This window comes from Spirosoma lituiforme (assembly GCF_054776635.1).
The window spans coordinates 692,058-749,514 of record NZ_BAAHBO010000001.1; the positions used below are offsets into that span (position 1 = coordinate 692,058).

Annotated in this window: 55 protein-coding genes (2 of these 55 only partly in view); 25 read left to right on the forward strand and 30 right to left on the reverse strand. The window is 51.0% G+C overall.

The window, feature by feature from the left end; all coding sequences use genetic code 11:
- From ACYU87_RS02935 to ACYU87_RS02950, 4 genes are all read left to right on the forward strand, one after another.
- Positions 1-734: the 3' portion of an ROK family protein gene (locus tag ACYU87_RS02935; RefSeq protein ID WP_461132527.1), read on the forward strand. The gene continues 187 nt to the left of window position 1, outside the view; only the last 734 of its 921 coding nucleotides appear in the window; its start codon lies off the left edge, out of view; it ends in the stop codon at positions 732-734.
- 181 nt (positions 735-915) lie between these two features.
- On the forward strand, positions 916-1,155 hold the full coding sequence (locus ACYU87_RS02940) for a hypothetical protein (RefSeq protein ID WP_461132528.1): 240 nt from the start codon (positions 916-918) through the stop codon (positions 1,153-1,155).
- Between the two features lie 183 nt (positions 1,156-1,338).
- Positions 1,339-2,781, forward strand: a complete 1,443-nt coding sequence (locus tag ACYU87_RS02945; RefSeq protein ID WP_461132529.1) for an amino acid permease — start codon at positions 1,339-1,341, stop codon at positions 2,779-2,781.
- A gap of 51 nt (positions 2,782-2,832) precedes the next feature.
- Entirely contained in the window at positions 2,833-4,530 is a 1,698-nt protein-coding gene (locus ACYU87_RS02950) for a M28 family metallopeptidase (RefSeq protein ID WP_461132530.1), read from the forward strand.
- Positions 4,531-4,558: 28 nt separating this feature from the next.
- Here ACYU87_RS02950 and ACYU87_RS02955 read toward each other — a convergent pair whose 3' ends face one another.
- The 5 genes from ACYU87_RS02955 to ACYU87_RS02975 form a co-directional block, all read right to left on the reverse strand.
- Positions 4,559-5,815 carry a DUF4249 domain-containing protein gene (locus tag ACYU87_RS02955; protein WP_461132531.1) on the reverse strand — a complete coding sequence of 419 codons (1,257 nt, stop codon included), beginning with the start codon at positions 5,813-5,815 and terminating at the stop codon, positions 4,559-4,561.
- A 52-nt stretch (positions 5,816-5,867) separates the two neighbouring features.
- Positions 5,868-7,187 carry a DUF4249 domain-containing protein gene (locus ACYU87_RS02960; protein WP_461132532.1) on the reverse strand — a complete coding sequence of 440 codons (1,320 nt, stop codon included), beginning with the start codon at positions 7,185-7,187 and terminating at the stop codon, positions 5,868-5,870.
- Between the two features lie 21 nt (positions 7,188-7,208).
- Entirely contained in the window at positions 7,209-9,620 is a 2,412-nt protein-coding gene (locus ACYU87_RS02965; RefSeq protein ID WP_461132533.1) for a TonB-dependent receptor, read from the reverse strand.
- Positions 9,621-9,811: 191 nt separating this feature from the next.
- Complete coding sequence (locus ACYU87_RS02970; RefSeq protein WP_461133620.1) at positions 9,812-10,663, reverse strand: DUF4249 domain-containing protein; 852 nt, start codon at positions 10,661-10,663, stop codon at positions 9,812-9,814.
- A gap of 220 nt (positions 10,664-10,883) precedes the next feature.
- Positions 10,884-11,627 carry an SOS response-associated peptidase gene (locus ACYU87_RS02975; RefSeq protein ID WP_461132534.1) on the reverse strand — a complete coding sequence of 248 codons (744 nt, stop codon included), beginning with the start codon at positions 11,625-11,627 and terminating at the stop codon, positions 10,884-10,886.
- Positions 11,628-11,827: 200 nt separating this feature from the next.
- Between ACYU87_RS02975 and ACYU87_RS02980 the strand changes: the two genes are divergently transcribed.
- Together ACYU87_RS02980 and ACYU87_RS02985 are read left to right on the forward strand one after the other, a co-directional pair.
- Entirely contained in the window at positions 11,828-12,466 is a 639-nt protein-coding gene (locus ACYU87_RS02980) for a pyridoxamine 5'-phosphate oxidase family protein (RefSeq protein WP_461132535.1), read from the forward strand.
- A gap of 92 nt (positions 12,467-12,558) precedes the next feature.
- The gene (locus tag ACYU87_RS02985) at positions 12,559-13,059 is read left to right on the forward strand and encodes a DUF4385 domain-containing protein (protein ID WP_461133621.1); all 501 of its coding nucleotides are present in this window, start codon (positions 12,559-12,561) and stop codon (positions 13,057-13,059) included.
- A 55-nt stretch (positions 13,060-13,114) separates the two neighbouring features.
- On the opposite strand, the gene ACYU87_RS02990 is transcribed toward ACYU87_RS02985, so the two are convergent.
- Positions 13,115-13,315 carry a hypothetical protein gene (locus ACYU87_RS02990; RefSeq protein ID WP_461132536.1) on the reverse strand — a complete coding sequence of 67 codons (201 nt, stop codon included), beginning with the start codon at positions 13,313-13,315 and terminating at the stop codon, positions 13,115-13,117.
- Between the two features lie 109 nt (positions 13,316-13,424).
- The gene (locus tag ACYU87_RS02995) at positions 13,425-13,670 is read right to left on the reverse strand and encodes an aspartate/glutamate racemase family protein (protein WP_461133622.1); all 246 of its coding nucleotides are present in this window, start codon (positions 13,668-13,670) and stop codon (positions 13,425-13,427) included.
- Positions 13,671-13,867: 197 nt separating this feature from the next.
- Between ACYU87_RS02995 and ACYU87_RS03000 the strand changes: the two genes are divergently transcribed.
- The 3 genes from ACYU87_RS03000 (at position 13,868) to ACYU87_RS03010 (ending at position 19,857) form a co-directional block, all read left to right on the forward strand.
- Positions 13,868-14,746, forward strand: coding sequence for a bifunctional 5,10-methylenetetrahydrofolate dehydrogenase/5,10-methenyltetrahydrofolate cyclohydrolase (locus tag ACYU87_RS03000; protein WP_461132537.1), 879 nt, complete (start codon positions 13,868-13,870; stop codon positions 14,744-14,746).
- Positions 14,747-14,939: 193 nt separating this feature from the next.
- Positions 14,940-17,894 (forward strand): glycosyltransferase family 117 protein, encoded by a 2,955-nt coding sequence (locus ACYU87_RS03005; protein WP_461132538.1) that lies wholly within the window; start codon positions 14,940-14,942, stop codon positions 17,892-17,894.
- Between the two features lie 220 nt (positions 17,895-18,114).
- Positions 18,115-19,857 carry a serine hydrolase gene (locus ACYU87_RS03010; protein WP_461132539.1) on the forward strand — a complete coding sequence of 581 codons (1,743 nt, stop codon included), beginning with the start codon at positions 18,115-18,117 and terminating at the stop codon, positions 19,855-19,857.
- A gap of 127 nt (positions 19,858-19,984) precedes the next feature.
- On the opposite strand, the gene dnaJ is transcribed toward ACYU87_RS03010, so the two are convergent.
- Positions 19,985-21,154, reverse strand: coding sequence for a molecular chaperone DnaJ (gene dnaJ / locus ACYU87_RS03015; RefSeq protein ID WP_461132540.1), 1,170 nt, complete (start codon positions 21,152-21,154; stop codon positions 19,985-19,987).
- A 99-nt stretch (positions 21,155-21,253) separates the two neighbouring features.
- Complete coding sequence (locus ACYU87_RS03020) at positions 21,254-21,874, reverse strand: nucleotide exchange factor GrpE (protein WP_461132541.1); 621 nt, start codon at positions 21,872-21,874, stop codon at positions 21,254-21,256.
- A gap of 198 nt (positions 21,875-22,072) precedes the next feature.
- On the opposite strand from ACYU87_RS03020, the gene queG reads away from it, so the two are divergent.
- Positions 22,073-23,041 (forward strand): tRNA epoxyqueuosine(34) reductase QueG, encoded by a 969-nt coding sequence (queG, locus tag ACYU87_RS03025; protein WP_461132542.1) that lies wholly within the window; start codon positions 22,073-22,075, stop codon positions 23,039-23,041.
- Positions 23,042-23,454: 413 nt separating this feature from the next.
- Here the strand turns inward: queG and ACYU87_RS03030 are convergent, their stop codons facing one another.
- The 3 genes from ACYU87_RS03030 to ACYU87_RS03040 form a co-directional block, all read right to left on the reverse strand.
- Positions 23,455-24,417, reverse strand: coding sequence for a hypothetical protein (locus ACYU87_RS03030; protein ID WP_461132543.1), 963 nt, complete (start codon positions 24,415-24,417; stop codon positions 23,455-23,457).
- A 196-nt stretch (positions 24,418-24,613) separates the two neighbouring features.
- The gene (gene kynU / locus ACYU87_RS03035) at positions 24,614-25,885 is read right to left on the reverse strand and encodes a kynureninase (RefSeq protein ID WP_461132544.1); all 1,272 of its coding nucleotides are present in this window, start codon (positions 25,883-25,885) and stop codon (positions 24,614-24,616) included.
- A 36-nt stretch (positions 25,886-25,921) separates the two neighbouring features.
- A complete protein-coding gene (locus tag ACYU87_RS03040; protein ID WP_461132545.1) occupies positions 25,922-26,614 on the reverse strand; it encodes a carboxylesterase family protein in 693 nt (230 codons plus the stop codon).
- Positions 26,615-26,715: 101 nt separating this feature from the next.
- Between ACYU87_RS03040 and ACYU87_RS03045 the strand changes: the two genes are divergently transcribed.
- Both ACYU87_RS03045 and ACYU87_RS03050 read left to right on the forward strand, forming a co-directional pair.
- A complete protein-coding gene (locus ACYU87_RS03045) occupies positions 26,716-27,108 on the forward strand; it encodes a hypothetical protein (RefSeq protein ID WP_461132546.1) in 393 nt (130 codons plus the stop codon).
- 178 nt (positions 27,109-27,286) lie between these two features.
- The gene (locus tag ACYU87_RS03050) at positions 27,287-28,405 is read left to right on the forward strand and encodes an alpha/beta hydrolase (protein WP_461132547.1); all 1,119 of its coding nucleotides are present in this window, start codon (positions 27,287-27,289) and stop codon (positions 28,403-28,405) included.
- A 75-nt stretch (positions 28,406-28,480) separates the two neighbouring features.
- Here ACYU87_RS03050 and ACYU87_RS03055 read toward each other — a convergent pair whose 3' ends face one another.
- From ACYU87_RS03055 to ACYU87_RS03100, 10 genes are all read right to left on the reverse strand, one after another.
- Positions 28,481-28,846, reverse strand: coding sequence for a heavy-metal-associated domain-containing protein (locus tag ACYU87_RS03055; protein WP_461132548.1), 366 nt, complete (start codon positions 28,844-28,846; stop codon positions 28,481-28,483).
- A gap of 72 nt (positions 28,847-28,918) precedes the next feature.
- Complete coding sequence (locus ACYU87_RS03060) at positions 28,919-30,469, reverse strand: hypothetical protein (RefSeq protein WP_461132549.1); 1,551 nt, start codon at positions 30,467-30,469, stop codon at positions 28,919-28,921.
- Positions 30,470-30,562: 93 nt separating this feature from the next.
- A complete protein-coding gene (locus ACYU87_RS03065; RefSeq protein WP_461132550.1) occupies positions 30,563-31,009 on the reverse strand; it encodes a four-helix bundle copper-binding protein in 447 nt (148 codons plus the stop codon).
- Positions 31,010-31,029: 20 nt separating this feature from the next.
- A complete protein-coding gene (locus ACYU87_RS03070) occupies positions 31,030-32,115 on the reverse strand; it encodes a glycosyltransferase family 61 protein (protein ID WP_461132551.1) in 1,086 nt (361 codons plus the stop codon).
- 138 nt (positions 32,116-32,253) lie between these two features.
- Complete coding sequence (locus ACYU87_RS03075) at positions 32,254-32,820, reverse strand: AraC family transcriptional regulator (RefSeq protein WP_461132552.1); 567 nt, start codon at positions 32,818-32,820, stop codon at positions 32,254-32,256.
- Complete coding sequence (locus tag ACYU87_RS03080) at positions 32,820-35,156, reverse strand: TonB-dependent receptor (protein WP_461132553.1); 2,337 nt, start codon at positions 35,154-35,156, stop codon at positions 32,820-32,822. The genes ACYU87_RS03075 and ACYU87_RS03080 overlap by 1 nt, the downstream gene beginning before the upstream one ends.
- 74 nt (positions 35,157-35,230) lie before the next feature.
- Positions 35,231-35,677, reverse strand: a complete 447-nt coding sequence (locus tag ACYU87_RS03085; protein ID WP_461132554.1) for an HYC_CC_PP family protein — start codon at positions 35,675-35,677, stop codon at positions 35,231-35,233.
- A 115-nt stretch (positions 35,678-35,792) separates the two neighbouring features.
- Positions 35,793-36,311: a DUF4494 domain-containing protein gene (locus ACYU87_RS03090; RefSeq protein ID WP_461132555.1), complete on the reverse strand. Its 519-nt coding sequence runs from the start codon at positions 36,309-36,311 to the stop codon at positions 35,793-35,795.
- A 142-nt stretch (positions 36,312-36,453) separates the two neighbouring features.
- On the reverse strand, positions 36,454-37,356 hold the full coding sequence (locus ACYU87_RS03095) for an SDR family oxidoreductase (protein ID WP_461132556.1): 903 nt from the start codon (positions 37,354-37,356) through the stop codon (positions 36,454-36,456).
- Between the two features lie 99 nt (positions 37,357-37,455).
- Positions 37,456-38,295, reverse strand: coding sequence for a crotonase/enoyl-CoA hydratase family protein (locus ACYU87_RS03100; protein WP_461132557.1), 840 nt, complete (start codon positions 38,293-38,295; stop codon positions 37,456-37,458).
- Positions 38,296-38,526: 231 nt separating this feature from the next.
- Here ACYU87_RS03100 and ACYU87_RS03105 point away from each other — a divergent pair, with 231 nt between their 5' ends.
- Positions 38,527-39,645: a trans-sulfuration enzyme family protein gene (locus ACYU87_RS03105; protein ID WP_461132558.1), complete on the forward strand. Its 1,119-nt coding sequence runs from the start codon at positions 38,527-38,529 to the stop codon at positions 39,643-39,645.
- A gap of 52 nt (positions 39,646-39,697) precedes the next feature.
- Here ACYU87_RS03105 and ACYU87_RS03110 read toward each other — a convergent pair whose 3' ends face one another.
- Positions 39,698-40,027, reverse strand: coding sequence for a hypothetical protein (locus ACYU87_RS03110; RefSeq protein WP_461132559.1), 330 nt, complete (start codon positions 40,025-40,027; stop codon positions 39,698-39,700).
- Positions 40,028-40,168: 141 nt separating this feature from the next.
- Here ACYU87_RS03110 and ACYU87_RS03115 point away from each other — a divergent pair, with 141 nt between their 5' ends.
- From ACYU87_RS03115 to ACYU87_RS03125, 3 genes are all read left to right on the forward strand, one after another.
- A complete protein-coding gene (locus ACYU87_RS03115) occupies positions 40,169-40,765 on the forward strand; it encodes an NAD(P)H-dependent oxidoreductase (protein ID WP_461132560.1) in 597 nt (198 codons plus the stop codon).
- Between the two features lie 93 nt (positions 40,766-40,858).
- A complete protein-coding gene (locus tag ACYU87_RS03120) occupies positions 40,859-42,172 on the forward strand; it encodes a peroxiredoxin family protein (protein ID WP_461132561.1) in 1,314 nt (437 codons plus the stop codon).
- Positions 42,173-42,280: 108 nt separating this feature from the next.
- The gene (locus ACYU87_RS03125; protein ID WP_461132562.1) at positions 42,281-42,670 is read left to right on the forward strand and encodes a VOC family protein; all 390 of its coding nucleotides are present in this window, start codon (positions 42,281-42,283) and stop codon (positions 42,668-42,670) included.
- Between the two features lie 104 nt (positions 42,671-42,774).
- Here the strand turns inward: ACYU87_RS03125 and ACYU87_RS03130 are convergent, their stop codons facing one another.
- Positions 42,775-43,962 carry a cysteine desulfurase family protein gene (locus tag ACYU87_RS03130; protein ID WP_461132563.1) on the reverse strand — a complete coding sequence of 396 codons (1,188 nt, stop codon included), beginning with the start codon at positions 43,960-43,962 and terminating at the stop codon, positions 42,775-42,777.
- 104 nt (positions 43,963-44,066) lie between these two features.
- Between ACYU87_RS03130 and ACYU87_RS03135 the strand changes: the two genes are divergently transcribed.
- Positions 44,067-44,936, forward strand: coding sequence for a mechanosensitive ion channel family protein (locus ACYU87_RS03135; protein ID WP_461132564.1), 870 nt, complete (start codon positions 44,067-44,069; stop codon positions 44,934-44,936).
- Positions 44,937-45,130: 194 nt separating this feature from the next.
- Here ACYU87_RS03135 and fucP read toward each other — a convergent pair whose 3' ends face one another.
- A complete protein-coding gene (fucP, locus tag ACYU87_RS03140; RefSeq protein ID WP_461132565.1) occupies positions 45,131-46,378 on the reverse strand; it encodes an L-fucose:H+ symporter permease in 1,248 nt (415 codons plus the stop codon).
- A gap of 480 nt (positions 46,379-46,858) precedes the next feature.
- Here fucP and ACYU87_RS03145 point away from each other — a divergent pair, with 480 nt between their 5' ends.
- The 4 genes from ACYU87_RS03145 to ACYU87_RS03160 all read left to right on the forward strand — a co-directional run bounded on the left by ACYU87_RS03145 (position 46,859) and on the right by ACYU87_RS03160 (position 49,491).
- Positions 46,859-47,461 carry a TetR/AcrR family transcriptional regulator gene (locus ACYU87_RS03145; RefSeq protein ID WP_461132566.1) on the forward strand — a complete coding sequence of 201 codons (603 nt, stop codon included), beginning with the start codon at positions 46,859-46,861 and terminating at the stop codon, positions 47,459-47,461.
- A gap of 124 nt (positions 47,462-47,585) precedes the next feature.
- Entirely contained in the window at positions 47,586-48,119 is a 534-nt protein-coding gene (locus ACYU87_RS03150; RefSeq protein WP_461132567.1) for a YceI family protein, read from the forward strand.
- 11 nt (positions 48,120-48,130) lie between these two features.
- Complete coding sequence (locus tag ACYU87_RS03155; protein ID WP_461132568.1) at positions 48,131-48,835, forward strand: DsbA family oxidoreductase; 705 nt, start codon at positions 48,131-48,133, stop codon at positions 48,833-48,835.
- A 23-nt stretch (positions 48,836-48,858) separates the two neighbouring features.
- On the forward strand, positions 48,859-49,491 hold the full coding sequence (locus ACYU87_RS03160) for an NAD(P)H-dependent oxidoreductase (RefSeq protein WP_461132569.1): 633 nt from the start codon (positions 48,859-48,861) through the stop codon (positions 49,489-49,491).
- A gap of 81 nt (positions 49,492-49,572) precedes the next feature.
- Here the strand turns inward: ACYU87_RS03160 and ACYU87_RS03165 are convergent, their stop codons facing one another.
- The gene (locus tag ACYU87_RS03165; RefSeq protein WP_461132570.1) at positions 49,573-50,355 is read right to left on the reverse strand and encodes an SGNH/GDSL hydrolase family protein; all 783 of its coding nucleotides are present in this window, start codon (positions 50,353-50,355) and stop codon (positions 49,573-49,575) included.
- Positions 50,356-50,685: 330 nt separating this feature from the next.
- On the opposite strand from ACYU87_RS03165, the gene ACYU87_RS03170 reads away from it, so the two are divergent.
- Complete coding sequence (locus tag ACYU87_RS03170; protein ID WP_461132571.1) at positions 50,686-51,147, forward strand: response regulator; 462 nt, start codon at positions 50,686-50,688, stop codon at positions 51,145-51,147.
- Positions 51,148-51,193: 46 nt separating this feature from the next.
- On the opposite strand, the gene ACYU87_RS03175 is transcribed toward ACYU87_RS03170, so the two are convergent.
- The 3 genes from ACYU87_RS03175 to ACYU87_RS03185 all read right to left on the reverse strand — a co-directional run bounded on the left by ACYU87_RS03175 (position 51,194) and on the right by ACYU87_RS03185 (position 53,885).
- Positions 51,194-52,072: an NmrA family NAD(P)-binding protein gene (locus ACYU87_RS03175; RefSeq protein WP_461132572.1), complete on the reverse strand. Its 879-nt coding sequence runs from the start codon at positions 52,070-52,072 to the stop codon at positions 51,194-51,196.
- 105 nt (positions 52,073-52,177) lie between these two features.
- A complete protein-coding gene (locus tag ACYU87_RS03180; protein WP_461132573.1) occupies positions 52,178-53,092 on the reverse strand; it encodes a helix-turn-helix domain-containing protein in 915 nt (304 codons plus the stop codon).
- A gap of 40 nt (positions 53,093-53,132) precedes the next feature.
- Positions 53,133-53,885, reverse strand: coding sequence for a hypothetical protein (locus ACYU87_RS03185; RefSeq protein ID WP_461132574.1), 753 nt, complete (start codon positions 53,883-53,885; stop codon positions 53,133-53,135).
- 328 nt (positions 53,886-54,213) lie between these two features.
- On the opposite strand from ACYU87_RS03185, the gene ACYU87_RS03190 reads away from it, so the two are divergent.
- On the forward strand, positions 54,214-55,245 hold the full coding sequence (locus ACYU87_RS03190) for a LacI family DNA-binding transcriptional regulator (protein ID WP_461132575.1): 1,032 nt from the start codon (positions 54,214-54,216) through the stop codon (positions 55,243-55,245).
- Between the two features lie 9 nt (positions 55,246-55,254).
- Here the strand turns inward: ACYU87_RS03190 and ACYU87_RS03195 are convergent, their stop codons facing one another.
- A complete protein-coding gene (locus tag ACYU87_RS03195; protein ID WP_461132576.1) occupies positions 55,255-56,121 on the reverse strand; it encodes a helix-turn-helix domain-containing protein in 867 nt (288 codons plus the stop codon).
- A 164-nt stretch (positions 56,122-56,285) separates the two neighbouring features.
- Between ACYU87_RS03195 and ACYU87_RS03200 the strand changes: the two genes are divergently transcribed.
- Together ACYU87_RS03200 and ACYU87_RS03205 are read left to right on the forward strand one after the other, a co-directional pair.
- On the forward strand, positions 56,286-57,197 hold the full coding sequence (locus tag ACYU87_RS03200) for a dihydrodipicolinate synthase family protein (protein ID WP_461132577.1): 912 nt from the start codon (positions 56,286-56,288) through the stop codon (positions 57,195-57,197).
- A 59-nt stretch (positions 57,198-57,256) separates the two neighbouring features.
- Positions 57,257-57,457, forward strand: partial view of a 4-hydroxyproline epimerase gene (locus ACYU87_RS03205; RefSeq protein WP_461132578.1) — the start only. It continues 804 nt past the right edge of the window; 201 of the gene's 1,005 nt are visible here — the first part of the coding sequence; it begins with the start codon at positions 57,257-57,259; the stop codon falls past the right edge of the window.

The window sequence follows — 57,457 nt, forward strand, 5'->3', positions numbered from 1 at the left end:
CCGACCGGATTGGGTTTGGCACACCGGGCTCGTTCGATCCGGCTCGTCAATCCATGAAGAACTGTAACACAACGGTGCTGAATGGTAAACCGATGAAGCAGGATCTGGCCAGACTATTGGGGGTACCCGTTGCCGTGGCCAACGACGCGAACTGTTTTGCGCTGGCCGAATCGACAATGGGCAGTGTGCCTGACATCGTTCCCGACTTTCAAACGGTTTTCGGGGTTATTATGGGAACTGGTGTTGGCGGGGGTGTCGTTATCCGGGGCCGCGATGGTGTGCCCTTCGTTCTAAATGGTCTGCAGGGAATCGGTGGTGAGTGGGGCCATAACATCCTGGAAGAGAACGGGTACCCCTGCTATTGCGGAAAAGCTGGTTGCAATGAACAGGTGATTTCGGGACCCGCTCTACAACGCTATTACGCAAAGGTAAGCGGAGAGGAACGGACAATGAAAGAGATCATGGATCGTTATCAGGAGGGCAATGACCTGGTAGCCAGTCAGACGGTAAACCGCATGCTTGAGTATTTCGGGCGGGCAATTTCCGTTATCATCAACATCCTCGACCCGGATGCTATCGTCCTGGGTGGTGGCGTTGGCAATGTGGACTTGTTGTATACCGAAGGGGTTGAACGAGCCAAGAAATATGTCTTCAACAGCCGGGAAATCAACACAAAATTTCTGAAACCCAAACTAGGGGACAGCGCCGGTGTTTTTGGGGCCGCGCTGCTGTAAGTAGCGTAGTTTGGGTGAGCCATAAACCGAAACGCACGTAATCATTTGAAATCTGGACAAGGGGCAGTAGCTTTGTCCTTAATCCGCCCTCTTACCGGGGGCGGATTACTTGTTCTAAATCAAACTATAAAGTCTATAGGCTTTGTAAAAAACGTTTTTTGATTCTAAAACAACTCATCTAATGACTGTTATCATCAGCAACCAACGCGTTACCGTTCGCTCGTTTTCCATAAACAAACACCCCGTGTCCATCGTCAGTCCAACCTACCGACATTGGAGCAAAGCGCTAAGCCAATCGATGGCTCGTCCCCGATTTTTAGCCGACGAAGCCAATGACACAACGCTTAATCCTTATTCGAGAGCGTTCTTTCTGCTTTGGTTAGCGGCCTCATTGATCGCCGTTGGCGTGCACTACATGTAACCCGGACTTTCGCCGGAATCCGAAAATCTATGCCCCGGTTTAGTTGGATCGTTAGTAAAACCGTGGCACAGATTTCGGCAAAGGTCCGGTTATTAATAACCAATGCCTGCCCTTAAGGCTTTTACGGATGTGCAGCTTTTCACGTAACTGCCCTACCCGTTGCGTACCCTTCATCAACGTCTAATGCGTATAAAATCTCTTGACCTGCTTCGGCAGGAAGCCGACGAAAGCGGAAAATCGACCCTGAAGCGTTCGCTCGGTGCATTCAACCTGGTAGCCCTCGGTATCGGGGTTATTATTGGGGCCGGTTTGTTTTCACTCACGGGTATTGCAGCCGCCAACCATGCTGGCCCGGCCGTTACACTCTCCTTTGTTGTTGCCGCTATTGGCTGTGCGTTCAGCGCCTTGTGCTATGCCGAATTTGCCGCCATGGTGCCCGTAGCCGGGAGTGCTTACACCTATGCGTACGCTACGCTGGGTGAGCTGTTTGCCTGGATCATCGGCTGGGACTTGGTTCTCGAATATTCTGTGGGAGCCGCCACCGTTGCCATTAGCTGGTCACAGTACCTGACTCGCTTTCTGGCCAAATACGACATTCATTTACCTCCGCAGTTAGTGCAGTCTCCTTTCGAAACGCTGACGATGCCCGATGGTTCGGTCGTGAGTGGGTTTATTAACCTGCCCGCCGTTCTGGTCGTGGTAGCCGTTTCGGTGATCATTGTCCGGGGTACACAGGGCTCCGCGGTGTTCAACGCCATTGTTGTGAGTCTGAAAGTGCTGGTGGTGCTGGTTTTCATAGGGCTGGGGTGGCAATACATTGATCCCGCCAACTATTCGCCCTATATTCCGCCGAATACGGGGGTATTTGGTGAATTCGGCATTAGCGGAATTTTACGGGGTGCGGGGGTCGTTTTCTTTGTCTTCATCGGTTTCGATATTGTAGCTACCATGGCGCAGGAAACCAAAAATCCGCAACGCAATATGCCCATCGGCATCCTGGGTTCACTCATTGTCTGCACTATCCTGTTCGTTTTGTTTGGCTATGTTATGACGGGACTGGCCAATTATACCGAGTTTAAGGACAGCGCGGCCCCGGTGGCCATCGCCATCGAAAAGACGCCCTATGCCTGGCTCAGCCAGGCCATTATCCTGGCTATTCTGATCGGCTATACCTCCGTAATTCTGGTTGATCTGCTCGGGCAGTCGAGGGTGTTTTTCTCGATGAGCCGGGATGGCTTACTGCCCCGCGCCTTTTCCGAGATTCATCCCCGCTTTCAAACGCCCTGGCGATCAAATATCCTGCTCTGCATTTTCATCAGCCTGTTTGCGGGTCTGGTGCCGATCCGGGTAGTGGGCGAAATGACGAGCATAGGCACATTACTGGCCTTTATCATGGTTTGCCTGGGGGTATTGATTCTGCGCAAACGGCAACCCGACGCACCCCGCGCTTTCCGAACGCCCTGGGTACCGGTTGTGCCTATTCTGGGCATTCTGACCTGCGCACTCATGATGCTGTCGCTCCCCGCCGACACCTGGATTCGGCTGGTCGTCTGGCTGGCGATTGGTTTGGTCATTTATTTCGCTTACGGCCGAAAACGAAGTAAACTGGGAAACCCATCTGCCTGAATCCGCTTACCCGTTTCCGTTCTTACTAAACCGGCACTCGCTCATCAACAAATGCTGACTGTCCATACCATGAATCGATTTATGTTTTTTCCGGTAGCGGTCCTGACCGTCCTGACCGCATCGGCCCAGTCGACAATCCCCGTTCCTTCAATTCCCGCCGAAGCCCAGAAAGTCGCCCGCAGTGTTCGTCCGGAAGCTATTGAAGCCCACATGCGCTACCTTGCCGATGATAAACTGGAAGGGCGCAAACCCGGCACGAAAGGGTTCGAGTTGGCGGCCCAATATGTCGAGAAGCAGTTCAACCAGCTAGGTTTTCGTCCGGCTGGTCAGAAAGGAACCTACCGTCAGGCGGTACCCCTCCGTCGGGCGCAGGTACGTGAAGAAGCCAGTTCGATGGCGTTTATTCGGAATGGCAACGAGCAGCCCTTAACGTATGGCAAAAACTTTATTCTTTCCCCCAATTTTGGCAGGGCCACCAGCGATGTTTCGGCACCGGTCATTTTTGTCGGCTTTGGGGTATCGGCTCCTGAGCTGGGCTACGATGACTATAAAGGTATTGATGTACGCGGGAAGATTGTAGCCTGTTTCAACGGGGCACCCGCCATTTTCCCATCCAATCAGCGGGCGTATACCGGGTCAACGAAAGCTGAAGTGGCGGCATCACGCGGAGCCGTTGGCCTGATCACGTTCAGCCTGCCTACCGATGTACGCGCCCGAATTGAGTCGAACTCCCCCCGAAACCGGCAGCCCATCTACCGGTGGACGGATGCGAAAGGACAGGCTCAGCGTACGTTCCCCCAGTTAACGGTCATTGCCTCCCTGGGTGATTCCACCGCTCGATCTATTTTTACGGGAGCGGTCAAAACGTTTGAAGAAGCCCGGATAGCCGCTAATCAAAGCCAGCCCCAGGCGTTTCCGTTGCCTATTTCCGTTCGTGCCCATACCCAAACCGACCTGAGCGACGGACTGGTCGGCGAAAATCTGGTGGGGTTGCTGCCTGGCTCCGACCCCAAACTGAAAGAGGAGTACGTCGTTTATGTCTCTCACCTCGACCATCTGGGTATAACAAAACCCACCACAGGCGCGCCCGGTGATTCCATCAACAATGGTGCCCACGATAACGCATCGGGGGTAGCAATCAATCTGGAAGCAGCCCGCCTGTTCGCTACGCTGCCCAAAGCCCCCCGTCGATCCATTCTTTTTGTGGCCGTTACCGGGGAAGAAATGGGCCTGCTGGGCTCCGATTATTTTGCCAGCAACCCGACCGTACCCAAAAACAAGATCGTAGCCAACCTGTGTCTGGATATGCCTTTTTTCTTCCACCCCCTTCTCGACATCGTCCCGTACGGGTCTGAGCATTCGAGTATGAAAGGGGCCGTTGATGCAGCCGCGCAATTTGTGGGCGTAGCCATTGCCAAAGATCCGATTCCGGAGCAGGCCGTCTTCATGCGCTCCGACCATTTTAGTTTTGTTCGCCAGGGCATTCCCGCCATTTACATCAAAAGTGGCTCAACAACCGGCGACGACCGCGACGGAACCAAACTCAATCTCAACTGGCGGGCTACGATCTATCATACCCCGCAGGACGATATGAACCAACCCTTCGACTGGACAGCGGCTGCCCGGCACGTACAACTACAGTTTCTGATTGGCTACCTCACCGCTCAGAACACCGACCGGCCGGTCTGGAACGCAAATGACTTTTTTGGCACTAAGTTCAGTCCGGCAACGGCAACCAAAGTCAACTAAGGCGTCGGCGAAATTATAGAGCGACCAACTACTCCCGCCAACCTTCGGGTTTATAGGGCGTTCGATTGTCAGTTGGTGAGCAGACTGCCATGTAGGGTGGCTTTTGGGGAATGGTCGTGATAATAGAAATAGCAGGAGCCAATGGGGGCGACGGCTCTGGAGTAGGCGCTCGTCCATTCATGGCCAAGAACAAGCCGGGAGGAACGCCCTGGGTATCCTTTCGGTCGAGCCAATACCGGTTTGTGGCTACACCTGAGGCCGTAAAAAAACCAACAACACGTTCCTGTGGATTAGCTATATTCCGGATGTTACCGACAATCACACCGGGCGGTGAGTCCGCTACTCCCCCATTGTTTTGGGTCTGCTCCTGAAATTGCTCATAGAATCGGTATGCTTCCGCAGTCAGGGCTGACTGCCGGATCTCAACCAAGCAAGGAGCGTGTTGATAAAAGGGAATTTGCGCTACTTTCCGCGCCGAAATACTGCCCCCGTTGCTGTACGTATCCGCGAAGACGTTTACTTGATAACTCGTAAAAATGGCCCAGCACTTGGTTCGACAAGAGTAATCATAAACCCAGTAGGACAACGGAGTCTGCGTTAAGGAGGGCGGTGGATAAAAGCAGTCTTCCAGCAATGCATCACCCGTTTGGTAATATGGTAAACCGTTGCTGGAAATCAACGTCAGTACGTTATTAATTGAGTATTGACCCTGTACGCAGCTTCGGCACCACTCCTGTTTCTCCCAAAGTTTCCAATCCCAGCGGTAAAAGTTGGCTTGACGAATGGGGTCTTGCGTATCAATGTATACATCGTGAGCTGCGGTGTATCCACCAAACTGGGAGACAGGCAAACTATACGGGTTGAATTGCGCTCTAACCGAGGAAATGGGCGGTGCCGCCGGCATAACCTGCTGCTTAGACTCGTAATGAGCGCCACCAGGTAAGGTAACGCGAAGTTGATACGCATGCCCAATCTCCCCTCTAAAGTCGATCGGTAGCTGATAATGACCATCCGTCGTTTCATTCGCCCGAATCACCGGCAAGGAATCAACTACTACCTCCACACTTGCTTTGGTTATGGGAAGGGAACCGGGTAGCCCCGTCAGCGGATCCGCAATAGAACGGTTTAACAGGACAATCTGGGGTTCGGCCAGATTGGTGATCGTCCCATCAATGACCACCACATCCAATGTACCTCGTAGTGGTAGATCGGCAGGATCGACGCAACTCGAAAGACACAGGCCACTACTCAACCAAGTTGCCAGAAGTAACAAAAGATGTCGCATTTGGAGTGAGATAAACTGATGAGTAAGAGGCACGCCTAGAAGGAAAGCTTACCTACTCCCGCCAACCTTCGGGTTTATAGGGCGTTCGATTGTCGCTTTGTAAGCAAGGGGCCATAGGCGGTCGATCCGTGTTTGGCCAAATCCAGACTTTGGCGGCATCCCGTCCGCCCTGGTAAGGTGGGGAAGGCTCAGGATTAGGCCGCCGTTGATTCAGTGCATAGAACAGGTCATCGCCAAGCTGCAGGTGAGCCCCTGACGGGTCCAGGGCACCGTATGCAATACCCTGAATATCTTTACGGTCAAGCCAATAGTGCTCCAAAGAAGCCGCAGAAGCCGTAAAAAAACCGACTGTTTTTACCTCAGGCTGAGCAACTTGGTGTACGTTACCCCCCAGAGCGGAAGGGGGTGTATCGGCTAATCCGCCCGTGTTTTGGGTTTGGTCCTGAAACAATTTGTAATACCGATAAGCATCCGCCGTGAGTGACAGTTGACGAACATCCACTAAACCTGGCTGATAATCGTAAAAGGGAATCTGGGCAATCCGTTGCCGACTAATTAGCCCCCCGTTACTATCCCTATCGTCAAAGACGAGGATGTCATAGCCATAGATAATTTCCCAGCAGGCAGCCCGACATCGATACTCGTAGTTCCAGTAATCGTTGGGCACCTCAGGAGCATCAAATCGCTCCATCCCTACCATCGGTCGAAAACAGTCTTCATAGAGTTCACTACCTGTCACAAAATAACTCCGATCCTTGTACAGAAAAGGTACTACTTTGTAGGTCGTATAAACTCCCTGCGTACATGTTTTACACCAGTACTGACGCTCATAGAGCTTCCATTCCCAACGATAGTAGTTATGCTGCTCGACAGGGTCCTGGCTCTCGATAAAAATATCATGAGCAGCGGTGTACCCGCCCAACAACTGGGGCGATAAACTCTTGGGGTTAAACGTCGCGCTTACCTTAGTGATGGGCGGCACGGGGGGCATAATCTGCGGAGTCGATTCGTACGTTACGCCGTCGTTGAGCGTAAAGCGCAACTGATAGGCATGCCCAATTTGCCCCTTAAAATCGCTGGGTAGCTGGTAGCTGCCATCTACAGTTTCATGACAGCCAATCACCTGGGTGGAATCAACGACAACTTCGACAGTCGCTTTGGTAATCGGCTTACTGCCAAAGCGCCCCGTGAGTGGATCGGCCGTAGAGCGATTCAGTTTAATAAGTTGGGGTTCGGCCAGATTGGTGATTGTCCCATCAACCACAATAATATCGTTGGTACCTCGCACACGTACGTCTTCGGGGTCCACGCAGGCCCACGGAAGCAAAAGCCATGGCAGAGCGATAAGAAAACGAATGAGGGATACGGACATAGAGCCAGCATGGATTATGATTTACTTAAACTCGAAATTATAGGTCAGGCTGGGGATCGGGGCGCCGAAGATACTGAGCCGATACGGGTTGGTCGCCTGCCCCTCAGTGCGGTAGAAGATCGAGTAGACATTCTTGCGACCGTACAGGTTGTATACCGTAAATGTCCAGTGCCCCTGCCAGCGCCGGTTCTTCAGGCTCGGGTTGTAGATGTTCCAGGCAAAGTCCAGCCGGTGATAATCCGGTAGCCGGTACTGGTTGCGCTCATCGTAATAGGGATAGGTTCGGCCCTGGTAGCGAATAAATCCCTCCGGGGCGGTGTAGGGCCGACCGGAACTGTACGCAAAGTTAAACGAAAAGCTATGGGTTCGCCCCTGATTGATGGTCAGGCTCAGGTTCACACTGTGGGGGCGGTCGTAATTGGCCCGGTACCAGTTCCCCCCGTTGATCTGCTGCTGAAAATCAACACCCTGGTTGACCTGATTTAGGGTACGGGAGTAGGTGTAGTTGATCCAGCCCGTCAGTTCACCCTTCTTTTTAGCCACCATGACCTCCAGGCCGTAGGCTTTACTCCTACCCGGCAGCAACTGGGTTTCGGGATAGGGCTGCAACAGGAAATCGGCTCCCGGCTTGTAATCCAGAATATGCTGCGTACTCCGCCAGTAGGCCTCGGCCGATAGCTCAAAAATGTTGTTGGTCGAATTCTGAAAATAACCGGCTGACCATAACTGGCTCACCTGGGGCTGAATATGGGCATCGGATGTTTTCCAGCGGGACGTTGGCAGGGGCGTTGTCGTGTTGGTAATTACCTGCAAATACTGGCGCATCAGATTGTATCCCAGCTTGATGGATGAATTGGGCGTCAGGGCATAACGTACACCCAGCCGGGGTTCCAGACCGCCGTATTGCTTCGTCACCTGCCCGGCCCCGTAGACGATCGAATCGACCACCGTGGTGGCATCGGCCACTTCCCCATTGGCCGGCCCGTCGTTACGGTACCGGCGTACCACCGATGGCCCCAGGTTCAGGAAGTGTGAGTACCGAAGGCCCGCCGATACGGCCAGCTTATCTGACAGGCTAATTTCGTCTTCAGCATGAATACCCAGTTCCAGCGCCTGTTCGATGGGCGTCTTCCGGTAATTAACGGCCAGACTGTTACCCGGTATCAACTCGCCGGGGTTAAGCCGGTAATGGGTTCCGCTGATGCCCACCTCGATCTTCTGATTATCGAGCTGGTAGTTCAGATTCGACTTGATCTGTCGTTGCAACAGTGACTGTTTTAGAACTACCTTATTCGCGGTACTATCTTCGGTCGACAGAATGCGGGGAATATACCGGGCCACCAGCGCCGTTGTCTGCAGGTTTATCCTGTCATTGATGGCGTGAAACCAGCGGACCATACCGTTGGCCGTTTGCTGGGCGTACTGGGTATTGACCGCGTTGATATTGGCCAGGCTTCCCAGCAGATTGGTCTGAAACAAGTCCTGGCTGTAGTAGCCCATCGCCGTCACGGTGTTCCTGTCATTGACTCGCCAGAAGAGCTTGGTGGTTCCATCGCCGAACTTGGCCCGGATGTTATCGAAGCGGGGCGAAACGGCCCGCAGCAGAAAGTCATTAAAGGCTCCTCTTCCCGACACCAGCAGCGCCAGTTTTCCCTTCACCAGGGGCGTTTCCAGGGTGAGCCGGTTAGCTACCAGACTGATACCCCCGTTTAAACTAAACTTATTGAGGTCAGGATTCCGGAGGCTGATGTCAAGTACCGAAGCGGCCCGCCCGCCATAACGAGCGGGTACGTTGCCTTTGTATAAGTCCAGGCCACTCACCGCGTCAGGTGGAAACACCGAAAACAAGCCAAACATATGGGTCGGGTTGAAAATAGGGGTGTCATCCAGCACAATCAGATTCTGATCCGTAGTACCGCCCCGGATGTTGAGTCCATTGGCGGCTTCACCTACGCTGGTAACGCCGGGCAGCATTTGCAGACTCCGCAGAATATCCACCTCCCCCAAGGCCGCAGGCATCTTCTTCAGGGTAGCAATATTGATCTGGCTCACACCCAGCAGGGGCTGGCGAACGTTGCGGTCGTAGCCTTTACTGGTAACTACCACCTCTTCCAACTGGCTGGATACTGAAGGTAGCCGAATATTGAGAGCCATATCGTCGCGTAAATTTACCGTGGTCCGAAAGGGGACAAAACCAAGGCTACGCACGACCAGTACATGCTGCCCTATACGGGTTTTGATCGAGAAGTGCCCCTCCGCATCCGTATAGGTACCAGTTGCTGACTTCTCATAATCGAGTACTACGGCAGCCCGCACAATAGGCTGGTGGTTAGCAGAGTCCTGGACCGTTCCCGAGAGTGTATAGAGGATTTGAGCGTCTACTGGGTATACCATCAGGAGTAAACTCCATTGTACAATAGATCTTTTTGTCATAGTAACTATCTCCCCATTGCTCAGGTAAACAAAGCCCCTTTTTCTTATGGATAGAAAGGAAATAAGTTATAAAATATAATCAAATAAGATAATTATTGATCTTCAGGTATTTGTTTACAAAGAAGTTTATGCTTAACTATTTCTGGTGGGCTACAAACCATTTAGCCGGGCCTATTCCGGTAGGCCCGGCGTTAATCCTGCCAGCCCTGCGGCTTTACTGGAGTTCTTGTGTAACTGGGTACACAGACAGCCAAGGGAGGTCGGAAACATTCTTTAGCAGGTTCGTTTGTTGGATCATGACCATTGAGAGCTTGGTATAGTCCAGGAGCGAAACCGATTGCATCACTCCGGTTCAACCAGTAGCGAAGTGATGCAACACTCGATACAGTAAAGTAACCGACCACTGGCTCATTTCTCCGGACTGAGTTATGAATATTGCCAACTAAAACGGCAGGCTGGGCGCTCGCAACACCACCCGCATTGCGCGTCTGATCATCCAGTTGTTTATAATAGGCGTGGGCTTTTTGAGTAAGCGACTGTTGCCGAATTTCGACTAAGCAGTGTTCTTTTGAGTAGAGCGGTATCTGAGCGACACGAAGGGATTTTACGAGTCGTCCATTGCTAGCGTCATCCTTGAACAAAACCAGCTTATTCCCGTGCAAAACTTCCCAGCATTGGGTACGGCAGTTGTAATCAAAAGGTGCGTAAGTAATGCGCTCGTTTACGCAATCGTCAACTAGTTTGCCTTGTGAGTCGGTAATTTGATATCGCCCGCCATGGCAGCTTCTGCACCAGTCCTGCCTTTCCCAATCAATCCATTCCCAGCGGTAGTAGTTTGCCTGATCAGCTGGGTCGGTGAAGTCTACGTAGAAGTCATGAGCTGCTGCGAATACGCCGTTTAGTTGTTCAGCTGATGCAAGACTAGCAGGATTAAACTGCGCACGAACCCGAGCGATTGGGGCAACCGGCGGCAGACTCTCAGCGATTGACTCATATTGTTCACCATCACTCAACGTAAACCGGAGTTTATAGGTATAGTCTATTTCTTATACATGAACGTAACGTTTGTTCCTCCTGCACATTGCCGGATACTTACAGGTAAACGTACGGTATACGCGTCATCCCGTATCACCCTGGACGTTTCTTTTTTGGACTGCCTTGCTTAGGTCACGCTTAGCTGTCAACTATTCTCCGGATTAATGTCGTCCAACTTGAATAACTCCGTATTTACCACCCTACTCAAAACCTGAACGAGTCTGGTAGTTAGCGAAACAGGTGAGTGGCGCTACTCAACTCCGGGTAACTGGCTGGCGACAGGACTTCCGGAACATCACTTGGCTCCGTTCGGGAAGTAATGCGCTTACTGATGCTGTAGCTGTGCATTTTATTTGCAGGATATTGATCGGCGAGCAGCGCCAGAGCCTCTTTTTCGTCCAGATCCTCGTGCAGCCAGGCCTGTTCGGCTTCGGGCGTCAATACACAGGGCATTCGTTTTTTCGTGTTGTGAATGGCGGCCAGTAGCGGATTGGCTTCGGTTGTTAGTAATGTATAGGTAGGCCTCAACTCCCCCGTTTCGGGATCGAGCCACTCATCCCACAAACCGGCAATGGACGTGATTTTCTGATCGCTGCTACTGATGTAAAAGGGAAACTTCTTGCTTCCCTGCGTGTACCATTCAAAAAAGCCCGTAACCGGAATCAGACACCGCCTGCCAGCCTGGGCGGCCGGGCGAAACGATGGTTTCTCGTAAATTGTTTCGGAACGGGCATTGATCGTTTTGGTCCGAATGTCCCCGGCGGCCTCCTGACTTCGGACCCAGTTTGGAATGAGCCCCCAATGAATAAGCTGTAGTTTACCCGGCTCCTGCCTTGTTACAATGGGCCAGGCGGGTAGGTTATACGCATTGGTGTGGTATATCGGCCGGAAATCAGCCGAAGGCGGCAACACAGCCTGATAACGGGCCTCAAGCTCGGAGGCATTGACATTGAGTGACTTATGGAAGCACATACGAATACTAAACGCGTCGGTTAATTGTCTACTGATATACTGGATAAACCAGTAAATAACCCTGCCGGTTATCGGTTCCCGCAGATTAATCCGGGAAGTGGATCTGTTCCGGATCAACTGCTTCGGCAAGCCCGAACAATTGCCGTCTACGGCTCGTTTACCAGCCTTACAACCGCTATCGTTTACCTAGTTTTTTTCGAATGCCTGCTCCTGAAACCTCCGTTTACCCCGGCCTTTCGGCCACCCTGCATACCCTCGAACAAACCAGCTGGCAACAACTTGTCGCTGTGCTCGACAACAAACCAGACGAGACAACCGCTCCCGGCTTTAAAACAATGATCGTAGCTTCCCGAACGGCCACTGGTGCGGATGCCCGAACGGTGGTACTCCGTAAAGTTGACGCCGATCGAAAATACATCTGGTTTCATACCGATGTACGGGCGGCCAAGGTAATGCAGTTCGAAGCCTTTCCCGACTGCACGCTGTTATTCTGGGACGAAAAATCGCAGGTGCAACTGCGCCTGATGGTCGATACCCGTTTGCATACCAACGACTACGTAGCCGATGAACATTGGCAATCGATAGGCGTTGGCAACCGGAAGAACTACCTGTCGGAACATCGGCCGGGTAGTGAGCAACCCGCTCCTTATCCCGGCTTCCCGGCTCACCTGGGTGCCAGCTTGCCGTCCATCGAAGAGAGCGAAGCGGGTCGCGTCAATTTTGCCGTGATCGAATGCCGAGTACTGACTATGGATTACTTGCAGCTAAACCGAAGCGGACAGATTAAAGCGCTGTTTCAATACGAACCCGATGCCAAAATGGCCTGGCTGGCTCCCTAGTCGGGACGAGTCCAGCCTGTTCGATTGGCCAACAGGCAGCCACCAACGCCGATTTATTGTTGCAACACATACCATTTCATACGCTCCGTCAGATGGCAACCAGCGACCGCGCATTCAACTACGACCTCGACTACCGCACCCTGAACCTTCGCGAACAGCCTGAACTATATCGTGTCGGGAAGGGCGAAATGGGGGTGTTGCTGGTACGGCCGTACAAAGATGAAATTCTGCCCTACTGGCGATTCAAGACTCCCGACATAGCCCGGGAGTCATCCGAGAAAATCTACCAGCTGTTTCTCACCTATAAGCAAGACGGCGACTTCATTGGCATGGATATGGCCCGGAAGTTTTTACAGATGGGCTACACTCGCTCCCGGCGTTACGCCAATCACAAAACCGGCCAGAAATACGACGGTGCCGTACCCGACGACAAGAAAGGACAGTCGGGCGCCCACGGTCGTGACCAGCTACCCCGCGATGAAGACCCCGTTAAAGCGGAGTCGGCGCGTATTTTCTACGGAAAATACCTGGAAGCCCGCGAAGATGCCGACTACAAGAAATTAAAAAAGGAATGGCAGGAGAAATACGGGTAGGTTTCTAAAACAATCGCGGAGACGTCATACAAGCTACCCATGCTGATCTTCACGACTACTGGCTTCTATAACGCTTGCGTAAAAGGCGTGCTCCTCCCGCGATGAAACATACTAAACCCAAGCCCTTCAGCAGACTTGCCCAGCCAACGACATAATACGTATCATAAAGCTGAATGTCGAAGGCAGCCCCTTCAACTAAAAACGAGGCTGCCAGCAACAGCGCGCCGAGCACCCAGGGCACCCATTTTGTCTTCATAGATAAGCTAACATCAGGTTTCAGGCTGTCTCCAGAGATCTACGAAAGCGCAAACTCCACAATTGCTTGCGAGTGTATTCTTGTCGTGTCAAAGACGGGAATGGTAAAGTCATTCTGACCAATATTCTTCAAATTTGTTTTTGTAGAAATCCATTTCCATCGTGAATTTCGTTCCCAGAAGTCCTACTTCCCTAAGTCCTCTCTTTTTTACAGCCTTCGCCGTTTCGACCCCAATATGGATTATTGGCACGGCTGTCGTTTCCTGAAGTTTATCGGCAAACATATGAGCGGTGTTGGCGCCCAGCGCAATACACTCAACTCCGCTCCGCTCTAAACTTTGACAGGTGCTAAAGATAGGCCGTTGTCAGAATCAACGAGCCAAGGCACGCTAAATACAATCAGAAAACTTGCCAATATCTAACGCAAGATGGTACTTTCGCAACTAATTACAGATCGTGTTAACGGGAACGCTGACATAGCGCATACCCTGCTTGTACCATTCAGCGCTCGAACCAAGCACAATAATCTGTTTATCAGAGATCTATTATTTATATGCAACTCCTTGACGGTAAATTTCTTTCGGCACAAATCAAACTGGAAATCGCGGCAGACGTCGCCCAGATCATCGAACAGGGCGGAAAGATCCCGCACCTCGTCGCTATTCTGGTTGGTAATAAGGGCGCTTCGGAAACCTATGTCGCGTCTAAAATGAAGAACTGCGAAGAGGTAGGCATGCACTCGACACTCATCCGGTTCGACCCGTCGGTGACCGAAGCCGAACTCCTTGACAAAGTTCGGGAAGTGAATGAGAACCCTGATATGGACGGGCTCATTGTGCAGCTTCCCCTCCCCGATCACATCAACCCCGACCGGGTAATGGAAGCCATTGACCCCGCGAAAGACGTAGACGGGTTTCACCCCATCAACATCGGGCGCATGGCTAAAGGGCTGCCGGCCTACATTTCGGCCACGCCACAGGGCGTTCTGGAAATGATCAAGCGTTACAACATCGAAACGGCGGGTAAGCATTGCGTCGTAGTGGGCCGGAGCCAGATTGTGGGCCTGCCCATGTCTATCCTGATGCAGCGGAACACCTATCCCGGCAACTGTACTGTTACGATTACCCATAGCCGCACACAAAATCTGGCCGAGATATGCCGCTCCGCCGATATTCTGGTCGCAGCACTTGGCCGACCCGAGTTTGTTACGGCAGACATGGTAAAAGAGGGGGCTGTTGTGATTGATGTGGGCTTGGAGCGCGTGCCCGATGCCAGCAAGAAAAGCGGCTTCTCACTGAAGGGTGACGTAAAATTCGACGAAGTAGCCCCTAAAACAAGTTTCATTACGCCCGTTCCCGGTGGCGTGGGCCTGATGACGATTTGCTCCCTGATGCAGAACACGTTGAAAGCCGCCAGAAGGGAAATTTATTAGATCGGCCAGTAAATCAATGCAGGCGCTCGAAAGCGCTAGTTACGAATTTACTGCCTGAATTAGGCCGGTATCGTTACGCTTAACAAACTTTAACAGCCCATCCTGCCTAGGACGGGCTTCTTTTTGCGTAATTTTGGTCCGGCCTGTATGGGTCACTACTTACACAAAAGCAGTCCGTTTAATCTTCATTTATATGCCGTCATTCAAACGCCTGAACACCCTGACAGGCTGGTTCGCTTTCGCCATCGCCCTGATCACCTTTGCGATGACCGTCGAACGTACCGCTAGTTTCTGGGACTGTGGCGAGTTCATTGCGTGTTCCTTCAAACTTCAGGTTCCGCACCCGCCCGGTGCACCATTCTTCCTGCTGTTGGGCCGAATTTTTTCCATGTTTTCCTTCGGGAACCTCACCAGCGTTGCCTATTGGGTCAATATGGCATCTGTTATGGCTAGCGCCTTTACCATACTTTTCCTGTTCTGGACCATCACGATGCTGGCCCAGAAGCTGCTCAATAAGCCGGAAAGTGAGTACACTACCGCCGATACCCTGCTGGTTATCGGTACGGGAGCCGTGGGTGCCCTGGCCTATACCTTTTCCGATACGTTCTGGTTCTCGGCTGTTGAGGCAGAGGTATACGGGATGTCGTCCTTTTTCACGGCTATCGTTGTCTGGGCCGCGTTTAGATGGGAGCGCATTGAAGATGAAGCTGCGGCCAACCGCTGGCTTATTTTCATTGCCTACCTGACAGGTCTGTCCATTGGCGTTCACTTACTAAATCTGGTCACGCTACCCGCGCTGGCCCTGATTTATTACTTCAAAAAGTACCCTAAGCCAACCTTTTGGGGCGGAGTGATCGCATTCGGCATCGGCCTGGTTATTCTGGGTATCATCAACTCGGGTATCATTCCGGGCCTACCAGGCATGGCCTTTGCCGTCGAACGGTTCTTTGTAAATATTCTTGGATTACCATTCACGTCGGGTGTTATCTTCTTCACAGTCGTGTTTATCGGTGCCATTGTGTACGGTATCATCTGGTCGGCGCGTCAGAAACGGGTCGTTCTGAACACATCGCTACTGGCTCTCGCATTCGTTCTGATTGGCTATGCCTCGTACATGCAGGTACTCGTTCGGGCTGACTTTAACCCCCCGATCAACGAAAACGATCCAAGCGACGAACTGAACTTCCTGTCGTATCTGCGTCGGGAGCAGTACGGTAGCCGCTCGTTACTGTACGGCCCTGTTTTCACGGCCCGCCCCATCGACCAGAAGCAGGGGGCAGCTATGTGGAAAAAAGAAGGCAACAAGTACGTTGTCTTCGACCACCAGCCCGAGTACGTCTACGCGCCCGGTGACGAAATGCTGTTTCCACGGGTATACAGTAGTCAGCAAAACCACCCCGCCCTGTACCGGCAGATGCTGGGTCTGGCCGAAGGGCAAAAGCCTACCATGGGCGACAACCTGAAGTTTTTGTTCAGCTACCAGTTGGGCCATATGTGGTGGCGGTATCTGATGTGGAACTTTGCCGGCCGGGAAAGCGACGAGGAAGGTGCGGGTTACCTCCTGCCCTGGTCGACGGATCAGAATGCTCCTGATCTGCTGGTGCATAACAAAGCCCGCGACAATTTCTATATGCTGCCGTTTATCCTGGGCCTGTTTGGTATTACATTCCAGTATTTCCGCCGTCGGCGCGATTTTCTGATCGTTGGGCTGCTCTTTCTGTTCACGGGTATTGCGCTGCAGGTCTTCCTGAACTCTCCCCCATCCGAGCCCCGCGAACGGGATTACATTTACGTAGGCTCGTTCTATTTCTTTGCCATCTGGCTGGGTCTGGGTGTCATGGCCATTGCCGAAGGCTTACGAAATACGCTGAAATCCGATGTAGCCCGCAATGGCCTGGTGGCTGGTCTTTGCTTGCTGGTACCCGTTATGATGGGCGCTAAAAGCTGGGATAACCACAACCGCGACAAGCGTTACCAATCGGTGGACTTTGCCAAGAATCTGCTCAACTCCTGCGCACCAAACGCGATTTTGTTTACGGGTGGCGATAACGATACCTTCCCGCTCTGGTACGTCCAGGAAGTAGAAGGATTCCGGCGCGACGTTCGGGTGTGTAACCTGAGTTTGCTGGGTACCGAGTGGTATATCCAGCAAATGAAGCGCAAAACGTACGAGTCGGACGCCCTGCCGATCTCGCTTGAATTCGATAATTTCAACAAAGGCAAAAACGACATCGTGCCGTTTTATGAAGTGCCGGGCGTGAAGAACGGGATCGACCTCAAGCAGTACATCAGCCTTATCAAAACGAGCAGCCCCGCGGTGCAGGTACCCCTCACGAATGGGGATATGACAAGCATCCTGCCTTCGTCGGTGCTGTTCCTGCCCATCGACAAAGCGGCTGTTGACAACGCGAAGTTCGTACCGGCGGCTCTTCGTCCGCTCATGAAAGATACCTTGCAGTGGACCATCGGCAAGAAAGATCTGTATAAGCCTGACCTGATCATGCTCGACATGATTGCGACCAACAACTGGAAACGGCCTATCTACTTTTCGAGTACCCTCGCAAGCGATAACTACCTGAGCCTGAAAAACTACATGCAGCTGGAAGGCTACGCATACCGGCTGATGCCGGTGGCCGTACCGGGTGCAACGGATGGCTATGTCAACTCCGACATCATGTATACCAACATGACCAAGAAGACATTCTGGCGCGAGTTCAACAATCCGGACGTGTACTATGATGAGACCTACAAAGGACCACCCGTTATTTCGGCCCGTATTGCCTTCTTCCGGCTGGCCGATCAGTTTATTCGGGAAGGCCGCAAAGACAAGGCACTCGAAATCCTGAATTATTCATTAAAGGTTATTCCAGACAAGTCGATTCCGTACGACCAGATCTCATCGAACTACGTACGATTCCTGTTCGAGGTTGGCGATGCGAAGAAAGCCCTTGAAATTGCCGACATCATGGCTACCCGGGCTGATCAGGCCCTGACGTATGACAAGAGTGGCAACGGACGCTTCGGCAATCCCGACTCGGACCTTTACATTCTTCAGACGATTGTAGAGGCCTGCAAGGAAGCAAAGCAAACGGCAGCCGCCAACAAGTACGAAGCCATTTTCCAGAAGCACATTAATGCGTTCGGCTGATTAACGGATTACCTATAAAAAAGCCCGAATCACTCAATGTGATCCGGGCTTTTTTATGTTTGTCTACTTTCAACGAGAAGTCGATTGCTGCGTAACTGCCCACCGCGAACGAGTGCATCGATTAAAACCAGAAAACCACTTTGCTAAAATAGTTTTCGTAGGCAACGAACGATAGACTTTATGCATCTTTATATAAACTATTCCCCTCACTATTATTCGTATGCGCAAACTTGTCCACTGTATTGCCATTCTCTCTTTGCTGTCTATCGGTTCTCAAGGCCGGGCCGACGATCTCGATAATTTCATTCGAAAACAAATGCAGAAACGGCGCATACCCGGATTGTCCATAGCTATTATTCAGGACAGTAAAATCGTAAAGGCGGCAGGGTATGGGTTTATTGATAAAAATAAGACCACACCGGTCACTCCGTCTACTCTTTTTCAGGCTGGCTCCATTAGTAAATCAGTGGCGGCAGTCGGGGCTCTGCACTTGACGGAAGAAGGGAAATTATCGCTCGATGATGATGTAAATAACAAGCTGAAGACCTGGAAAGTCCCCGAAAATGAATTTACCAAAGACAAGAAAGTCACATTACGCAGCTTGCTCAGTCATACCGCCGGGCTGACGGTACACGGCTTTCCCGGTTATGAGACAGGAACGCCAATTCCAACGGTAGTGCAGATTCTCGACGGTTCACCACCCGCCAATACACCTGCCGTTCGGGTAGATTTCGTGCCGGGAACACGCTGGCGGTATTCGGGTGGCGGCTACACAGTCATGCAGCAGCTTATCACCGATGTAACAGGCCAACCCTTTCCGCAATTTATGCAGACAACTGTGCTGGGACCATTGGCTATGACCGCAAGCACCTTTCAGCAGCCCCTTCCTGCCAACAAAGCCAGGGCAACAGCCACGGGTCATTCCGGCGAACGCGAGGCCATAAAAGGTCGCTGGCATATTTATCCGGAAATGGCAGCTGCCGGGTTGTGGACAACGCCATCTGACCTCGCTCGATTTGCGATAGGTATTCAAAACGCCCTGGTGGGCAAACCTGGTGCTGTTTTGTCGAAGCAGATGACCCAGCAGATGCTTACCGACCAAAAGGATAAAGATGGCCTGGGCGTTTTTTTACAAGGGGAAGGCAATACCATGCGCTTTGGGCATAACGGGCGGGATGAAGGTTTCGATGCGCTGATGACGGCTGGTGCGCAAACCAGACAAGGCGTCGTTATTATGATCAACGCCAATGACAACTCTCAACTGCTGAACTACATCGTTGATGAAGTCGCGAAGAAATACCATTGGACGGGTTATCCTATAACGACAACAGCCAGACGGGTAGCGGTTCCCGTCGACGCAAAAAAGCTTACCGCTTATGAAGGTCGCTATGAGCTTTACAATAACCGCATGATCACTCTAACCGCGACCGGAGATCGGCTATTTACCCTGGTCGATGGGTTTAATGACGAGGAATTCGTACCCGAAACAACAGCTCGCTTTGCCTCGACAGTTCGGAATACCTATCTCACGTTCACCACAGATACCAGTGGAAAGGTTACTGAACTGATCTGGAAGAATGAGAAAGAAGAACGAAAAATTCCCCGTATCGGCCCCCTCTTCCGCTCACCTGAACCGACAATAGATCCTGACCCGGCTCGCACTCACCGACTTGAATCTGCCTTGACCGCAATGGCGCAGGGAGGCAAAGCAGTAGCAGACGTTGTGGGGGTTACACCGGGAGTACGGCAGGCGTTCAGCCAGGGGGCGAGTTTCCTTTCCGGGATGACGTCGCTTATGTTCATTAGCGCGGAAGATGTGAAAGGGCGTGGCATTGAGCGTCACGAAGGCAAAGTAGACCGGATTATAACCTATAAATTCGGTTCCGCTACAGCTCCCCGCTACGTACTCATCTATCTGACTTCAGATGGCCTCATTACGGATTATGACATAGTAGAAAAGTAAAAGCACGAATCTGGTATGCTCAAGGCAATGCCAGGTGTTAGAACTGGCCTATTTTAGCAGACCCTGGCACAACGAAAAAAGGCCCCGATCTTTACTATATCGAGGCCTTTTTATGCTTATTATTTTATCAACCATGAAAGAAGTCTTTCATCTTGTCGAAGAAGCCTTTTTCGTTTTTATTGGGCTTTGGCTGGAAGTTCGGCGAGTTGCGCAGTTTTTCGAGAATACCGCGCTCTTCGGCCGATAGCATTTTGGGCGTCCAGACGTTGACATGAACCAGTTCATCGCCCCGTCCGTAGCCGTTCAATTCTTTGATACCTTTCCCTTTTAAACGGAGGATTTTGCCGCTTTGCGTACCGGGTTCGAGTGTAATACGGGCCTTCCCGTCAATGGTCGGCACTTCTACATTCGTACCAATGGCCGCATCGACAAAGTTGACGTATAAATCGAACACGACATTGTTGCCGTCGCGTTTGAGGTCCGCATCTTCCTCTTCCTCAATCACGATGAGCAGGTCGCCAGCTACGCCACCCCGTGGAGGAACGTTGCCTTTGCTACCAACTGATAACTGAATGCCTTCGGCCACCCCAGCCGGAATTTTGATTGGAATCACGTCTTCCTGCAACACACGTCCTTCGCCAAAACACGCGTCGCAACGGTCGGTAACGATCTTGCCTTCGCCATTACAGGTTGGGCAGGTACTGGTCGAGACCATCTGACCAAGCATGGTGTTCACTACTTTACGCGTCTGGCCCGTACCGCTACAGGTTGAGCAGGTCTGTACTGCCGTTCCGTTTTTGGAGCCGTTGCCCCCGCACGTATTACAGGTAACGTGGCGCTTTACTTTTATCTTTTTCTCTACACCGTTGGCAACTTCCTGTAAGTTCAGCTTCAGCTTGATGCGCAGATCGGAACCGCGACGAACGCGTTGTCGGCCACCACCGCCACCACCCTGAGCTCCCCGGAAGAAACTACCAAACGGCGAATCGTCACCAAAGACGTCACCAAACTGGCTGAAAATATCATCCATTGATGGGCCGCCAGCGCCATATCCGCCCCCGGCTGCACCACCCATCCCGGCATGACCAAACTGATCATACCGTGCTTTTTTCTGAGGGTCATTAAGAACATCGTAAGCCTCAGCCGCTTCCTTGAATTTTTCTTCGGCCGTTGGATCGTCCGGATTTTTGTCGGGGTGGTACTTGATCGCCATCTTACGATAGGCTTTCTTCAGGTCTTCCGTCGTGACGTTCTTATCAACGCCCAGTATTTCGTAATAATCGCGCTTCGTTGCCATATCTTTCAAAGAGTGAAAGAATGAATGAGCGAAAGAGTGGTCAGTGCGATGATTGTCGCCCCGTCCAAGGCACTCTTTCATTCTTTCACTCTTTCGCTTTTAGCTGCCTACAATCACTTTTGCAAACCGAATGACCTTGTCATTCAGGTAATATCCTTTCTCTATTTCTTCGATAACTTTCCCTTTCAGGTCTTCGCTGGGCGCTGGAAACTGCGTCACCGACTCGTGCAGATCAGCGTCGAAGGCTTCCCCCTTCGACACCATTGGCTTCAGGCCTTTTCCTTCGAGCGTCTTGAACAGCTTGTTGTAAATCAACGAAACGCCTTCTTTCAGGGCGGCCACGTCGTTCGTGTTATCAATGGATTGCATAGCCCGTTCGAAGTCATCAACAACCGGAATCAGGGCTTTCAGCACACCTTCGTTAGCGTTATTGATTAACTCCAGTTTTTCCTTGGCTGTGCGTCGACGAAAGTTCTCGAAATCAGCGTATAAACGGAGATATTTGTCTTTCAGTTCGGCTACTTCACCGCCGTTTTTTTCGGGTTCCGGTGCGGCAGCTGCGGTTACAAAGCCTTCGGTCGACGTTGTTTCTTCGGCTTCGGCTGGCTCTCCGCCATTGATCGTCACAGCTTCTTCATCGGTGACCGACGCGGTTGTCAGGTTGTCAGGTTGTTGCGTATCGCTGGATGCCTGATCATCCAAAATGTCTTTATTTTCCATTACTGAGCTTCTATTTCTCTTCCAGAAATTCATAGGCAAAGATGGGCAAAAGACCGGCCAAAACCGCACTTCCTGCCAACTTGACACGTAGTATGCAGACCCGGACCAGTTGATTTTGACCAATTTGTCGGATTTATATTCGGCTTTCCTGTGTTTGCGTTGTATCGTTTCAGCCGTATTAACCTATTTTCTCTCCCCATGCATTCGCCGGCCAGCCACTACACGCAACTCATCAAAGCGAAAGCCGCTGAACTGGGCTTTGACTTTTGTGGAGTAGCTAAAGCGGATTTTCTGGAAGACGAAGCACCCCGGCTGGAGACCTGGCTAAAAAACGGGATGCACGGCCAGATGAATTACATGGCGAACCACTTCGACAAACGGCTCGATCCCCGGTTGCTGGTCGATGATGCAAAATCCGTGATCACGGTACTACTCAACTATTACCCCGAGCAGAAGCTTCCCGATAACAACAGCGACCTGAAGATTTCCAAATACGCGTATGGAACAGATTATCACTTTGTTATCAAAGACAAACTAAAAAATCTTCTGACTTACATAGGGGAAGCGATCGGTGAAGTTGGCGGACGGGCTTTCGTCGATTCGGCACCGGTCATGGACAAAGCCTGGGCCAAACGCGCCGGGCTGGGCTGGGTAGGCAAACACACAAATCTGATCAATCGGGAGATCGGCTCGTTTTTCTTCATTGGCGAGCTGATTCTTGATCTGGAACTGGAACCCGACGGCCCGATTACCGACTACTGCGGCACCTGTACACGTTGCATCGACGCCTGCCCCACCGATGCCATTGTTGGGCCTTATGTCGTCGACGGCAGCAAGTGCATTTCTTATTTTACAATCGAGCTGAAAGAAGCCATTCCGACCGAAGTTCAGGGGAAATTCAATAACTGGATGTTTGGCTGCGATATCTGCCAGGACGTATGTCCCTGGAACCGTTTTGCCCGGCCTCATAAAACACCCGCCTTCGATCCCCACCCCGATTTGACCCAGTTTACCAAAACCGACTGGGAAGAAATTACAGAAGATGTTTTCCGGGAAATTTTTCGCCGGTCGGCTGTTAAGCGGACTAAATTAGAGGGATTAAAACGAAACATCGCCTTCATTGCCCCGGTGGCCACCGCACTGGATCACAAATCCGAGAGCGAGTAAGGTTGTTCGTCCAAACAGCTTCGTTGAGTTATTTTACTGGAAGATACGCACTCGTCACGGCCTAAAAGATAGCGCCTTACAGTAGAGAATTCTTTGAAAGCAGAATCCGTAAATAGCTATTGCCAATTGAGTAAATGCGAGCTCTTGAGGTTACTCAGCGTTGAAAACTTTTAGAACCTGTTTAGGATTTTTCTTCTGATGAGATTTTGTCATTCCGACGCAGGAGGAATCTTCGATAGCAGCGCATAAAACAGAATCACCAGAAAATTCCTCCTGCGTCGGCATCGAATCAAACTCATTGTCGGGTTAAACGAAGACAAAAAGAATTTTGCAGCAGCCACTCATCTTATGTCAAGAGATTACAGCCGTTTTACACATAAAGACAATTCATCAAATACCTTAAACTAGTACAACTACTTTTTCACCAAACCGAATTGCTTATTTTTGAAATCGATTACCACAATACGATCTAAAAAATAACTGTTACCAAAACTGCCAATTACTCCGGCTTCATCAAAGAGCGGCTCATGATGCTTGTAGGGATCAGGATGATAATAGATTACTTTAGGGGTGAGTACGGTTTGACCTAAACGAATTTCAGACTGCATTAGAGCCCCATAAACATCCGAATATTTCCCCCAGGTTGACACTCGCTTCACTGTATCAGTTACCGCTACTGGATTAATCACATCCCAATGTTTTTTAACCGTCATAATTGGAAATAGACTTGCCCCTGAATCATAAAGTAAATAGTACTGCTTGCCATTAATAACGACTGACACATGAGGACGATGGTTCTTGATCTCAATGGGGACGAAGTCGATTTGACGGAGAGTTTTATGGGGTAGCGCATCCAGTATAGCGATCTGCTTTTTAGAAAAATCCATGATCAAAATTCGATTCTCGCAAATATCCGCTCCCCAGGAACCAATTGATAACTCTTCATTGGGGGTAAGGGAAGCAGCGTTGATCGCTTCGCCAGATAGATTATTAATCCAGACTTTATGTAAGGTAGGCCCCTCAGGAAGCATTTTCAGACTAACTGGTTGAAATCCCTTTTTATTCTTATCGCTTAAATCTGGCAGAAACCCATACTGATCAGTGTGCTGTTGCTTTAGTGATTCGAGCGTATTGCCGTTCAACACACTCACATCCGACCCTGTATCGAATTGCAGCTCAAAGGGGGTAGACACGTTGCCTAAGCGTCCATTAATAAACATGGCTAAGTTATCGAACCGTCGTCCTCCAAGCGTATCCCCATACCAGCGAAAAGGAATCCATCCTTTTTTGTCAATTTGCTTTCGAAATGAACTGACTTGAGCGGAGCTTAGATGAGTAATCAAGGCGGTTAGAAGTACCAGTAAGTGTCTCTTCATAGAGCAGGTCAAAAGCGAATAAAATTTATTGTATAAATGCAATTAGATAAAGAAGATATATTATTCCAAGGCCAACTCCTTTTTAATTGTCAGCCCTGGAATATGACAGTATAGATGTCAGTACTTACATTGTTCTCCAGCAAGCATCTTTTTATTCTTCCCCCCCTTCGTTAAACCTTCCACGCTATTAATTCAATCATGCGTAGTAAGCCTTGAGCGCTTCGCCAACACGCCAAACGTCCTCGAATGTGTTGTACAGAGGAGTTGGTGCCAGCCGGATGCAATCCGGTTCGCGCCAGTCGCCAATAATGCCTTGCTCCGTCAGGTAATTGAATAACCCTTTCCCGTTTTTACGTACCAGCAACGATAGCTGGCATCCTCGCTGGTTAGGGTCGTCGGGGGTCAGGATAATGACTTCCTCCTCTTGATTCAGTACATATTCCAGATAACCCGTCAGTTGTTCACTCTTTTGCCGGAGCGCCACGATACCGGCTTCAGCCGTGATCGCAATGGCCGACCTGTGCAGTGCCAGTGCCAGAATATTGGGGGTGCTGACCTGCCAGCCATCGGCACCGGGAGCAGGCAGAAATCCGGGGGTCATCTCAAATCGTTTGTCTTCCCGATATCCCCACCAGCCCGCCAATCGGGGGAGGTTCTGGTCATGGTGCTTTTCATGCACAAACACGCCCGATACAGCGCCGGGCCCGCCATTGAGGTATTTGTACGAACACCAGGTGGCAAAATCAACCCCCCAATCGTGTAGCCGCAGGGGAATATTGCCAATGGCATGGGCCAGATCGAACCCGATGGGAATACAATGTCTTCGGGCCGTTTCAGCAATGGCCGCCATGTTGTAAACCTGTCCCGTGTAATAATTAAGGCCACTCATCCAGACCACCGCCAGCGAGTCGGCATGCTCGGCGATAGCGGCCTGAATATCCGTCGTGTGAATCAGCCCCGTTCCGTCAGGTCGTGGTGCCACTTCGATAATCGCATCGTCTGGTACGGGGCCGCCATGCATCCTGACGTGCGTTTCAAGCGCATACTGGTCGGACGGGAAATCACCTTTGATGGTTAGTATCTTGTATTTCTGAGTGGTTGGCCGGTAAAACGAAGTCAGCAGCAGATGAAGGTTCACCGTGAGGGCGTTCATGGGGCAAACTTCGCTGGGCTGTGCCCCGACTATATGACCCAGTGCCTCTTTACAGGTTTCATGATACCGCAGCCACGGCTGTTCGGCCGCTTCTGTTTTATCGAACCAGCCCTCAACGCCCAGGTTTTGCCAGATGTTAAGTTCCTGATCCAGAGCCGCCCGGGCCGTTCTGGGTTGCAGTCCCAGGGAATTGCCGCAAAGATAAATCAGTTCCTGCCCGTTGCGCCGGGGAATGTGAAAGCGGTCCCGATACTGACGAAGGGGGTCGGTCTGATCGAGTTGCCGGGCAAAATCAAGGGTGTTTTTATAGATCATTGAGGGAGTCTACCTTTTTTAGGTACCAAATTCAGGCTATTTATGCTGCTTCAGCAACCATGCATAGAGTGCCTTATCTTCGTATAGGTACTGAATGTCATGACCTTCGTTTTCCAGTCGGGTAAATTTTACCTGACCCTGACAGGCATGTAACCGGTTTACTAATCGCTCTGTTTCGGAGATGGGAATGAGATCGTCAGCCGTTCCGTGAAATGTCCAGATCGGGATGTGTTTAACCCGGCAGATCTGGGTAGAATCATCGCAACCGCCACACAACGGCAGCACAGCCGCAAACGTGTTTGGGTACGCTACAGCGGTTTGCCAGGCTCCATACCCACCCATGCTGATACCGGTTAAATAGATTCGTTTCTGATCGACCCGGTACTTCATTATTAGTTCGGTATAGAGCGAATCGAACCAGTTATCAGTAGACCAGAATTTACCATCCGGGCATTGGGGCGAGACAATAATGAACGGAAAGTTGCGGCCTTTATCGACTAGATTCGGTAACCCATACACCTTCAGCTTGGTTAAATCCTCTCCCCGCTGTGACCCTCCGTGCAGGTAAATAACCACCGGAAAAGTGGCCTGGCTGGTGTTGTACTCGCTCGGCAGGTAGAGCAGGTACGGATATTTTGCGCTATTTTTTATTCTGCTCTGTGCCTGCGTTTTAGGTAGCAGACTCAGCATAAGCAGGCCGATAAAAGCGGAAATCAGAAGCGTGCGCATCAGCGGGGAGATTGTGCACAAAGATTGGCAAATAGCCGTTAAAGTCAGTGACGTTTCCTAAACGTATTTCCAACCAATTCGGTCACAGCCGGGTCAACCCAATGATACTATTCCAGACGATGAAACCCTTTCATTTTTACCTCCTGACGGCCTGCACCTTAATCGGAAAGAGTGCCGTTTATGGCCAGTCGAAAAACCAGCCGGTGTCCTTTCCGACTTACAACCAGATCAAACCGGCAACCACTGACGTCTTTGATTATGTACCACAGCAACCTGACCAGGATTTCAACAAGCAACAAGTTGATTTCAAGCCAGTTGACTACCCGTACCGTGGCGTCATGTATAGCCATGATATCAAGCCAGCAACGAATACCCGATACGTTAAAAAAGTCATGAATCAGGCTGAGAACCAGTTTGACGGCATCTATGGCAAACCATCGGCGGAGGTCAATCGGGTGATGCAGCTGTTTTTTATACCTATTAAAAAGGACTAGCGTACAGAACTTTCGTAAACATCTGAGCCACAGTTCTCGATGACATATGCACAAACGGTGGCATACGGATTCTGCTATAAACCTGAAACGACGGGGCTGTTAATGACTTAACCGAATAAAAAACATACTAAAACAATATAATAGGTTGAGTGTTGTTGTGGTAAATAGATAACGTTTTATGAAAAATCGTCTAATTACCAAGACACGTCGGAGTCAGATCATACAGTATTCATGTCTGGCTTTGTTCGCTACCTTTTCCCTGACTGCCTGTCAGGATCACCGCATTCCGCAACCCGGTCAGAGCATTCAGTCCAGCAGTCCTAAACCGGATTGGGGTCCAACCATTACCCCCCAGATGCTGGCCGTTATTGAAGAACTGGGTCGCCTGGCTCCCACACCAATCAACCAGCTTTCGCCACAGGATGCCCGCAAACAGCCATCCTTCAAAGACGCCGTCAATTCGCTGCTCGACAAAAATGGCATTGCTCGCCCGAAAGCGAACGTTACCATCAGCGAACGAATGATCACGGGAGCCGACAACGCCCAGATACGTGTCAAACTATACACGCCTAATACGGGATCGGGGCCAAAGCCGGTTATTGTGTATTATCACGGCGGAGGCTGGGTAATCGGCAGTCCGGAAGTTTACGAATACTCGACGCTGGCGCTGGCCGAAGAAACTGGTGCCATCGTTATGTCGGTTGATTACCGGTTGTCACCCGAATTCAAGTTTCCAACGGCGCACGAAGATGCGTACCGGGCTTACGAGTGGGTAAAAAATAACGCAGCGACAATTAACGGCAATCCGGCAAAAGTAGCCGTTGCGGGCGAAAGTGCCGGTGGCAACATGGCCATTACGGTCTCCATGATGGCCCGCGATCGCGGTCTGGCTCTTCCGGTTCATATTTTATCGGTGTTCCCGGTGGCAAACAACGATCTATATACGGATTCGTATAACCGCTATGCCAACGCCAAGCCACTAAACCGGCCTTCAGTGGAATACTTTACGGCTAATTACTTCCGCACGCCAGCCGATGGCGACAGCCCGCTCATCTCGCTGGTTGACGTAGCAAACCTCAGCGGTTTACCCCCAACAACCATCATCGCGGCTGAAATCGACCCGTTACAGACCGAAGGCATGCTGCTTCGGGACAGACTTCAGGCGGTGGGTGTGCCGGTCACGTATCAGCTGTACGCTGGCGTAACGCACGAGTTCTTTGGCATGTATGCTATCGTTCCCGAAGCGCAACAGGCCCAGACTTTGGCGGCTACACAATTGATCAACGCCTTCAAGTAGAACCATTTAGTTTAAGCGCGAAGTGGCCCCACGCTTTCATAAGGCGTGGGGCCACTTCGCGTTTGAGCAGTACGCTTATTGATGATCCATTCCGCTATCTTTCTTGCAGCAACTTGGGAGTTTGTTGTACCCTGCCTGATCGGCCACGACTTCTTCAGCGTCGTAGCCGGTTTTGCTGATATTCGCTTTTAGTTTGGATACATCCGTTTTAGCCGGATTGTACTTGATCGTTACAACCTTGGATTTCACGTCAAGGTCCGCTTCTTTAACGCCCTTTTCGTAAGACAGATTCCGTTCGATACGGGATTTGCACATGCCACAAATGGCCGATGTCTTTATTTTTACTTCTTTTTCCTTATCGTCGCGGGTTGGTGCGTTGGCGAATAGGTTGCCGGCGAGCAGGACAGATGTCAGGGCAGTCAGAAACAGGTTACGCAACATAGGTGTACAGGGTTTATGGTGAATCTATAACGAATTTTCGTATCAAATGGTGCCTGACGTACAGCAACTTGCCTAATGGCTCATTCCTTTCCGGTACCGATGACCCGCGTGATTCATGCTTTTCATCGTCATCAGGCTGGGCGACAGGCGCAGGTAGATTTCTCCCGAAACAGGCGTTTTTCCATAAAAGGACTGCAAAACCTGGTCGGGCATGCTGGCCGTTACCTGGGCTCCCATAACCAGATCGGTACTGCGCTGCTGGACGATTCGGTAATTCATGCCAAGGGTCAGGTTATTGATCATAAACGATTGATCGCTGGTAATTTTTCCGAGGTCACCGGATGAGGTCGGCTGGTAAATACCCAGCTCCTCCGCCGACTTCTTCACGTTTTCGAACCGACCATAGAAGGCAACTTTATCCAGTTGCAGACTACTTTCCGCCAGATACGAGTTCTCCCCTGCCCCATCGTGATGACTATTTCGTCCCCAAACAACGGCCGACGTTACGTAACTGCCCGGTCCTATTCCTTTACTGTGCAAAATGGATGCCGTTGTTCGCGTAACGTTTTCTTCGGGATGCGCTTCTTCAGGACTGTGCAGAAATCCCTGCGAGAACTGGAGGGCAAACGAAGGAGATGGATTCACGGATAAGCGATACGAGTAGCTGTCAAACTTGGGGGCATCAAAGTTGTAGCGGTTCTCGTCCGGTTCGCGTCCTTTAAATGTCGAGGCTTCCAGCTTGGCCCATTTGTACCGGAAACCCGCCGTAGCCACGCCAAACAGAATATGGGAAGCGTCCTGCCAGTGATGGCTCAGGGGCGCGTCGGGATTATTAAATGAGGAAATCCGGTGCATAAAGGCCGGTGGGCCCAGGGCAGGTTCACCCGGATAACCAACGTACCCATACAGATCGACATCTTTACTGAGCGCATGGCTGTAACTCACCGACAATTCTGACACAAGATCATGCGGATGCTGCCGATCAATCAGGGGCTGTCCTTTGTAGGTTTCGCCCGTTTGAAACAGCAATGGGTACCCACCGTTGCCCACTGTCAGCGGATCGAGCGACAGCATGGCACGCACCTGAAACAGGCCACGCTGCCCCACTTTACGCTGTGCCATGCCCATAAACCAGTTCGGCGCGCCCAGTTGCTGTCCTCGCCCCCGTCCGTCAGGATGGTTGCTATTCTGGCTGGTGTACCGCAGGTAGATGGCGTAATGCAGCATGTAGCTCCAGCCTTTGGGTGTTGGCTGGCTCATATAGGCATACATAGGTGTGTTGTCGGGGTGCCACGATGTACCGGACCCGTTCCGGTTCATGGATACGTTTCGGGACAGCGAATGCGTCATGCCCATCGTCGTGTCCATGGTCAGGCCATGATTCAGGAGTTTCATTTCGCTCACTGAGCCGCCTTCTTTCATACCCTCGTGCTGGCCCATATCCATGCCGGGATGATGGGCATGATCCATCGGTTTGGTTGTATCGGCGCTGTTTTTTCGGGACGTTTTTTCTTTCGCAGGCTTATCAGGAGCGGGCATCGCCATGCCTTCGTGGTGCTTATGCTGCGCCTGAGCGGCTCCAACCAGCAGGGTGAACCAAAAAAAGAGAAATAGTCTATTCATAACATCGTTACGGCGAAAGAGTAACATCAACCGTTAATTAGTGGTCATTTACGTACTGCTAATCAACGGTTGATATTGTAAAGAGGTTGATTTCTATGCGTTGGCCGACATCGACCGGCATTCATCGGCACACGTACGGCAGGCTTCGGCACAGGCTTTACAATGAGCAAAATGATCGGCGTGTTTTTCGCATTCTTCCGCGCAGGCCTCACATACTTCAGCGCACAGAGCCATAAAATCGTGGGCAAATTCGGAGCCACGGGCATCCAGCCGACCGCAAAGTGTACAGATATCAGCACAGTCGCGACAGAGTTTGATACAGGCCGTCATGTCGTGCCCTTTGCCATCTTTATCGCCCATTTCCAGGCAGGCAGCAACGCATCGTTCGCAGGCTTCTGCACAGCTAAAACAGGTGTCTGTATGGTTGTGGTGGTGTTGCGTAGTTTCCATAATCGTTGTCGTTTGATTGACCATCGTTGGTCTGACAAAATAACTACGCATTCCCGATAGGGTTTTTACATAATTGCGGTCTGGTTTCATAAAACCAGGCTTGTCATCCATTACACCTGCACAAAGAAGGCGTCGAGGCTTTTTTCAAGGTCGGCAATGGACACAAAAACATCTTCCTCAATGTGATGCTTTGTCTGCCCCATTTTAATGACGTGACTATAAGCGGAGTAGCGCATGTCCATTACCTGGGAGAGATACGCAAAATGATCGACGATCATGTTGGCCGGAAACAACTCAAAAAGGTGTGTACCCGGCTCGCACCAGATTATATTCGTGAAGGAAGCCCCGTGCGGCCCCATAATGAACGAAGCATTTTTGTAGATAGCGACCTGCTCGGCCACCGACCTGGGTTTATCGTCAATAATGGTGAAGTCGTATTTCTCCAGAAGTTTGATCAGGGCCGATTCATTCACCACTTTACGACGCGTGGAACGGCTAACATAGATTCGGTTTTGACTGGTTCGGTTGATCGTCAGTTTGGCTTCTACCAGCTTTTTTAACGCGAAAATATCAGCAGGATCCGGGTAAAACCAGTGCCCGCTATTCGCCAGGATACACCGCTCGAATCGAATGTCGCAAACAACGCTATCGAAGACATGATCCGGCTCAACGCCAATCAACGACAGATACTCCCGTTCGTAGGTTGTTCTGAAAAGCGGATAGGCCAGAGCGGCCTTCGCAAAGACCTGCTCCGGCAGGGCCGCTTTTATACGACTTAACTTGGCGGCAACCAGTATCACGAAGTCGTAGTAACCACCAAAGACGACAACATCTAGGTAATGACTAAAGGGGGCAATCACCGTTTTATATGGGAGAACGGTTCGCTTGCCAAAGCCCCGCCAGTTCTTCATCAGGTGGTAACTCTCAAAATCCAGGCATAGTATCCGGCCATCAGTCAGGATGCCCCCGTACGGAAGCTGAACCGCTTTTTTTGACCCTCGTTCGTATTGCCAGACATACGACGGATGGGTAACGGCCCGGACCGGCGGAAAAATCAGCTTTGTTAACTCCCCCTGGTTTTGTACACCAGGTATAAAAACCTCTTTTGCCGGGTTGCTCGCTACCTGACAGTGCCGTAGAAAAGCGGCTGTATCCTCTTTGGTCAGCGGATCAGCGTTACACGCTCTTAAAACCAACTTGAGTAAGGATCTCGAAAAAACCTTAACGGATGTAAGAAGAGTATATAGCATAGGCATGGCTGGATTACGCTTCTTTAGACTAATTTTTTGCTGGTCAGCTACAACCTTAATCGTATGTTAATTGCGGGCCATCCCCTAAATAGTGTCCAGATTCCGTCGGCTGGCGTGAACATCTTTTCGGAATTGACTTGGTGTCTGGCCAGTCACCTGCCGAAATTGGTTGGAGAGGTGCTGAACACTGCTGTAACTCAATCGCCAGGCTATTTCGCTGAGGGTGAGTTCGGCGTACTGCAGCCACTCTTTCACTTTTTCGATCTTGAGGGCAATGATGTACTTCTCCAGGGTCTGGCCTTCACTAGCCGAAAACAACCCGCTCAAATACGAGTATTCGTATCCTACCTTTCGCTCCAGAAACGTCGAGTAATTTTCGGCGGGAAGCCGCTCCGCTTTCAGATGCTGGATCTCGTTGATGAGTAGCACCTTAATGTGTTCTACCAGCGATTGCTTTTTGTCGTCGATCAGATCGAATCCATTTTGCTGCAACCTGTGGCGGATTGCTTCGAGCAGCTGGACAGAAGGTGGCGTATCAAGGTCGACTTCGCCCAGGTCAACCCGCTTAATCACCAAACCCATTTGCTCGAGTTCGTCGCGCACCACCCGCTTGCAGCGATCGCACACCATATTTCGGACGGTTAGTATCATTAGTTCACGGGTTTAAAGCGAAATCCTACATAAACCATGCGCCCCGTTACCGGCCCCCACGCCCGGCTAGCCGCATCGAAACTAGGGCCATAGGGATCGTTGGCCGCAAAAATGGGGTCCAGTTGCCGGAAGCCTGTCAGGTTCTCGCCCCCCAGATAAATTTCCCAGCCACTCCTGAACCCACGACTGATCTGGGCATTCAGATTGGCGAACCCCGGCGAATAGTCGGTTGGTGAGTTTTGATTAAGGGCATGAACGTAGCCTTCGCGCAGGTAGTGAATCCGGCGGGGACTGTTCCATTGCAGGGTGGCGTCAAATTTCCATTTATCGTAGGGCAGTGCATAGCCTATGTTCAGCAGCACCCGTTCGCGGGGCACCATCATTCGGGGCAGCAGTACCGTATCGCCCGCTGGCATGGCTGTACTCTGCTGGGTATCGAATAACCGGTAGGCCATCTTCACCTCGAACCGCCGGGCAGGCTGTACGTTCAACTCGGCCTGGAAACTGTTGGCAAATGAACGACCATGATGTGTTGCATCGCGTAGATTATAGAAATAGAGCAGCGACGAGTTTTCGACATTGACCACTAACTGGTTCTGAAAATCAGTGCGGTAGTAATCCAAGACCAGCGATGCTTTTTTGCCCAGTACCATAAAGTCTTTCGTCAGGCTAAGGCCATAATTCCAGGAAACTTCGGGCTTCAGGGGCGTCAGATTCCAGTTAGCATAAGGTCCGGCGTTTCGGTTCTGGTTCATGAACACCGCCCGTGAACTGACTAGAAACCCCATGTTTTCGCTGATCGGGTTTGGCACCCGGAAGCCCCGCCCGGCAGACGCCCTCAGCGTCAGACTCTGGTTGATGTTGTACTTCACGTGCGCGCGGGGTGTCCACTGCGGACCGAATAGATTGTGGTAATCAAACCGCCCCCCAAGCACTACTGTCATTTTTTCGGGATAGGTGTACGTGTATTCGGCAAACACACCGGGCACCGATTCCGTACGGCGGGTTTCTAATGAGGCTAGTGTTTCGTTGTAATCGTCGAGTAAATAACTCAACCCGGCTTTGTAGGTGTGGTTGGTGTTACCAATGATATTCTGATAAATCAAATTGGCATAGAACGTTCGTTGCTGGCCGCTGTATGGCCGGAAGCCAATAACAGCCGTTTGATCGTGATGAACGCCGTTTATGATCAGGCCCAGACCCTTGTAGGGTTTATCGGGGTAGAGAATAGCCGTTTTTGAGAAAAACTCCAGTCGTCTGGTCGTGTTCCCGAATTGATACCGGGCAATGCCTATGGGTGACCGAAACGTGGACAACTGTCCACCGTCGCGGTCTTCGTAAAGCGCCTTTACCCCAACCTGCGCCATAAATCGCTCGCTGCTGTATTTATAGCGGTTGATGGCATTGAGCTGCGTGTACAGGGGCAAATCCCGGAAACCGTCCCTGTTCTGATCAATTTCTTTCTGAAGGGTACTGGCGTGGCCTAATACGCCCACGCTCCACTTTTTACTGAGCGTATGCGACCAGTTCACGTTGCCCTCGATGCGCCCGAAACTGTTCGCGTAGCCGTTCAGAAATAGCTTGTTCGTATCGTCCGGTTTCTGCAGTTCAATATTCATTTGACCACTCATGGATTCGTAGCCGTTCACAACGGAACCGGCTCCTTTGCCCACATCGATACTGGTGATCCAGGTACCGGGAATATAATTAAGCCCAAAAGTAGTGGCCAATCCGCGCACCGTTGGAATGTTTTCGATATTGGTCTGGACGTATTGCCCACCCAACCCCAGGAACTGAATCTGTTTTGCTCCGGTAACGGCATCGCTATACGACACACTAACGGAGGCATTGGTCTCGAAGCTCTCCGACAGGTTGCAGCAGGCGGCTTTCGCGAGGGTGCGCTGGTTTATCAGTTCGGTTTGGATTGGGTTAATGCGGTCGATCTGCCCCGGCGCTCCCGACACCGTTACCTCCTGCAGGGTGCGCTCGGAACGTAGGGTTATGGTTAATTCGACCGATGAATCGGTAACCGACAAGGTATCGGCCTGGTAACCAACATAGCTGGCAATCAGTCGTTGCGAGACAGGATGCCCCGGCACTTGAAAGTTGCCGTTGGCATCGGTTACGGCCCCCAGGGTTGTTCCGGCCCAGATGACCGTTGCACCAACCAGGGGCACACGCTGCCCGTTAACGGTTTCGCCGACGCTGCCCCGAACAGGTCTGTTTTTTTCGACGGTGCTGGTATCGGATTGTGCCCGCAAGGGGGTCACTGTGGCGAATACGCCCGCCCATAACCCACTGATAAGCAGGACAATTCGTAAAGAGAGAAATTGCATGAATTCGCTGATTAATAAGTGTGTAGAACAGGCCTGTGTTGACAAACACGGGCCAGAACAACGTAATCAGCGTATCAAAGAAGGAGGCTCTGAACGAGCGTCAGAATGTCGCGCCCGGAAAGCGAAGGGGGCGACGAAAAGGGGGAAACAGCAGCTGATTTGTCTGCAAAAACGACCTCGATAATCCAGGCCAGAACGGCCACAAAACCAGTTATAACGGCCTCGGTGACAACCTTGACGAACTTGGCAACAAACTGGCTTAACGACGACGAGATATCGACATTTTCGTAGCGTTGGTCGTCCTGGCAGCACTCGGTTTTTTTGATAACCGTTTGCTGCACTGGCATGGCCTGCTTGCCGGTGGCACAACCCGGTGATTTCACCTCGCTGAAGGCGACGACCATCGTTTTTTTCTTGCCCCGCATCTGGCACGAATGCTCCACCAAACCGAAGCCGGTACTGCTCAGCAGCACGACACAGGCCATCAGTAGGTTAAAGAATTGGAACAGATTGCGTTTCATGATGGGGCAAATATCAGCACGGAACGAACTCAACGCAAGTGCTGGCTCTTGAAAGCCAGGAATTTCGTAAAAAAAGAATGCCATTCTGTAAAAGGATGGCATTCGATATGGCAGACTAGAGGACTTCCGGTTCAGGGCTGAGTACTTCGCTAAGGGGGCGAAGGTTACGTTGCTCCTCTTCATTATACGGAAATATCTCCAGAATCTTGGTCGTGTTCACATCCGTGATTTCGAACGGATCGAGGGCACTTTTCAGGCTAATTTCCACTTGCTCATACGCCTGTTTCGGCGTTTCAGCATTGACGAGCATGACACTGGGCGTTTTCTTTTGTTTGCCTGTTTTTTCGTCGTCGGTGATGAACATGGCTTTCACCTTATACCAGATTTCGCCCCCTTCTTCGATATGAAACACGTCGGCCAGTTTCATGCGCGAAATGTTCGTAATTTCAAAGTCGGGTGTATTGGCAGCGATCTCCTGATAAAGACGGGCCTCCGCATCCGTATAGCTAACGGCGTCTACCAGATAGGCTTCCGTGATGGTTTTTTGCTTGATAAATTCTTCATTCCGGGTGCCGACATTCGAGTCGTCAATCGGCTGCTGATAGCGGATTTTTCCGAGAAACCAGTTGGGCATTTTAAACGGTTTTGATACGTAAATAGAACAGTTTTATGGGGGCAAAAGTGCAGAATAAAGGCGAAAGAATGAAAGAGTAAATCGGACCGCCGAAGCGGAGCGAATTTGCCAGCTGGTTTTCGCTCCGCTTCGGCGGTCCGATTTACTCTTTCATTCTTTCACTCTTTCGGTTAGCCTGCCGAATGGTCTGCTCGATCGTATCCCATTGCTCAATTGTGACCTGTTCAAGGTGGCTGAACTCGCCAGCCATCAGTACTTCGCCCCCATCAATCGTGATGCTTTCGCCGGTAATGTAGCCCGAGTAGTCCGATAGCAGGAAAGCGGCCAGATTCGCCAATTCGCCATGTTCGCCAACCCGGTGGAGTGGAATGCGACTCGTGGGGTCCATCATACTGGCCAACGGTTCGGGGAAGAGCCGATCCCAGGCTCCTTTGGTCGGAAAGGGACCGGGGGCAATGGCGTTGAGCCGGATACCATATTTGCCCCACTCGGCCGCCAGCGATTTGGTCATGATCAACGCACCACCTTTGGCAACGGCCGAAGGCACCACATAACCCGAACCCGTTGTGGCGTAGGTGGTTGAAATGTTTAATACCGTACCCGGAATTTTGTTGGCGATCCAGTATTTACCCACGGCCAGGGTAAAATAGTACGTGCCGCGCAGAACGATGTCGACAATGGTATCGAACGCCTTGTAAGACAGCCGCTCGGTCGGGCTAATAAAGTTTCCGGCGGAGTTATTCAGCAAGCCGTTCAGTTGCCCGAATCGCTCGATTGTTTTCTGAACAACAGTCTCAATTTCATCCGTATTTCGCACGTCGCAGGCAATGGCCAGCACCTTACCCGACCCACTTATTGACGTCATCTCCTCCGTCAGTTCGTTGGCGGTTTCATCCAGCACGGCCTGGCGACGGCTACAGATGGTCACGTTGGCACCCAGTTGCAGTAAATAGCGAGTCACGGATTTACCCAGTCCCGTACCACCGCCCGTTACGATGATTGTTTTCCCCTTCAGCGTCCCATCGCGCAGCATACCTGTTGTCATGATCAATGTTGAATGATAGAATGATTGAGTGATAGAATGACCAAGCAATGAGTGAGTCGAGAATTATTCATTCTATCACTCAATCATTCTATCATTAACTCAATATCCCCGGTTTATCTTCCTGTTAAATTCGGCTTTGCGTTTTTCGAGTGTGGCCTGCATGGCTTCGCCGAAATCCACCGATGGCATCTGGCTGGAGTTCCAGACGGCAACGTACTGTAAGCCATCTTCGATGGATTTGTTGAGGCTGTAATTGAGCACCTCTTTGGCTCCCTGCACAGCCGAAGCCGGATTGTCGGCAATCTGCCGGGCCAGCGTGCCCGCGGCTTCGAACAGCGTGTCGGGCGTATCATAAACATGATTGACCAGCCCAACGCGTTCGGCAAAAGCGGCATCATAGTCGCCCCCGGTAAAGGCCATCTCGCGGGTAAATCCCTGCCCGATCAGATGGGGTAAAAACTGCAATCCGCCGATGTCGGGCGTTATGGCCAGCCGGGCTTCCCGAAGGCTGAATCTGGCGTCGCGAGAGCACAACCGAATATCGGCCGCGGCAATCATGTTCAGGCCGCCCCCAATGCACCAGCCATGAACAGCCGCGATAACGGGTTTGGGAGATTCGTGTATCTTCACAAAACCCGACTGCATGAACCGAATCTGATCCATCAGCTTCCGGCGCTCGCTGGCCATCGGATTTCCCGAAGCCATCCCCGCAATGCGCGGCATCATCCGGGCCACGTCAAGGCCATAGCTGAACTGATCACCGCTGCCCCGGAAGATAATGCATCGAACATCGGGCATCTGGCTTACGTCATCCATGGCATCCGGTAGCTCTTCCCAAAACTCCGGCCCCATGGCATTTCCTTTGCCCGGACCAAGCAGCGAAATGGTCATAACGCCATCTGCTGATTCGACTGATAAGGACTGGTATGGTTGCTTCATAGCCTATAGTATGCTTGCATACGAATGTCTAAAAGTAGTATACGGACTGTTATTACTGACACCAGCTAAAAAATTAAATCATAACGCAGACCGACAAGCCAGCTTGCTTTGATAAACACCAGTAGCCGCCAGTTCGGCAAACAGGATGACCACGCTACCTGATCAACTTTCTTACTGTTCCTGCTGTTTCGATGTGGAGTCCAGTATATATCAGTCTCTAACGATCCTCCTATGCATTTCGATACCCTTGCTCTTCGCGCTACTCATCAGCCAGATCCAACCACCGGGGCCGTTGTTTCCCCCATTCATTTGTCGACCACGTTTGCCCGCGATGAAGCCAACGAATTACCCGCTAATTATACCTATACCCGCCCCAACAACCCAACCCGCGAGTCGCTCGAAAAAGCACTTGCCATACTAGAAGGGGGAGCCGTTGGCATGGCGTTCGGATCGGGACAGGCGGCTGCGATGACGCTTTTCCAGGCGCTTCGTCCGGGCGACCATGTACTGCTGTCTGCGGATGCGTACTATGGCACACCTGCCCTGCTGGAACAGGTTTTTCACCCCTGGGGACTGACCTACACGCGGGTGAACATGAGCGATCTGGACGCCGTTGAGTCGTCACTTCACGAAAATACGCGGGTGGTGTGGTGCGAAACGCCCTCGAACCCTATGCTGTCTATAACCGATTTGCTGACCATAAGCCGACTGGCGCACGAAGCCGGAGCCATTTGTGTGTGCGACAATACCTGGGCAACGCCGGTTCTTCAGCGTCCTATCGACTTTAACGTCGACGTGGTGATGCACTCAACGACCAAGTACATCAGCGGTCATTCCGATGTACTGGGAGGGGCACTGGTATTCAGGCAGGACAACGAGTTTACGCAGCGGGTTCGTCTTTTGCAGGGGTTGTCGGGCGCTGTTCCTTCGCCGTTCGATTGCTGGCTGGTGAGCCGGGGCCTTAAAACACTGGGGGTTCGGGTGCGGGCACAAAGCCTGACCGCTCAGGCCATTGCTGATTTCCTGACGGATCATCCAGCCATCGAAAAAGTGCATTATCCCGGCCTAGCCAATCACCCTGACCGGGCCCTGATCCAGCAACAGATGAACGGACCGGGTGCTATGCTTTCCGTACAGGTAAAAGGGGATGCCGGTGATGCGATTCGGTTTATTGGTCGACTGCATCTGTTTACGCGGGCCACCAGCCTCGGCGGTGTGGAGAGTCTGATCGAGCATCGGGCCAGTGTTGAGGGAACAAACTCGACGACCCCGAAAAATTTGCTCCGCCTGTCAATCGGTCTGGAGCATGCCGATGATTTAATTGCCGATCTGGCTCAGGCGTTAATGTAATGCCGTACAACCAGCGTAGAAGCCCCGGGTTGCCGCTACGCTGGTTATTCTGCTATTTTTTCGGCGTTATCTGCGGAAGCAGCTTCAGGTTTGGCAGTTCGATGGGACCTTTCGGGTGGATGCGCCCCCCGGGCATGGTGTACATGATGGACGAGTCCGGACCTTTTATGGGCATGTTATCTAATGTAGCCCGCACGACGTTAGGCCCATCTCTGGGATCACGATAAAAAGCGTTGTTCGGTTGCTTGGTCGGCATGAATGTGTGTAGATCAGGCACCGGCCATCTGCGCTCTTCCGGAATGGAGTCTTTCCGGATGGATCTGGTCGGTGCCTGGGCGTACGCGCACCCCGACAGTAGAAGTAGGTACAGGAGTTTGCTCATGGTATGGTTCGGAATATGTTGTACAGTGTGATGCAAAGACCCGCTCCAATCCACAAACGTTGCAGGGCTCTACCCACTTTAATCGTGGAAACTAAAGCGGTACCCCTGTGGTTTGTTAGGCATATTCACTGAATTGACCGCATGAAAATCACCCTGATTTCTACCTCATCGCGCAAAAGCAGCAATTCCCTGCGCTTTGTTAATTACGTTCGGCACCTTCTGGCGGCCGAGGGTCAGCACGAGGTATCTGTTGTTACGTTTGAGCATTATGATATTCCCTTTGTAGGTCAGGGATCCGTCAAACCTGACCAGTTAACCCCTTTTCAGCAGGAGTTGACCAGTGCCTGGGAGGCTGCTGACCTAATTCTGTTTGCGATGCCCGAGTATAACTGGACGGCCCCCCCACAGGCAACCAACGCCATTCATCAACTGGGTGGGCCATCCTTTAAACAGCTGTTCGAAAACAAAGTCTTTGCCATGGTCGGCATCTCGAATGGGCGGGGCGGGCGTCAACCGGCGCTGGATATGACTACGGTGATGAACAAAATTATCAGCTTCACGAACAGCTATTCTATCGTTTCGCCGAAACTATATGAGTCGCACGAGACGGATAAAAACCTGGATGAAAACGGGCAGTTCATTGGTCACGAACTGTACGAGCGTACGGTGAATACCTTTTTAACCTACACCCTAAACGTGGCTACTCGCTGGTTGGCACCAACGCTGGTGGAGAAATAACCTCCTGATAGATAAGCAAGTAAGCAAAAATGGCACAGAGCTAAAACTTTGTGCTCTTTTTGCTTACTTGCTTATCTAAACACCGTCCTGCTCATGAAAACGTCGACCTTCTTTCTATTCCTGCTTTCTGGTCTATTGGGTAGCTGTTACCAAACAACCGAGCCTACTCAGGTAGCGCTGCCCCTCACGTTAGTTGACGGCTACGGACCGTTCCACCCGGGCTTTGGCTCCCTGGGAAACGACCATAGAAATGATCCGGAGGGCCGGAAATTCTGGGGTAAGATGTATTTGTCCGTTAGCGGTATTCCAAAGCACTGGTCACATGTCGACAAAGCGATGGTCTGGTTAAATACGTATCAACTCATCTATCAGAACTACCTCGCTGGCAATTTCACGAAAGACCAGTATAACTATCTTCAGGAATCCTGGAAATGGGTACCCGATACACTGACTCTCTCCAAAAAGCCTATTAAGTGCTACGTTTATACGTTACATGGCTTTGATGAGCAAACTGGCAAGTGGGCGGTGATGGTTGATACGGATAATGACCTTGATTTCAGCGACGAAACGGCTCTATATCCCGACGTCATTAAAAATAATGACCCTTATTCGTATAAAAATCCACCCATCGTAAACTACGAAGTGTATCGAAATGGCGATGTCGTGAAGATGGCCATCCCGATGGTGATAAAAACGATGGGCAGCGAATTCATGTATAATTTCCCCCAGCATGCTCAGACTACGTTCAGGAAAGACGGCAAGGCCTATAAATTGTCCGTCATTTCGGGCTTCACGAAGCCCGATTTTGAAAATGCAGCCTTCATTGAGTCATCGTCACTCACGAATGATCAAAGGGTCAGCGACGACAAACTAGTCGAAATCCGCGAGAACATCCGGCTGGATGGCGTTATGTACAAAAACAAGGGCGTCGATTTCTACAATAACGTTTTACGTTTAGCCCCCCTGGCAGACGGTGCCAACGAATATACCCTGCAGGTTGGTTACCCTTTCCGGCCATTCTCGGCGCAGGAATTCACATCCAAACAGCCCATTACCCTGGCAGATTTCAGAGGGAAGTTTGTGTACGTTGACTTCTGGGGAACCTGGTGCAAAGGATGCGTGAACGATATTCCGGCTCTGGAAAAAATGTACAGCAGCCTCGACAAAACCCGTTTTGAATTTATTGGCATAGCCGCCGACTCCCCCAACCGATTGGCGGATTTCGTTCAGAAACGGAAGGTAAAATGGCCGCAAATACTATCGAACAAAACAAACAAACTCGTTGACACTTATGGCATTACTGCGTATCCAACATCTGTACTCCTTGACAAAAATGGTGTTATCATTGCCAGAGATTTAAGAGGAGATCGGCTGAGCGCTAAACTGAAGGAGTTAAGTGAACAGTGAACGCTTATAATGTCCAACCCGGTTAAGCCCGATCTGTCTGTTCAGGCTGACGAAATAGATAAACGCCTATCGTATCATTCTCCTTAACCGGCTGGCTATTTTTGTTGAATGAAACAGCGAATTCCCCATATTACTCTGGTTGTCGATACGTACGACGATGCCATTGCCTTTTATACCCAAAAACTTAACTTCACCCTGGTTGAGGACACGGTATTGAGCGAAACAAAACGCTGGGTTCGCATCGCTCCGCCCGGCTCTACAGACGTTTGTCTTCTACTAGCCCAGGCCGCAAACGAAGAACAGAAAAGCCGGGTGGGCAATCAGACAGGCGGACGGGTTTTCCTGTTTCTGTACACGGACGACTTCTGGCGGGACTACAAGGCTATGACTGCCAATAACATAACGTTTGTTCGCCCGCCTTCGGAGGAAGAATATGGTACCGTTGCCGTATTTGAAGATTTGTATGGAAACTTGTGGGATATGATCGAGCCAAACTAATGTTGTGCAGGAACTGGTTCTTCCCGGCCTTCTCCGTGGTGTCGGGTTGAAGAACCCGACACCACGGAGAAGGCCGGGACAGAGATAAACTAGTGATCATCCCCTTACACAAGCTTTGCTTCTTTAGCATACAAGCCAACCAGCGTATCGACGGTGTAATCAATCTCATCGGCGGTGTTGTATTTACCGAAGGAGAAGCGAACATAGCCCCGACTGGCATCCAGCCCCGGCAGGGCGGCCAACACATGGGAGCCGATACTCGAGCCGCTCGAACAGGCTGAACCACCCGACGCCGAGATACGGGCAATGTCCAGGCTGAACAGTAGCATGTCGCTGATATCCGAAGCAGGCAGGCTGACATTCAGCACGGTATATAAGCTGTTGTCAACGTTAGCGGAATCACCGTTGAACTGAACATCCGGCATTTTGGCCCGTAACCGCTCAATCATCCGGCTTTTCAGCGACGTAATGTGCTGGCGATGTTCATCCATGTCGCGGTAGGCAATTTCGAGAGCTTTGGCCAGCCCAACAATGCCATACACGTTCTCGGTACCACCGCGCATGTTGCGCTCCTGTGCGCCCCCGTAAACAAACGGATTGATTTTCACCCGGTCGGCGTTGACGTACAAGAAGCCAACACCTTTAGGACCATGAAATTTATGACCGGCTCCCACAATGAAATCGACGGGTAGCTGTTGAAGGTTATGTTGAAAGTGACCCATCGTCTGTACCGTATCGGAATGGAAAATCGCATTGTACGACCGGCATAAGTCCCCTACCCGATTCAGATCCAGCATATTACCAATCTCATTGTTGCCATGCATGAGCGAAACCAGTGAACGGGTCGAGCCAGCACCGGCCTTTTGATTTTGCTGCAGAAGCTCCTCCAGATGAGCCAGATCGACATGCCCTTGCTGGTCCAGGCTGACCATGCTTAGCTGAATAACGCCCTGTTTGGCCAGATGCTCGAGGGTATGCAGTACGGCATGGTGTTCTACCGGCGACGTGATTGCATGGGTAAGGCCGTAGGTTTCAATGCTGCTTCGAATGGCCGTATTGTCGGCTTCGGTTCCCCCCGATGTGAAGAAAATTTCGGCAGGCGACGTATTCAGCAACATAGCCACTGTTTTCCGTGCTTTTTCAACGGCCGTTCGCACCGCCCGACCGTGACTATGGATGGAGGAAGGGTTGCCGAATTGTTCTGTCATAAGCGGCAGCATGGCCTCCAGAACTTCGGGATCGAGCCGGGTGGTAGCGGCATTATCGAGGTAAATGGCAGCGGTTGGTTTCATTGTCAATCGGTTGTATCAGGCCACAAAGGTACGGCGAATGCACATACCGTTGAAACAGTAAGTAAACACACGTCGTTCTCAGTTTACACGATTACCTTTGCTAAATGGATTTTTCTCAGGCAGCCGGCCTTATTTACACCGAACTTTCTCTCTGGACACGCAACGCCATCCGATTCATCCCTGAATTAGCGGTGGCCATCATTGTCTTTATTCTTTTTACCTTTCTGTCGCGCTGGTTAAGCCGGGGAATGGTGCAGGGGCTACGCCGGGTAAGCGACAATCAATCGCTCGTCAACCTGACGGGGGCGCTGATTCGGGTTCTGGTCGTGGCTGTGGGGCTATTTGTGGCGCTGGGTGTGCTGGGGCTCGACAAGACGGTAACCTCGTTGCTGGCCGGTGCGGGGGTTATTGCCCTGGCGGTCGGCTTTGCCTTTCAGGACTTGACCGCCAATTTCATTTCGGGGACGATGATTGCGCTGGCCCGACCCATTCAGGTGGGCGATACCGTCGAAACCAACGGATACACGGGCAAAGTCCTCGACATTAAACTACGATCCATCGTTATGGATAATGGACAGGGGCAAACCGTCGAGATTCCCTCCAAAGACGTCTTCCAGAAACCAATTACCAACTTCTCCCGCATCGGTCTCCGCCGAATCGAGCTGGCAGCCGGTGTTTCGTACATCGACGACTTAGCGAAAGCCCAGCAGGTTGCCAAAACCGCCGTCGCTAAACTTCCATTTGTACTGCAAGGGCATCCCGTCGAACTGCACTACCGAACGTTTGCCGATGCCAACATACAGTTTATCTTGTGGTTCTGGATCAATCCATCGTCAACTAACGCACAGGCAGCGCTAAGCGAAGCCATTATCGCCGTGAAACGGGCCTTTGATGAGCAAAAGATTCTGATCGTGTTTGCCGGACAAACCTTCGACCTGAAACAGAAATTAGCGAATGCCCAGCCGGAGAGTTGAGGAGTGAGCCTGTTTAGGGTAAATTTGGGATAACTGACCTCATACTGGTTTATGAAATTTTCCGCTTTGCCCAGGGAAAAGTAGTCGAATAATGGACGGTGAAGACTAAGCTATGCCGTTAATCCGTAAGAAGCCGTCTGTGAATTCGTTACTGAACTCACAGACGGCTTCTTACGGATTGGCTAACCACTCCATTAATCTACTTTGTAGAACTTGGCCCCGAACAGGAAGATCACTGCATAACAGATGATGGGCAGGTAATAGGCCGATGCGACATCGTGTTCAGCCGCCATACCCATCAGAAACGGAAAGATAGCGCCCCCAACAACGCCCATCGAAATAAACGAGGATGCCTGCTGCGTGTGCGGACCAAGGTTTTTCAACCCCAAACTAAAGATGGTTGGGAACATGATGCTGAAAAAGAAATTAAGCATCAGTAGCGCAATGAAGGACGGCCAACCGAAACTTTGGGCAACGATAAGGCACATCACGATGTTACAGACGGCGAAAATAGCCAGCAACGAATGGGGCGCGATAACCCGCATCAGGAACGTACCCACAAAGCGCCCAGCCAGCATAAGACTCATAAAGAGCACCATGTAATTACCCGCTGTAGCGTCGGAAAAGCCCATTTTTTCGTGGCCGTAGTTGATAAAGAATGCCCAGGTTCCTCCCTGCGCGGCTACGTTGAAAAACTGAGCAATAACCGCCCAGATAAAGTGCTTGTGTTCGAAGAGAGTCTTTCCGGGTGCCGTATCCACATTGGCAGCGTCAGGATTAGCCACAACGGCGTGCGGGTCCGTCAGCGCAGGCACTTTTACAAAAGAAAATAAAATAGCGATGGTCGCAATGACGCTGCCGATGACAATATATAAGGTTTTAACCGATGTCAGATCGGTGCTTCCGGCGGTGTTGTTCCGTAGCAGAAAGTAAGAGCCGATGGCGGGCCCGATGATAGCTCCTAACGCGTTGAACGCCTGAGCAAAATTAATGCGCTGATCGCTGGTGCGCTGGTCGCCGAGGGAAGCCACAAACGGGTGCGCAACGGTTTCGAGAGTCGAAATTCCGCAGCCCAGAATAAACAGGGCAATGCCAAAATAGGTAAATGATGCAGCAGCCGCGGCTGGCACAAATAAAAACGATCCCAGCGCAAACAGTGATAGCCCCAGCAGTACCCCATTTTTATACCCGAATCGTTTCATGAACAGACCGGCGGGAATACCCATAACAAAGTAAGCCCCGAAAATAGCAAACTGCACAAAGGCCGACTGCGTCTTGGTCAGACTTAAAACGTGCTGAAAGTGTTTGTTCAGTACATCGCCCATGGTAATGGCAATGCCCCAAAACATAAAAAGAGACGTAACGAAAATGAGGGTAATTAGGTACTTATTGTCTGTAAAAGTGGCTGGCTTTAGTTGGCCAGTCGCGGTGGTTGCCTGCATTGGTTAGTTAGGTTTAAAGCTGATTCAGCATTCGAGCCCATCATTTACGCCTGTAAAGTCATTGGGTTGGCTAAATTACCCTTATTCACGTTAATATGCACGTAGAGACGCATACTTGGGTCTTCTATCGCGTCAGCCTTTTCAATTTGTCCGTTTTTTCCGTCGTCCAAAGCCTGCGGGTAAGGAAAAACGCAAGGCTGACGCGACAGGAGACGCAAGTATGCGTCTCTACGTTGGCCGGTGATGCATTTACAAGGTCATGACGTTAATAACCGTTGTACCGGTAGTTTTGTCGTTTGCTGTACTGCCGCCCCCTGTCTGAACTTCTTCAGCTAAGTGCCTACGGGGTTAAAAAAGAGCCGATCCGGTTCATCTTCCCGTTCTGCTTCATTCTAGATCAAACAAAGAAAATATAACCAACGGGAAACTTTACAATCACTAGTTTAGTTAACACTGTTATAAAGTATAACACTACTCGAAATGGGTATTCTGGAACGTCGGTTACGACAAAAAGTAGAAGTTAAAACCAGCATCTTGCAGGCGGCCTGGCAGCTCGTTCTGGAAGAAGGCTGGCAGGCGCTTTCTATTCGTAAAATTGCCGATGCTATCGAATATAGTGTTCCCGTCATCTATACCCACTTCGAAAATAAAGATGCGATCCTTCAGGAATTCACCAAAGATGGCTTTCGCCTATTGACCGAAGCTGTTGTTCAGCAGCGGGACAGCCAACCTGATCCTAGTCAGCAACTGGTGGCTATGGCGCAGGGGTACTGGGATTTTGCGTTCACGCATAAAGAGTATTATCAACTCATGTTCGGGCTGGGTATTCCCCTCTGCGAACAGGTGAATCAGGTAGCCGAAATGAAGCAATTTTCCAATGTACTCATCGGGGTTATCCAGGAAGCAATCAACAGCAGTCGGCAACCCGAGGTCAACGCTTTCCTGAAATTTCACACGTACTGGTCCATTCTGCATGGCTTGGTATCAATCCAAATGATTGATCGCCAGCCAATTGCAAACCCCTGGAGCCAGTTGGTACTGAAAGACGCTATCGACGGATATATTAAAGCCCTGAACGGCTAATTTTTTTGCCTTTTTACTAACACTGTTAGTTTTTATATCGCCTGTAAAAACAACGAGTCATCCAACACCATAATTGATCAAAAAGCAGCTTATAAATCATAATCAGTCAAACCAATACACAATCATGGCAACAACGAAATGGGTTATTGACCCGATGCACTCCGAAATCCAGTTCAAAGTAAAGCATCTGGTTATCTCAACGGTAACCGGCACATTCCGGAATTTTGAAGGTGGCGCAACCACCGAACACGATGATTTCGACAACGCCGAAGTTCATTTTTCCCTGGACGTCGACAGTGTGGACACCAATCAGGAAATGCGCGATACTCATCTGAAAGCAGCCGACTTTTTCGATGCGGAAACCTATCCCAAAATCAACTTCAAATCGACTTCCTTCAAAAAAATTGACGACGACGAGTATGCCATGACCGGCGACCTGACCATCAAAGGCGTTACCAAACCCGTAACCCTGAAAGCCGAATACGGTGGTACGGCTAAAGATGGCTATGGCAACCAAAAATTTGGTTTCGAGGTAACTGGCAAGATTAACCGCAAAGAATTTGGCCTGACGTACAACGCCCTGACCGAAACAGGTGGACTGGCGTTGGGCGAAGACATCAAACTATCAGCGAACATCCAACTGGCTAAAGCTGCCTAATCCGTACACCCATGGACGTTGAAATCTGGAGTGATATCATGTGCCCTTTCTGCTACATCGGTAAGCGAAAGTTCGAGCATGCCCTGGACCAGTTTACCCACAAAGATCAGGTCAATATTGTCTGGAAGAGCTTCCAGCTCAACCCGGACATGAAGACGGAACCGGGCAAAAACATTAACCAATACCTGGCCGACGTAAAAGGCTGGAGCGTGGCCGAAGCGAAACAAATGAACGACCGCGTTACGGCCATGGCCAGTGAAGTCGGTTTGTCGTATGACTTCGACAGGGCCGTGGTTGCCAACTCCTGGGATGCACACCGGCTTATTCAGTTGGCCAAACAACACGGCCTGGGCGATGCCGCCGAAGAGCGCCTGTTCAAAGCGTACTTTACGGAAGGTCGCGATACATCTGACTACGACACGCTCCTTGAACTGGGTACGGAGATTGGTCTGGATACGAACGACGTGCAGCAACTCCTGACCAGCAACCAACTGGCCGAAGCCGTCAATCAGGACATTTACGAAGCCCAGCAAGTGGGTGCCCGTGGCGTACCTTTCTTTGTTCTGAATCGCCGGTACGCCGTTTCGGGCGCCCAACAGCCCGAAACGTTTTTAGGTGCTCTAGAAACCGCCTGGTCTGAGTGGGAGAAATCCAGACCAGCCATTACTGAATTACCCGCCGACGGCCCAGCCTGTACGCCCGGCGAGGTTTGTTAACCACTACCAAGAACCTACACAACATGGAATTATTAGAAGCAATGAACTGGCGGTATGCCGCCAAAAAAATGAACGGACAGACCGTGCCCGCCGAGAAAATAGATACGATTCTGGAATCTATCCGTTTATCCGCGTCGTCGGTAGGATTGCAACCCTACAACGTGATTGTGATCGACAATCATGAATTGAAGGGGAAAATTCACGAAAAGGCATGCCCACAACCGCAGATCGTTGAAGGGTCTCATCTACTGGTTTTTGCGTACTGGGCAGATCTGGATGCATCACAAGTGGACGATTATATGCAACTGATTGCCAATACGCGGAGCGTTTCCGTTGACTCGCTGGTTCCTTTTGCCGACTCAATAAAAGCGAACCTTTTTTCAAGAACACCGGAAGATCGGGCGGTCTGGTCATCGCGTCAGGCCTACATTGGCTTGGGGTCAGCCCTGATCGCGGCTGCAACCGAACACGTCGATGCTACACCCATAGAAGGGTTCAATGCCGCAGCCCTCGATGAACTGCTGGACTTGCCCGCCAAGGGTCTGCGCAGTGTGGCGCTGATCGCCCTCGGCTACCGTGATGAAGAAAAAGATTATCTGGCAAAAGCGCCAAAAGTGCGTCGACCAAAAGAAGACTTCTTTATTGAGCTAGCGTAGTTTTCACTACTCTTAAAAGAGCAACCCGGCATCATTCGTTATATGTGGTACCAGGCTGCTCTTTTAAGAGTAGCGAATAAATCAATCGAAAGGCCTGTATTTTCTCAGGAATGTCAGCCGACGACTCACTTGTTTAATCCACTCCCGTGCCATTAGCTCGTGGGCAAACACGGTGGGATGAATACCATCCCAGACCCAGTATTCGGCGTTTTTCCGGACAATGGCTTTGTCCAGCACTGCCGGATAATCGACAAGAACAGCGTCAAACTCAGTCGCCAGTTTTCGAATGACTTGCTGACGGGCCGCGGTATCATCCCGCCACAGCTCCCAGTTTTCCTTACGCCTTCCTACCGGATACACAAAGGGAAGACCCATCACAAACAGAACTCCGGGATAAGCCTGTCGGCTTTCCGACAGCAAACGACGGTAGGTCGTTTCGAATTGATCCAGCGTAGTAGCCTCCGCCGATTTGTCAATTGTAGCTGCGGTATCGTTGATACCAATCAGAATACTGAGCACGTCAGGTTTAAGATCCAGCGTATCGGTTGACCATCTTTTTTGAAGATCCGTGACTTTATTACCGCTAACCCCTCGGTTATAGAAAACAAAATCCCGATCAGGAAAATCGGCGCCAATTCGGCTGGCTATCGAAAAAGCATACCCATGACCCATGATGTGGTTTGGATCGGGAGAGCGACCCCGATTCCCATCTGTGATTGAGTCACCCTGAAACAAAAAAACAAGCCCGGCATCTTTACCTAACTTAGTACCTGAAAAATTAACCAGGGGTGAATTCGGGCCGAGAGCCAGTCCGGCTAAAGCGGACGACTTCAGAAAGGTCCGCCGGGAGGGTTTATGAAGCATAGTGACCAGAAGCTTCTTTTCTCTCCTGTTTACCCGAGTTTTCGTCTCCTTTATGATCTCAGCCGTTCGGGCAAGTACCCTCATTGGTACCTATCTCAGTCGGGATAACCCCATAGTACCATCCTGTTGTAGTGGTATGGTGGCTGGGGGGACCAAAAAATCTCCACCATACCTTTAGTTAATGTCAAACCGAACGTATCGGCTAACCACAACATAATCAGACCAATAAATTATACAACAAGAGACTTTCTGTAGCTATTTAGCGAAAAACAAAACTTTATACCCCATTCAATAGGTTGAGTAACTTTACGCTCAGTAGTATCGCTCGAAATGCCGCATAGTTATCCCATTCTGTTAGTCGATGATGATCCAAGTATAGCCGATCTGTTAACCCGTTCGGCCAAGCTGATCTTCCCCGAAGCCAGGTTTACGCATGTTAGTAGCTATGCGCAGGCTGCCCGTTACATGAGTGACCTGACAGGAAAAGGGCCACGGTTGATTCTGTTAGACATTAACCTGCAGGTAGGTTTAAGCGGCCTGGAATTTCTGAAACTCATCCGTAGCCACCCGCAGGGGCGCTTTCTTCCCGTAGTCATGCTGTCTTCGAGTCGGGAAGATGTTGACACGATAGCCGCCTACCTGGCGGGGGCTAGTGCGTATACGCAAAAGCCAGACAGCTATGCCGGATGGAAGAACTACGTTGGTAAGCTACGTTCCTACTGGTATGAAACGGTAACAGTTCCTCAACTATGGTTCGAGCAGGACGAGAACGGGACGGATTCTTACCAATAAAAAAAGCTGCCTTTGTCAGGCAGCTTTTCGGGTAAAACCCCTGTTCTTAAAAAGCAGCCGCAAATTCTTTGGCAAAGTCAGCCAGCTTCACCGTGCCCATTACCGTTGGCTTGTGCAGGTCATAATCCGCCCGCAACATTCCGCTGTGAATGCTGGCCCCTAAGTCAACAAACCCATCGACAAAGGAAGTCGGCATTCCGGCCCCAATCATGGCGTTTTTCACTTGTTCGTCGCCGAAAACCACCCATTTAAGGTCTGGTTTACCAAGGGCATCGCCCAAGACCCGAGCTACTTCATTGGCGGTAAGGTCGTCACTGGCTATGTAGCGCACGCGATTTCCCATCGATGGCGTTTCGAGTTCTTCAGCAGCTACGGCAGCAATATCGCTCGGGGCAACCATCACCAGTCTGTCATCACCCCCGTAATTTGTGCCGATAAAACCCTGCTCTTTAATTATCGGGACAAAGTTGTACAGATTGTAATAGAAGTAACCGGGGCGCAGGTGTGTAATGGCTACATCCGGTAGCTCGTTCAACATGCGCTCGGTATAATGCGAGCCCAGAATCAGGCCGGTGCCTTTGTCTAAATGCGCCCCGTAACTGCTGAGATAGACGACACGCTTTATCCCCGATCGCTGAATGGCCTGTACATAATGGCGGCCAATTCGCTGGTAGTAGGCCAATTGATCGGGCTCGGCATAACTCGGTGGCACCATGGCATACACGGCATCGGCACCGGTAAATGTGGCTGCCAAAAAATCAGCATCTTCCAGCGAACCAATCGCTGCGATGGCACCAATCGCGTCAATGTCTTTTTGCTTTTCCGGCTTACTACTGATGACGGTAACGGTATGTTTTTTTTGGACCAACTCCGCTACCAACGGGTGGCCAATGTGCCCTAATGAACCTGTCACTATAATTTTCATAACACGTTGCTTTGTTTACAGGACAAAGGTCGCCCGCCCCGGCTTCGGGTTTGTAGCGGAATCATGAATTGTTGTAGCCATTTCTCTACCGGTAACGGAAAGGGACTACGTAAAGGACTGCCGGAAGTCTAACGGGGAGCAATTGGTCTTGCTCTTGAATAATTTGCTGAACGACTGCGAATGCTCAAACCCTAGTTCGTAGGCAATTTCACTGATCGACAATGTCGTTGTGGACAATTTCTCTTTGGCTTTTTCGATCAGTTTGTTGTGTATGTGCTGCTGGGTACTCTGGCCCGTCAACACGTTCAGCAGCACGCTTAAGTAATTAGGGGATACATTCAGGGCATCGGCGATGTACTGAACTGTTGGCAGCCCTTTTTCTGCCAGCGCGTTGCTGTTGACGTACGCATCGAGACTATTTTCTAAACGGGTAAGCAGCTGGTGATTCGTAATAGTACGCGTGATGAACTGGCGATGGTAAAACCGGTCAGCGTAGGTCAGCAACAAATCAAGCTGGGCAATGATCACGTTCTGACTAAACGTGTCAATGGGCAAATGGTACTCCTGCTCAATGTGCTGCATGATACCCGCGAGCCTGGTTTCCTCTTTCTCCGACAGGTGCAGGGCTTCGCTTACCGCATAGCTGAAATAATCGTACTGCTTTATGGCTTTGGCCAACGGTGTATTCCACAAATAATCGGGATGAACCAGCAACATCCAGCCCGTGTGTGTCAAATCGCCCTCGGCCTCAATGGAAAAAACCTGTCCCGGAGAAATGAAGAGGAGTATCCCTTCGTCGAAGTCATATACCTGCTGACCATATTTCATCTTGCCGTTAAAATTCCGCTTGAGGGCAATGGTATAAAAGTTATGAATGATACGCAGCGGCCCATCACCTGGCGGGCGTCTAATCGCGTCGAAATTAAGTACACTGATTAATGGATGCTCCGGTTTGGGCAATCCCATTAGTTGATGATACTCGCTTATCGTATTGACTCGGAGGGGCTGCGTACTTTTCATTAGACGGACATGAAGCTTTTCTGACCATTTCGGAGTATGCTCACCACACCCGGCTCGCTACTACATTGATCAACACATTCACCGCAAAAGCGATTCCAAAGGATAGCGCGATCGAAAATTCGTTGAGCAGAAAGGCCTGCAGGAAAAGAAAGGTGGTGAACCCCAACAGGCCAATGACAAGACCACGAAGCGTTGTAATGGCGGCCCGGCTACCCTGGAGCGTATGCGAGAAAATGGCCAGAATGGTCGTCATGATTGGGAAGGGCGTCAGGATACCACTCCAGTTCGGACCTAACACGCTGGCTAGTTGCGTAATAGCCAGAACAAACAACGTGGCCACAACCATTCGGATCGTAATATCGAACGGCAATCGTCGGGCAGCGACCGGAGGGCCAATGGGCGAAGGGAAAACCCGTAAACCAAGCAACACACTACCAATCACGACCGCGTAGCTAACGAGTAAGGTCAACTGTAGATACTTGAAGAGCAAGGCCGTTGCCGTATACAGCCCGTATGAAATAAGTAGCGTTGGCAACCAGGTCAGTTTGCGCGAGAAGGCCGCGTAGCTGACACAAAAACTGATCAGCGCCAGTATGCCGGTCATTGCCCCCTGAATGGAATTGATCCCGAATGCCTTGCCCTGCTCCAGAATAAAAAACAGCAGAATAGGACCCGCCACCCAGGGCATACTGCCAATCAATCCGCCAACTTTACTCCCCCACTTTCGAATCGCCAGCGTAACCAACGCAATCACAGAGGGCATTAATACTATTTTGAGCAGCAGTACATTCATTTAAAAAAACAGGTCAAAGTCGGCACGAATGGGCCCTCACTCCGTCACAAAGTACCCGACGAAAGGAGCGCATCCGGGTGCGAAGTTACACGCTTTCTTTTCCGGCAATTGTTTTAGGGGTACCAACCCGTCGATACGGCACCAGGATTTCGTCTGCCAGCAGTTGGTACGAAGGTGTAGTTGTACTGATGGGCGCTCGAATTATCTCGAAAAGGTTAATTTTTTTACCTATACTTGACCAATAGTCTACCGGCGTTCCTGGGGTTACTCCTGACAGAACAGGGATGACTCGTACCCATTCATCGTTCGCCAAACGTGCGCCTGCGTTATGAAGAATACGCCCGTAACCATCAAGGATATTGCCCGCTCGCTCAACATCTCCATATCGACGGTTTCGCGGGCGCTGCGTGGCCTCCCCGAAATTCACCCGGACACGCGAAATGCCGTGATCAAGCTGGCGGAGGAACTTGATTACCAACCCAATCAGTTAGCCAAGAATCTGGCCAAAAGCCGTACCAAGACCATCGGCGTTATTGTGCCTAACTTGAGCTATCATTTTTTCTCCGCGATGCTCAACAGCATCGAAGAGGCTGCTTTACAAGCGGGTTACAGTGTGCTGGTCTGTCAAAGCAATGAATCGTACCTACGCGAAATCACCAACATTCAGAATCTGTTACGGAGTCAGGTAGAGGGGTTTATCATTTCACTGTCGCGCGATACCGATAATTACGAGCACGTCGAACGGCTGGCCCGCAAGAACGTTCCTCTTGTGCTATTCGACCGGTACGTTGAAAGCATCGACGTGTCGAAGGTCATTGTCGACAATGAGGGGGCGGCCTTTAAAGCGACGGAGCATCTGATCGAGAACGGCTGCCGGCGAATTGGCTTTCTGGCAGGACCGGCTCGCCTGCTGTTGAGCAACCAGCGAATAAAAGGATATCGGGCAGCGCTGGAAAAACACAATTTACCGGCTGACGACCAATACGTGTTCCACGGCGACTATACCCAGGAGAACACCATCCTGCAAACACTGGCTTTAACGAGTCTGCCCCAACCGCCCGATGGCCTTGTGACGATTAGTGATCGGGTAGCCTATCCGGCCATCTATGCCATGAAGCAGAAGGGTCTTCGCGTACCCGATGATGTAGCGGTCGTAAGTTTTAACAATGAACCCGTTTCGGCCTTCTTCTCGCCATCGATAAGCAGCGTCAGTCAGCCCATTCAGGAGATGGGCACCGAAACAGTTCGTCTGTTACTCAAGCAACTGGATGCTGCCGAGACCACTACGGTGGTCAACGAAACCATCATCATGGATACTCAACTTATTGTGCGGGCATCGTCACTCCGGCCAGCAACCTGATGCGTTCAGTTATAGCCGGTAACTGCGGATGTATTCGCCGGGCGGCATACCCACCACTTCCTTAAACTGGCGGTTGAAGTTCGACAGATTCGTATAACCGCAGCTAAAGGCGATCTGGCTGATGTTTTCCCGCGATTCTCGCAAATGCCGGCACGCGTGTTCGATACGAACCTCATTGAGCAATTGTGAAAACGTTTTGCGGGTATGTTGCCGAAAAAAGCGGCAGAAAGCGCCGGGCGTCAGGTTAGCCACACTGGCGACATCTTCCAGGGATATGGGCCGGGCGTACTGCTGGAGAATGTACGAAAAAACCTTCTCCAACCGACGCTGATCGTCGGGTCGCTGGGGTCTGGTGTACGCCGTCGCCGACAGCACCTCCCGATCCGGGTTGCTGGCCAGGTTGTCCAGTAAGTGCAGCAGATTCAGCAGTTGCTCGAATGGACGCTGTCTGGGCATATCCTCCAGTTGGGTCGTGAGCGTATTTTTTACCCGGCACCGCAACCGAACGCCATGCTGGGCTTCGGCCAGCAGAAGGCTCAGATGCTTTGTTTCCGGCAAGCCCAGCATCGTTGCTTCCAGGTGGTCGGGTTTGAAAAGAACAGTAACCGAAGTGGCCAGCTGGGTTGAGTCGGGGAGATAGTAGCGGGGATCACTCAGTAAAACATGGGGCAGGTTAGCCCCCAGCAGCAAAATATCGTATTGATCAAAACGGTCTATCTTATCGCCAACGATCAGCGTGCCCTCCCCCTGCTGAATGAGAGTCAGTTGAATTTCGGGATGAAAGTGCAGATGCCCGTAAAAATGGGGGGAGCTGTCCTGTTCAATTCTGAAGGAGCGGTCATCAACGGTGGGAACGCGAAAGAGAAGCGGCTTCATCAATACCTGTTTGACTGGTTTTAGCAATAATTTCTCTAATATGGTGAAATAAATATTAGTATCAACGAATTAATGGCAACGAAATCCCTAACTATTTTATGAACTTTGATGGTGTCAAACGACCAATCAGTTTAACCGAACTAGTTAACTTTATTCTTACACCAATGAACGTATCTGTCTTGTGGGAAGGTGTCTATCCCGCGCTCCTAACGCCATTTACAGCTGATGACGAATTAGACATTCCTCTCTTTGAGAAAAACCTGCACGCCCAGCTCGATGCGGGTGTACACGGATTTATCATTGGCGGCTCACTGGGCGAAGCCAGCACGTTGCTGAACGAGGAAAAAATTACCCTGTTAAAATCGGCGCTGGCCATTTGCGACGGCAAGGTTCCTGTGTTAATCAACATTGCTGAGCAAAGCACCAAACAGGCCATCGCCTGCGCTAAAGAAGCTGAAGCCAACGGCGCCGACGGACTGATGCTACTGCCACCCATGCGCTACCCCGCCGATGCCCGCGAAACGGTAACGTTCTTCAAAGCGGTAGCGAAGGAGACCAGCCTGCCCATCATGATTTACAACAATCCTTACGATTACAAAATCATGACGTCGGTAGCCATGTTCGAAGAGTTGGCCGAACTACCCAACATTCAGGCCGTTAAAGAATCAACCCGCGACCTGACCAACATTACCCGGATGCGTAACGCCTTCGGCGACCGGTTCAAACTGATGGGTGGCGTTGATACGCTGGCTCTGGAAGCCTTGCTGCTCGGTTGCGATGGCTGGGTAGGCGGTCTGGTCGATGCGTTCCCGCAGGAAACAATGGCGATCTACGATCTGGCTAAAGCCGGTCAGGTTGCCGAAGCACTGGACATCTACCGCTGGTTTATGCCCCTGCTTGAGCTGGATATTCACCCCAAACTGGTTCAATACATCAAACTGGCAGCTCAGGCAACCGGCATTGGTTCGGAGTACGTACGAGCTCCCCGACTACCGCTCATTGGTGCCGAACGGGCCCAGGTTGAACAGGTTATTCAGTCGGCTTTGGCCAAGCGTCCAGTTCTTAATGTAGCTTAATCAACAGCCTCACTACGGGTTACGATTTAGTCTATTCGTTTTTTCTCTCCATTAAAAACATGGCCGAGTATCACTTTTTCTGCATCGACGCTCACACCTGCGGCAATCCGGTCCGGGTGGTTACGGGCGGTAGTATTCCGTTTCTGCAAGGGGAAACCATGAGCGAGAAACGGCAGCATTTCATGCGTGAGTACGACTGGATTCGGAAGGGTTTGATGTTTGAACCGCGCGGCCACGACATGATGTCGGGGAGCATTTTG

Bases quoted from the DNA above. Each gene is read 5' to 3' on its own strand.
- ACYU87_RS03185 (WP_461132574.1), bottom strand. From the start codon at position 53,885: ATGAATGTACTGCTGCTCAAAATAGTATTAATGCCCTCTGTGATTGCG.
- ACYU87_RS03150 (WP_461132567.1), top strand. From the start codon at position 47,586: ATGGCAACAACGAAATGGGTTATTGACCCGATGCACTCCGAAATCCAG.
- ACYU87_RS03165 (WP_461132570.1), bottom strand. From the start codon at position 50,355: ATGCTTCATAAACCCTCCCGGCGGACCTTTCTGAAGTCGTCCGCTTTA.
- ACYU87_RS03135 (WP_461132564.1), top strand. From the start codon at position 44,067: ATGGATTTTTCTCAGGCAGCCGGCCTTATTTACACCGAACTTTCTCTC.
- ACYU87_RS03105 (WP_461132558.1), top strand. From the start codon at position 38,527: ATGCATTTCGATACCCTTGCTCTTCGCGCTACTCATCAGCCAGATCCA.
- ACYU87_RS03090 (WP_461132555.1), bottom strand. From the start codon at position 36,311: ATGCCCAACTGGTTTCTCGGAAAAATCCGCTATCAGCAGCCGATTGAC.
- kynU (WP_461132544.1), bottom strand. From the start codon at position 25,885: ATGATCTATAAAAACACCCTTGATTTTGCCCGGCAACTCGATCAGACC.
- ACYU87_RS02945 (WP_461132529.1), top strand. From the start codon at position 1,339: ATGCGTATAAAATCTCTTGACCTGCTTCGGCAGGAAGCCGACGAAAGC.
- ACYU87_RS03055 (WP_461132548.1), bottom strand. From the start codon at position 28,846: ATGTTGCGTAACCTGTTTCTGACTGCCCTGACATCTGTCCTGCTCGCC.
- ACYU87_RS03120 (WP_461132561.1), top strand. From the start codon at position 40,859: ATGAAAACGTCGACCTTCTTTCTATTCCTGCTTTCTGGTCTATTGGGT.
- ACYU87_RS03115 (WP_461132560.1), top strand. From the start codon at position 40,169: ATGAAAATCACCCTGATTTCTACCTCATCGCGCAAAAGCAGCAATTCC.
- ACYU87_RS02980 (WP_461132535.1), top strand. From the start codon at position 11,828: ATGCCTGCTCCTGAAACCTCCGTTTACCCCGGCCTTTCGGCCACCCTG.
- ACYU87_RS03190 (WP_461132575.1), top strand. From the start codon at position 54,214: ATGAAGAATACGCCCGTAACCATCAAGGATATTGCCCGCTCGCTCAAC.
- ACYU87_RS02985 (WP_461133621.1), top strand. From the start codon at position 12,559: ATGGCAACCAGCGACCGCGCATTCAACTACGACCTCGACTACCGCACC.
- ACYU87_RS03180 (WP_461132573.1), bottom strand. From the start codon at position 53,092: ATGAAAAGTACGCAGCCCCTCCGAGTCAATACGATAAGCGAGTATCAT.
- ACYU87_RS02955 (WP_461132531.1), bottom strand. From the start codon at position 5,815: ATGCGACATCTTTTGTTACTTCTGGCAACTTGGTTGAGTAGTGGCCTG.
- ACYU87_RS02960 (WP_461132532.1), bottom strand. From the start codon at position 7,187: ATGTCCGTATCCCTCATTCGTTTTCTTATCGCTCTGCCATGGCTTTTG.
- dnaJ (WP_461132540.1), bottom strand. From the start codon at position 21,154: ATGGCAACGAAGCGCGATTATTACGAAATACTGGGCGTTGATAAGAAC.
- fucP (WP_461132565.1), bottom strand. From the start codon at position 46,378: ATGCAGGCAACCACCGCGACTGGCCAACTAAAGCCAGCCACTTTTACA.
- ACYU87_RS03080 (WP_461132553.1), bottom strand. From the start codon at position 35,156: ATGCAATTTCTCTCTTTACGAATTGTCCTGCTTATCAGTGGGTTATGG.
- ACYU87_RS03040 (WP_461132545.1), bottom strand. From the start codon at position 26,614: ATGCGCACGCTTCTGATTTCCGCTTTTATCGGCCTGCTTATGCTGAGT.
- ACYU87_RS03020 (WP_461132541.1), bottom strand. From the start codon at position 21,874: ATGGAAAATAAAGACATTTTGGATGATCAGGCATCCAGCGATACGCAA.
- ACYU87_RS03155 (WP_461132568.1), top strand. From the start codon at position 48,131: ATGGACGTTGAAATCTGGAGTGATATCATGTGCCCTTTCTGCTACATC.
- ACYU87_RS02940 (WP_461132528.1), top strand. From the start codon at position 916: ATGACTGTTATCATCAGCAACCAACGCGTTACCGTTCGCTCGTTTTCC.
- ACYU87_RS03095 (WP_461132556.1), bottom strand. From the start codon at position 37,356: ATGACAACAGGTATGCTGCGCGATGGGACGCTGAAGGGGAAAACAATC.
- ACYU87_RS03060 (WP_461132549.1), bottom strand. From the start codon at position 30,469: ATGAATAGACTATTTCTCTTTTTTTGGTTCACCCTGCTGGTTGGAGCC.
- ACYU87_RS03125 (WP_461132562.1), top strand. From the start codon at position 42,281: ATGAAACAGCGAATTCCCCATATTACTCTGGTTGTCGATACGTACGAC.
- ACYU87_RS03110 (WP_461132559.1), bottom strand. From the start codon at position 40,027: ATGAGCAAACTCCTGTACCTACTTCTACTGTCGGGGTGCGCGTACGCC.
- ACYU87_RS03160 (WP_461132569.1), top strand. From the start codon at position 48,859: ATGGAATTATTAGAAGCAATGAACTGGCGGTATGCCGCCAAAAAAATG.
- ACYU87_RS02975 (WP_461132534.1), bottom strand. From the start codon at position 11,627: ATGTGCTTCCATAAGTCACTCAATGTCAATGCCTCCGAGCTTGAGGCC.
- ACYU87_RS03085 (WP_461132554.1), bottom strand. From the start codon at position 35,677: ATGAAACGCAATCTGTTCCAATTCTTTAACCTACTGATGGCCTGTGTC.
- ACYU87_RS02950 (WP_461132530.1), top strand. From the start codon at position 2,833: ATGCTGACTGTCCATACCATGAATCGATTTATGTTTTTTCCGGTAGCG.
- ACYU87_RS03195 (WP_461132576.1), bottom strand. From the start codon at position 56,121: ATGAAGCCGCTTCTCTTTCGCGTTCCCACCGTTGATGACCGCTCCTTC.
- ACYU87_RS02965 (WP_461132533.1), bottom strand. From the start codon at position 9,620: ATGACAAAAAGATCTATTGTACAATGGAGTTTACTCCTGATGGTATAC.
- ACYU87_RS03005 (WP_461132538.1), top strand. From the start codon at position 14,940: ATGCCGTCATTCAAACGCCTGAACACCCTGACAGGCTGGTTCGCTTTC.
- ACYU87_RS03100 (WP_461132557.1), bottom strand. From the start codon at position 38,295: ATGAAGCAACCATACCAGTCCTTATCAGTCGAATCAGCAGATGGCGTT.
- queG (WP_461132542.1), top strand. From the start codon at position 22,073: ATGCATTCGCCGGCCAGCCACTACACGCAACTCATCAAAGCGAAAGCC.
- ACYU87_RS03175 (WP_461132572.1), bottom strand. From the start codon at position 52,072: ATGAAAATTATAGTGACAGGTTCATTAGGGCACATTGGCCACCCGTTG.
- ACYU87_RS03030 (WP_461132543.1), bottom strand. From the start codon at position 24,417: ATGAAGAGACACTTACTGGTACTTCTAACCGCCTTGATTACTCATCTA.
- ACYU87_RS03200 (WP_461132577.1), top strand. From the start codon at position 56,286: ATGAACGTATCTGTCTTGTGGGAAGGTGTCTATCCCGCGCTCCTAACG.
- ACYU87_RS03075 (WP_461132552.1), bottom strand. From the start codon at position 32,820: ATGATACTAACCGTCCGAAATATGGTGTGCGATCGCTGCAAGCGGGTG.
- ACYU87_RS03000 (WP_461132537.1), top strand. From the start codon at position 13,868: ATGCAACTCCTTGACGGTAAATTTCTTTCGGCACAAATCAAACTGGAA.
- ACYU87_RS03130 (WP_461132563.1), bottom strand. From the start codon at position 43,962: ATGAAACCAACCGCTGCCATTTACCTCGATAATGCCGCTACCACCCGG.
- ACYU87_RS02990 (WP_461132536.1), bottom strand. From the start codon at position 13,315: ATGAAGACAAAATGGGTGCCCTGGGTGCTCGGCGCGCTGTTGCTGGCA.
- ACYU87_RS03045 (WP_461132546.1), top strand. From the start codon at position 26,716: ATGATACTATTCCAGACGATGAAACCCTTTCATTTTTACCTCCTGACG.
- ACYU87_RS03170 (WP_461132571.1), top strand. From the start codon at position 50,686: ATGCCGCATAGTTATCCCATTCTGTTAGTCGATGATGATCCAAGTATA.
- ACYU87_RS03145 (WP_461132566.1), top strand. From the start codon at position 46,859: ATGGGTATTCTGGAACGTCGGTTACGACAAAAAGTAGAAGTTAAAACC.
- ACYU87_RS03065 (WP_461132550.1), bottom strand. From the start codon at position 31,009: ATGAAACCAGACCGCAATTATGTAAAAACCCTATCGGGAATGCGTAGT.
- ACYU87_RS03010 (WP_461132539.1), top strand. From the start codon at position 18,115: ATGCGCAAACTTGTCCACTGTATTGCCATTCTCTCTTTGCTGTCTATC.
- ACYU87_RS03050 (WP_461132547.1), top strand. From the start codon at position 27,287: ATGAAAAATCGTCTAATTACCAAGACACGTCGGAGTCAGATCATACAG.